Below are 57,671 nucleotides of genomic sequence, written 5' to 3'. Positions count from 1 at the left end.
TCTCGCGCCGTCAGCGAGCCCGATCGCCAGGCCTCGTGGTTGTACGCGCGCGAGATCGTCGACGGCGTCGGTGACCACGCCGAGGAGATCGACGAACAGATCGAGACCTACGCCCAGGGCTGGACGCTCGCGCGGATGCCCACGGTCGACCGGGCCATCCTGCGCATCGCGATCTGGGAGATCCTGTTCAACGACGAGGTGCCCCACGGCGTCGCCATCGACGAAGCGGTCGAGGCTGCCAAGACGCTGTCGACCGACGACTCGGCAGGCTTCATCAACGGCCTGCTCGGCAAGATCTCGCAGATCAACCCACGGTGACGATGAGCGACGAGACCGGTCCAGCCCTGCCGCTGAAGCGCGTCCACCACATCGCGATCATCGCCAGCGACTACGAGCGCTCCAAGCGCTTCTACACCTCGGTGCTCGGTTGCGAGCTGATCACCGAGGTGTACCGGGCGGAGCGCGACTCCTGGATGGGCGACCTCGCCCTGAACGGTGAGTACCTCATCGAGCTGTTCTCCTTCCCGGACCCGCCGGCGCGCGCCTCCGGACCCGAAGCCCTCGGTCTGCGGCACCTCGCCTTCGCGGTCGACGACGTCGACGCGGGCCACGCCCGTCTGGTGGAGCTGGGTGTCCGCGTCGAAGACGTCCGGATCGACCCGCACACCTCGCGGAAGATGCTGTTCTTCTTCGATCCCGACGGCCTCCCGTTGGAGCTCTACGAGGCCTGATCCGGCTGCTAGGCTCGGGTGTTGACCAAGACAACCTTTAAGACCGTCCAGAGAGGCGGAGAAGGGAGTCGGCGATGAGCGCACGTACCGTGCTGCACGAAGCTGACATCGCGCGGGCGTTGACTCGGATCTCCCACGAGATCCTCGAGTCCAACCGCGGAGCGGACGACCTCGTGATCCTCGGCATCCCGACGCGCGGGGTCATCCTCGCGAAGCGGATCGCCGCCACGATCTCCTCGATCTCGGGGACGACCATCGTCTCGGGTGCACTCGACGTCACGATGTACCGCGATGACCTGGCGAAGCACCCGACCCGTGCACCGCAGCCCACGACGCTGCCACCGCAGGGGATCGACGGACGAACGGTCGTCCTCGTCGACGACGTCCTGTACTCGGGACGCACGATCCGCGCCGCCCTCGACGCGCTGACCGACCTGGGCCGCCCGCGCGTCGTGCGGCTCGCCGCGCTCGTCGACCGCGGGCACCGCGAGCTCCCGATCCGACCCGACTTCGTGGGGAAGAACCTGCCCTCCTCGCAGGCGGAGCGCATCTTCGTCCGGCTGACGGAGTTCGACGGCGACGACTCGGTGACGATCGAGGGGAGCGGCGAATGAGGCATCTGCTGTCGACGAAGACGCTCACCCGCGACGAGGCGATCGAGATCCTCGACGTCGCGGAGGACATGGCCGAGACGCAGTTCCGGGAGGTCCGCAAGCTTCCGACCCTCCGTGGGAAGACGGTCGTCAACCTCTTCTTCGAGGACTCGACCCGCACGCGCATCTCGTTCGAGGCTGCCGCCAAACGGCTGTCCGCGGACGTCATCACCTTCAGCGCGAAGGGGTCGAGCGTCTCGAAAGGCGAGAGCCTGAAGGACACCGCACAGACCCTCGCCGCGATGCATGCCGACGCCGTCGTGATCCGACACTCCGCCTCCGGTGCGCCGCAGACCCTCGCCGACAGCGGGTGGATCGACGCGGGCATCCTGAACGCGGGGGACGGGACGCACGAGCACCCGACGCAGGCCCTCCTGGACGCGTTCACGATGCGCAAGCGCCTCCACGGGGAGCGTTCCCGTGGTCGCGCGCTCGACGGGGTGGCGGTGACGATTGTCGGCGACATCCTGCATTCCCGGGTCGCCCGCTCGAACGTCTGGCTGCTGGACACGCTCGGCGCCGAGGTGACCCTCGTCGCCCCACCGACGCTGCTTCCGGTGGACCTCGGCCCCTGGCCGGCCACCGTCCGCTACGACCTGGACGACGCGATCGCCCAGCGTCCCGACGTGCTGATGATGCTCCGGATCCAGTCCGAACGCATGCACGCAGCCTTTTTCCCGAACAGCCGGGAGTATTCCAGGCGCTGGGGACTCGACGACGAGCGGCTCGCACGGCTCGATCCGGCTAGCATTGTCATGCACCCCGGGCCGATGAACCGCGGTCTGGAGATCTCGTCCGGGGCAGCCGACTCACCCCGGTCGACCGTCCTCGAACAGGTCGCCAACGGGGTGTCGGTCCGGATGGCTGCGTTGTACCTGCTGCTGTCCGGCGATCGAGAGGAATCCACCCGTGTCTGAGCACACTTCGAACCACGACGTCACCCTGATCACCGGAGCGACGCTCGCCGACGGGACGCGCACCGACCTCCTGTTGCGCGACGGACGGATCGCGGAACGCGGCTCCGGGCTGAGCGCCGTCGGCGCGACCGTCGTCGACGCGGACGGACTCCTCGCCCTGCCCGGGCTCGTCGACCTCCACACGCATCTCCGGGAACCCGGGTTCGAGCAGAGCGAGACGGTGCTCACCGGAACACGTGCCGCAGCCGCCGGCGGCTTCACCGCGGTGTTCGCGATGGCGAACACCTCACCGGTGGCCGACACGGCAGGGGTCGTCGAGCAGGAGCAGTCACTCGGTGAACGCGCCGGCTACGCGACGGTGCAGCCGATCGGTGCCGTCACGGTCGGGCTCGCGGGGGAACGACTCGCCGAACTCGGCGCCATGGCCTCCTCGCGTGCGAAGGTCCGGGTCTTCTCGGACGACGGCCTCTGCGTGTCCGACCCGCTGCTCATGCGCCGCGCGCTGGAGTACGTGAAGGCGTTCGACGGCGTGATCGCCCAGCACGCGCAGGAGCCCCGGCTCACCGTCGGTGCACAGATGAACGAGGGAGCCCTCTCGGGCGAACTCGGGCTCACGGGATGGCCTGCGGTCGCCGAGGAGTCGATCATCGCCCGCGACGTGCTCCTCGCCGAGCACGTGGGTTCCCGTCTCCACATCTGCCACGTCTCGACGGCCGGTTCCGTCGACGTCATCCGCTGGGCGAAGGCCCGCGGGATCCCCGTCACGGCCGAGGTCACGCCGCACCACCTGCTCCTCACCGAGGAGCTCGTGGCGAGCTACGACGCCCGGTACAAGGTGAACCCGCCGCTGCGGCGGGCGGAGGACGTCCAGGCGCTGCGCGAGGCCCTCGCGGACGGCACGATCGACATCGTCGCGACGGACCACGCACCGCACCCGGTCGAGGCCAAGGACTGCGAGTGGGACGCCGCCGCGAACGGCATGGTGGGCCTGGAATCCGCCCTCTCCGTCGTGCACGCGTCCATGGTCGCGTCCGGGCTCCTGGACTGGAACGACGTCGCGCGGGTGCTCTCGGCGACGCCGGCGAGGATCGGACGGATCACCGGGCACGGGGTTGCGCTCGACGCCGGAGCTCCGGCGGAGGTCGTCCTCTACGACACCGCCGCCACCCGTCCGTTCGGCACGGTCGACCTGGCGGGCAAGGGCGTGAACTCGCCCTACCTCGGCTTGGAGCTGCCGGGCCGCGTCGTCGCCACCTTCCACCGGGGTTACGCGACCGTGCTCGACGGCGCGGTGCTCCCGACGGAGCAGGTCGCGGCAGCCGCACGCCGCGCCGCACGATCCGCGGAGGTCGAGCACTGATGGACGGACGGATCCTCGCGGCGGTCCTCGTCGCCCTCGTCCTCCTCGGCATCCTCGCCCTGATGGCCGTCGCCTGGCGACGGCGGGTCGCGCGCGACGCCCAGGTCGGTCCGCTCGCGGAGCTCCCCGACCCGCGCCCGGTCCCGTCACTGACGGTCGAGGTCCTCTACGTCGCGACATCGAAGCACGACCAGCCGCTCGAACGGCTGGCGTTGCAGGGGCTGCGCTACCGATCCCGGGTCACGCTCGAACTCGGAGCCGCCGGGATCGTCGTCGACGTCCCGGGGGAGCGGCCGACGTTCATCCCCGTGACGAGCATCGTCGGCGTCGACCAGACCAATCTCACGATCGACCGGGTCGTCGAGCCGGGCGGGCTCATCCGCCTGAGCTGGCGCCCGGTCCCGACAGTGATCGCGGACAGCACCTTCCGCGTCCTCGAGCAGGCGGACCGCGCCCGCATCATCGACACCGTCACGAGCCTCATCCCCGCCGCGGACGCCGGACTTCGGCCGACCGGCACCCCAGACACCGTCGCCGACATCACCTCGGCCGACGACTCCACCCCACCGCCTCACGAGAGGGCTTGACCATGACCTCCTTCACCCCACCCAGTCCAGCGGTACTCGTCCTCGAGGACGGCAACCGCTACGTCGGGCACGCCTACGGCGCGACCGGCCGCACACTCGGCGAGGTCGTCTTCGCCACCGGCATGACCGGCTACCAGGAGACACTGACCGACCCGTCCTACGCCGGACAGATCGTCCTGATGACCGCGCCGCACATCGGCAACACCGGCGTCAACCGCGAGGACATGGAGTCCGCCCGCGTCTGGGTCGCCGGATACGTCGTGCGCGACGCGTCGCGCGTCGTCTCCAACTTCCGAGCGGACCGCTCGCTCGACGACGAACTCGTCCAGGACGGCGTCGTGGGCATCAGTGGCATCGACACCCGCGCGGTGACCCGGCACATCCGTTCCGCCGGTTCCATGCGCGGCGGCGTGTTCTCCGGCGAGGACTTCGAGTTGTCCGGCGCCGAGCAGCTCAGCCTCGTCCGGGCGGGCACGCAGATGGCCGGCCTCAACCTGTCGAGCCAGGTCTCCACGACCGAGCAGTACACCGTGCCGGCGGTCGGCGAGCGCGTCGGTTCCGTCGCGGTCCTCGACCTCGGCGTCAAGACGTCGACGCTGAACCACCTCGCCGCTCGCGGCTTCGACGTCGTGGTGCTGCCGCAGTCGGTGACCTCGGCCGAAGTCCTCGCGCTCGAGCCGTCCGCCCTGTTCTTCTCCAACGGCCCCGGCGACCCGGCTGCGAGCGACGCGCACGTCGCCCTCCTGCAGGACGTGCTCCGCGCGGGCGTACCGTACTTCGGCATCTGCTTCGGCAACCAGCTGCTGGGCCGCGCGCTCGGCTTCGAGACCTACAAGCTGCCGTTCGGTCACCGCGGGATCAACCAGCCGGTCCTCGACAAGGCGACCGGTCGGGTGGAGATCACCTCGCAGAACCACGGCTTCGCGGTCGACCTGCCGATCGAGGGCCGTCACGAGACGCCCGCCGGGTTCGGCCTCGCCGAGGTCAGCCACTACAGCCTGAACGACGAGGTCGTCGAGGGCATCAACTGCATCGACATCCCCGCGTTCTCGGTCCAGTACCACCCCGAGTCCGCCTCGGGTCCGCACGACGCGGTCTACCTGTTCGACCGGTTCCGCGACCTCGTGACCGGCCACGCCACCACTTCCAGCACCAAGGAGAACAACTAGTGCCCAAGCGCGACGACATCAACAGCGTCCTCGTCATCGGCTCCGGGCCGATCGTCATCGGGCAGGCCGCCGAGTTCGACTACTCGGGCACCCAGGCGTGCCGCGTGTTGCGCGAGGAGGGCGTCCGCGTCATCCTCGTCAACTCGAACCCGGCGACCATCATGACCGACCCCGACTTCGCCGACGCGACCTACGTCGAGCCGATCACCTGGCAGGTCATCGAGACGATCATCGCGAAGGAGAAGCCCGACGCGATCCTCCCGACCCTCGGCGGCCAGACGGCGTTGAACGCCGCGATCCAGCTGCACGAGCACGGCATCCTCGAGAAGTACGACGTCGAGCTCATCGGCGCGAACTTCGAGGCGATCAACAAGGGCGAGGACCGCCAGATCTTCAAGCAGCTCGTGCTCGACGCGGGCGCGGACGTGGCCCGCTCCTACATCGCCCACACGGTCGAGGAGGCCGTCGGCTACGCCGAGGACCTCGGCTACCCGCTGGTCGTCCGCCCCTCGTTCACCATGGGCGGTCTCGGCTCGGGCTTCGCGTACACCGAGGCGGAACTCCGCCGGATCGTCGGCGACGGTCTCCACCAGAGCCCGACCACCGAGGTGCTCCTCGAGGAGTCGATCCTCGGCTGGAAGGAGTACGAGCTCGAGCTCATGCGCGACACGGCCGACAACACCGTCGTCGTCTGCTCGATCGAGAACGTCGACCCGGTCGGTGTCCACACCGGGGACTCCATCACGGTGGCTCCCGCCCTGACGCTGACGGACCGCGAGTACCAGAAGCTCCGCGACATCGGTATCGACATCATCCGCGCGGTCGGCGTCGACACCGGCGGCTGCAACATCCAGTTCGCGGTCGACCCGGCCGACGGCCGCATCATCGTCATCGAGATGAACCCGCGCGTCTCGCGCTCGAGCGCCCTCGCCTCGAAGGCCACCGGCTTCCCGATCGCGAAGATCGCGGCGAAGCTGGCCATCGGCTACCGCCTCGACGAGATCCCGAACGACATCACCAAGGTCACGCCCGCGAGCTTCGAGCCCACGCTCGACTACGTCGTCGTGAAGGTGCCGCGCTTCGCGTTCGAGAAGTTCCCTGCCGCCGACCCGACACTCACGACCACCATGAAGTCGGTGGGTGAGGCGATGGCCATCGGACGCAACTACGCCACCGCCCTGCAGAAGGCGCTGCGGTCGCTCGAGAAGCGCGGCTCCAGCTTCCACTGGGGCGACGAGTCCCGCAGCGTAGAGGAGCTGCTCGAGGTCATGAAGACCCCGACCGACGGCCGTATCGTCGTCGTGCAGCAGGCGCTCCGCAAGGGCGCCACCGCCGAGCAGGTCTTCGACGCCACCAAGATCGACCCGTGGTTCATCGACCAGATCGTCCTCATCAACGACGTCGCCGACTGGATCGCCGCAGCGGAACGCCTCGACACCGAGGTGCTCCGGACCGCGAAGAACCACGGCTTCTCGGACGCGCAGATCGGGCAGCTGCGCGGGTTCGGTGAGCAGGAGGTGCGCGAGGTGCGCCACATCCTGGGCGTCCGTCCGGTCTACAAGACGGTCGACACCTGCGCCGGCGAGTTCCCGGCGCTCACCCCGTACCACTACTCGAGCTACGACACGGAGACCGAGGTGGTCGCGAGCGACCGCCGCAAGGTGGTCATCCTCGGGTCGGGCCCGAACCGGATCGGCCAGGGCATCGAGTTCGACTACTCCTGCGTGCACGCGTCCTTCGCGCTGCAGGACGCCGGCTTCGAGACCATCATGATCAACTGCAACCCGGAGACGGTCTCGACGGACTACGACACGAGCGACCGCCTCTACTTCGAGCCGCTCACGCTCGAGGACGTCCTCGAAGTGATCCACGCCGAGAGCGAGTCCGGCGAGCTCGTCGGCGTCGTGGTCCAGCTCGGCGGCCAGACGGCGCTCGGGCTTGCGAAGGGTCTTGAGGCCGCGGGCGTCCCGATCCTCGGCACCACGCCGACCGCGATCGACCTCGCCGAGGAGCGCGGCCAGTTCCAGGAGATCCTGGACGCCGCCGGCCTCGTCGCACCGAAGAACGGCACCGCGGTGGAGATCGAGGGTGCGCTGCGCGTCGCCGAGGAGATCGGCTACCCGGTCCTCGTCCGCCCGAGCTTCGTGCTCGGCGGACGTGGCATGGAGATCATCTACGACAGCGCCTCGCTCACGGACTACTTCGTGCGCATCGAGGACCAGGGCATCGTCGGCCCGGCCCAGCCGCTGCTCGTCGACCACTTCCTCGACGACGCGATCGAGATCGACGTCGACGCCCTGTTCGACGGCGAGGAGCTCTACATCGGCGGCGTCATGGAGCACATCGAGGAGGCCGGCATCCACTCGGGCGACTCGAGCTGCACCCTGCCGCCCGTCTCGCTCGGTCGCGCCGAGATCGACCGTGTGCGGAACGCCACACTCGCGATCGCCCAGGGGATCGGCGTGCGTGGTCTCCTGAACGTCCAGTTCGCGATCGGTGCCGGCATCCTCTACGTCATCGAGGCGAACCCGCGTGCGTCCCGCACCGTGCCGTTCGTGTCGAAGGCGCTCGGCATCCCGCTGGCGAAGGCCGCGTCGCTCATCATGACCGGCGCGACCGTCGCCGAGCTCAAGGACTCGGGGCTCCTGCCGCCGGTCGACGGTTCCCGCGTGCCGATCGACTCCCCGGTGTCGGTCAAGGAGGCCGTGCTGCCCTTCAAGCGTTTCCGCACGAAGGACGGCCAGATCGTCGACAGCGTGCTCGGCCCGGAGATGCGCTCCACCGGCGAGGTGATGGGCATCGACAAGGACTTCCCGCGCGCGTTCGCGAAGAGCCAGGAGGCGGCCTACGGCGGCCTGCCGTCGAGTGGAACGGTGTTCGTCTCGGTCTCCGATCGCGACAAGCGTTCGATCATCCTGCCGGTGCTGCGCCTGCAGCAGCTCGGGTTCGACATCCTCGCGACCGACGGCACGGCCGAGGTGCTGAACCGGAACGGCATCAGTGCCCGGACGGTACGCAAGTACAGCGAGACCACGGCCGCGGGCGAGGACGACTCGATCGTCGACCTGATCAACCGCGACGAGGTCGACATGGTCATCAACACCCCGAGTGGCCGGTCGGCTCGCGCAGACGGCTACGAGATCCGCGCGGCCGCCGTCGCGGCCGACAAGCCGCTCTTCACGACGATCGCGCAGCTCACCGCCGCGGTCGGCTCCTTCGAGGCGCTCGGCGGTGGCTTCGAGGTCCGCTCCCTCCAGGAGTACGCGCTCGATCGGGCTGCGCGCTCGTGACGGCTTCGTTCGGAACCCGGCTGGACGAGGTCTTCGTCCGGTCGGGCCGACTCTGCGTCGGCATCGATCCGCACCGCTTCCTGCTCGAGGCGTGGGGACTCCCCGACACCGCCGCCGGCGCGGGGGCCTTCGGGCTCGCCGTCGTCGAGGCCACCGCCGGTCGCGCCGGGATCGTCAAGCCACAGGTGGCGTTCTACGAACGGTTCGGATCGGCTGGGTACATCGCCCTCGAAGGGGTCCTCGCCGCGGCGCGCGACGCCGGGCTCCTCGTGATCGGCGACGCGAAGCGCGGCGAGATCGGGACGAGCATGGAGGGCTATGCCGAGGCGTGGCTGACCCCCGATTCGCCGCTGGAGGTCGACGCCCTCACCGTGAACCCCTACCTCGGCTTCGGCTCGCTGCAGCCGGCGCTCGACCTCGCCGAGCAGCACGGAAAGGGTGTGTTCGTGCTGACCGCGACCTCGAACCCGGAGGGTCGCGACGTCCAGCTCGCCGAGGACCGTGCCGGCTTCACCGTCGCGGCGTCGATGCTCGACGAGATCGACCACTGGAACGCACGGCACCACCCCGGGTCGACCGGTTCGATCGGTGCGGTCATCGGTGCCACGCTCCGTCTCGAGGAGTTCGGCCTGACGGCGGTACCGCCGACGACCACGCTCCCGATCCTGGCACCCGGCTTCGGCCACCAGGGAGCCGCGGTCGCCGACCTCGGATCCATCTACGGCGACCTCGCACCGGGGGTCATCGTCTCCGAGTCCCGGAGCATCCTCGCCGCCGGACCCTCGGGGATCGCGGACGCCGTCGAACGCTCCGCCGCAGCCGTGAGGAGCGCCCGTGGTTGACCAGGAGCAGGACCAGCCCGGTAGGAACATGCCGGAGGTCGATCGGGCCGCGGCCTCGCGTGAGGCCGTTCGCAAACGCCGCGCCCGCGCGACCGTCAAGGCGTCCATCGCCTCCGGCGCCCGCACCCCGTTGGAGGTGCTCGACGCCGCGACCGCTGATCCGGACGGCATCGAGGGCGGCCTCCGCATCACCGAGTACCTCCTCAGCATCCCGAGTGTCGGCGTGACCAAACTCGGGCGGATCCTCGAATCGCTCGGCATCTCCTCGGTCAAGCGCCTCGGCGGTCTCGGTCGACTGCAGCGGGATCGCCTCCGCTCCTTCATCGCCGAACGCTACCCGGGGACCGCGCGCAGCCGACTCGTCGTGCTCGCCGGCCCGACGGCCGTCGGCAAGGGGACGGTGGCCGCGTACATCCGCGACCACTACCCGGAGGTGCACCTCTCCGTCTCGGCCACGACGCGCAAGCCCCGGCCGGGGGAGCAGCACGAGGTGAACTACTACTTCGTGACCGACGACGAGTTCGACGGACTCATCGAGGGCGACCGATTGCTCGAGTACGCCACGGTCCACAACGCGTACCGCTACGGCACCCCGCGTGAACCGATCGAGCGTGCGCTCGCGGCAGGCGACAGCGCGTTGCTGGAGATCGACATCCAGGGCGCCAGGCAGGTCAGGGAGGCGATGCCGGAGGCGACCCTGGTGTTCCTGCTGCCCCCGAGCTGGGACGAACTGGTCCGTCGACTGGTCGGACGAGGGACCGAGGACGAGGAGGAACGGGAGCGCCGACTGCGCACCGCGAAGGTCGAACTGGCCGCCGCGGACGAGTTCGACCACCGTGTCATCAACGACGACGTGGCCCGCGCGGCCCAAGAGGTCGTAGACTTGATGAAGATTCACGGGGATTGACGTCCGACGCGCACCCCGCATCGATCCGATCTTCCCCGAACACAACCACACGAGGAGTGTGAACCTGCATGGCTGACAAGCTCAAGGGCATCATCGATCCGCCCATCGACTCCCTGCTCACCAAGGTCGAGTCCAAGTACGCACTCGTGATCTTCGCGTCCAAGCGCGCGCGCCAGATCAACGACTACTACGCCGACCTCCACGAGGGCAGCCTGTTCGACAACGTCGGGCCGCTGGTCGACTCGTCCGTCGAGGACAAGCCGCTCTCGATCGCGATGCACGAGATCAACGAGGACAAGCTCCAGATCAAGCCGATCGCCGAATAACCGCTTCACCACGACGAATCCGCCGGGCGCCAGACGACCGGCGGATTCGTCGTGTCGGGCCCGTTCCCACCACCGCGACGCCTTGCGTCACGGACGGACGACGTGTCCGAGGCCTCGACTAGAGTGATGAACGGTCGGGCCCCGGAACACCGCGACGGCCGATCCCTCCACCATCGCACCACCGCTTCCGACGGGAGACCGCATGACCGAGCTGCGCCTGTTCACCTCCGAATCCGTGACCGAGGGGCACCCCGACAAGATCTGCGACCAGATCTCGGACAGCATCCTCGACGCGCTCCTCGAGGTGGATCCGCGCAGTCGAGTCGCCGTCGAGACGCTCGTCACCACCGGGCTCGTCCATGTCGCCGGTGAGGTCTCCACGAGCGGCTACGTCGACATCCCGACGATCGTCCGCGAGCGGATCCGGTCCATCGGCTACACCTCGTCCGACATCGGATTCGACGGCGACTCCTGCGGTGTGAGCGTGTCGATCGGCTCGCAGTCCGCCGACATCGCCGCCGGCGTCGACCACGCCTTCGAGTCCCGAGAGCAGTCCAGTGTCGACGCCTACGACCTCCAGGGCGCCGGCGACCAAGGCATCATGTTCGGGTTCGCGACCACCGAGACGCCGCAGTACATGCCGCTTCCCAGCTGGATCGCGCACCGTCTCGCAGAGCGACTCGCCGAGGTCCGCAAGTCCGGCCAGCTCGACTACCTGCGCCCGGACGGCAAGACCCAGGTCACCATCGGGTACGACGGCTTCCTCCCGAAGACCGTCGAGACGGTCGTGGTCTCCACGCAACACAATCCGGGTGTCTCCACGGAGCAGCTGCGTCGCGACGTCCAGCGTCACGTCATCGAACCGGTCCTCGCGACGGTCGAACTCGACAGCTCCAACGTGACGCACCTGATCAACCCGACCGGGATCTTCGTCGTCGGCGGACCGATGGGCGACGCCGGGCTCACCGGACGCAAGATCATCATCGACACCTACGGTGGCGCGGCTCGACACGGCGGTGGGGCCTTCAGCGGGAAGGACCCGTCGAAGGTGGACCGCTCCGCCGCATACGCCATGCGCTGGGTGGCGAAGAACGCTGTCGCCGCAGGGTTCGCCGAACGTCTCGAGGTGCAGGTCGCCTACGCCATCGGCAAGGCCGCACCGGTCGGGCTCTACGTCGAGACCTTCGGAACGGCCCATGTGCCGGAGGCGGACATCACGCGCGCGATCCGCGACGTCTTCGACCTCCGTCCCGCGGCGATCATCGCCGACCTCGACCTCATCCGCCCCATCTACGCCGCCACGGCGGCGTACGGGCACTTCGGCCGCGAGCTCCCCGACTTCACGTGGGAGCGTCTCGACCGGGTGGAGGCGTTGCGGTCAGCAGCCGGGCTGTAGCCGTGGTCGGCGCGAGGGTCGCCAGGGTGGTACTCGACTCCCCGTTGCCACAGCTCGACCACCTGTTCGACTACGCCATTCCCGACGAACTGGCCGACGACGCGGTGCTCGGCGCACGCGTCTCGGTCCCGCTGCGCTCAGCCGGGCGGTCGGCGAACGGGTTCATCGTCGACCTCGCCGACTCGAGCGAGTTCGGCGGGACGCTCAGCCCGCTGAGTTCCGTCGTGTCGTCGGTACCGGTCCTGACCCCGGCCCTCTGGACGCTCGCACGCCGTGTCGCGGATCGCAGCGCCGGCAGCGCGATGGACGTCCTCCGCCTCGCCATCCCGCCGCGGCAGGTCCGGGTGGAGAAGACCTGGGCCGCCGCGACCCCGCCGGAGCCTCCGACGGTCGAGCGGCGCACCGTCCCGGGGTTCGCCGCGGGCACCCTCGACCGTCTCACGCCGGGGGAGCGGTACGCGATCAGCGCGATCCCCACCCTGACCGCGACGACCGCAGGCGTGTGGCTCCCGGACTGGTCGTTCACGCTGGCGGCTCTCGCCGTGAACCAGCTCGCCGAGGGGCGGAGTGCGATCCTGTGCGTCCCCGACTACCGGGACGTCGAACACCTCCTTGCGGCACTCGACGACCTCGGTGTCGGTGCCGCGGTCGCGAGGGCCGACGCCAAGCAGACTCCGGCGGCTCGCTACCGCGCCTACCTGGACGGGCTGCATCCGGTGCCTCGGATCGTCGTCGGCAACCGGTCGGCCGTCTACGCGCCGGCGCACGACCTCGGTCTCATCGCCCTCTGGGACGACGGCGACCCCCTCCATCAGGAGCAGCTCGCCCCCTATGTGCACGCTCGCGACGTCGCGTTGACCCGGCAGGAGATGAGCGGCTCAGCCCTCGTCTTCGCCGCGCACTCACGCAGCACCGAGACGCAGCGACTCGTCGAGCTCGGCTGGCTGCGCGAGGTCGCACCGACCCCGCCGATACGACCCAGGGTCGTCGTGTCCCGCGCGAGCGGCGACGACGCCATGACGAGCCAGGCGAGGATCCCGTCGAGCGCCTGGCGCGCGGTCGACGAGGCGCTGCATCACGGACCCGTGCTGGTCCAGGTCGCGCGGCCGGGGTACGCGCCGCACCTCGCCTGTCGACGGTGCGGGACGAGGGCCCACTGCTCGGTGTGCCACGGTCCACTCCAACTCGCCACAGCCCGTTCGCAGCCCTCCTGCCGGTGGTGCGGTCACCTCGCGGCAGGGTGGTCGTGCGAGACCTGCCACGACACCGCGTTCCGCGTCACGGCGGCCGGCACCGGTCGGACCGCGGAAGAACTGGGCCGGGCGTTCCCCAGATACCGGGTCGTGGTGTCGGACGGCGACGCCCCCAAGTTCGAGGTCGGCCCGGAGCCGGCGCTGGTGATCGCGACCCGCGGCGCGGAGCCCGTCGCCGCGGGCGGCTATGCCGCCGTCCTCCTGGTCGATGCCGACCGCATGCTGGCGCGGGAGTCGCTCCGCGTCGCCGAGGACTGCCTGCGGTGGTGGTCGAACGCCGCAGCCCTGGCCGCTCCACGCGCGCCGGTGCTGCTCATCGGCGTCGAGGCTCCCGTGGCGAACGCCTTCGCCCTGTGGCAGCAGCCGCGGTTCGCGAGCGAGGAGCTCGCCGAGCGTCGAGAGCTCGGGTTCCCTCCCGCGGTCCGCAGCGCGACCCTGACCGGCACCCGCGACGCCGTCGATGCCGCTCTCGCCGCGCTGCCCGCCGAGTACCGGAGCCGCGTGCTCGGCCCGACCGTCGACGAAGCGGGGGACAGCGTCGCGATCCTGCGGGTCGACTACGGCCATGCCAGAGCGGTCGCCGAGCAGTTGCGGGCGACCGTCGTCGCGCAGGCGGCGAAGCGTCGACGGCCGACCCCCGGCAGGCGGGCACCGAAAGCCCCGCCTACACTCAGAGTACGATTCGACGATCCGGAGATGCTGTCATGATCCACCCCGTCCACGAAGTCCGAACCGCATGAGGCTGGTCTTCGCCGGCACCCCCGCCGTCGCCGTCCCGACGCTCGACGCGCTCGTCTCGGCCGGGCACGAGATCGCTGCCGTCGTGACCCGACCCGACGCCCCGCTCGGCCGCAAACGGGTCCTGACCCCGTCGCCGGTGGCCGTGGCCGCCGAACGACTGGGGCTCCAGGTCATCCGTGCCGCACGTCTCGACGACGACGCGACCGCGCGGATCGTCGCGCTCCGCGCGGAACTCGGCGTGATCGTCGCGTACGGCGGGCTCGTCCGCGAACCCCTCCTGTCCGCGCCGGCGCACGGCTGGATCAACCTGCACTTCTCGCTGCTGCCGGCCTGGCGCGGCGCGGCTCCCGTCCAGCGCTCCGTGATGGCCGGAGACGCGGTCACCGGTGCGTCGGTCTTCCAGCTCGTGCCGGCTCTCGACGCCGGAGACGTCTTCGCGACGGTGGAGACGCCGATCGCCGAGCGCGAGACGTCGGGGGAGCTCCTCGACCGCCTCGCCGACCTCGGCGCTCCGCTCACCGTGGAGGTCGTCGCCGCCATCGCCGCAGGCACCGCCGAGGCTGCCCCACAGCAGGGCGAGGTGTCGCTCGCGCCCAAGCTCGACGGCCAGGACGGCCGGATCGTCTGGGACCGCCCCGTCGCCGAGGTGTGGTCGCAGATCCGCGGGGTCACCCCCGAGCCGGGCGCGTTCACCCTCCTCGACGAGGCACGGCTGAAGGTGCACCGCGCCGTCCCCGCGACGACCATGCCGACGGACCCGCCGGCGCCCGGGACGATCGTGTCCGTCGACGGCCTCGTCCTGGTCGGCACGGCGGACACACCGTTGCGACTCCTGGAAGTGCAGCCCGCCGGGCGCACGGCGATGCCCGCCGCCGACTGGTGGCGTGGTGCGTCCGCTGGAACCGATCGGCTGGTCACCGCGTGAGCGGCCAGCAGCCCGAGGGCCAGCGACGTCGCGACCGACGGCCCCGCGCCGAGGAACCCCGACGCGGACGCCAGCGTCCCACCCGTCCGCGTGACTCGGCGACCGTGCAGCCGGCACGCCGGGTGGCCTTCGACGTCATCCATGCCGTCAGCACCTCGGACGCCTACGCGAACCTCCTCCTGCCGCACCGCCTGGCCGAGGCGAAGTTGAGCCCGGCGGACGCCGGCCTCGCGACCGAGCTGACGTACGGCACCCTCCGCCGACGCGGGTACTACGACCGCGTCATCGCGCACGCGGCCAAGCGTCCCGTGACCGAGATCGACGACGCGATCCTCGACGTCCTGCGGCTCGGCGCCCATCAGCTGCTCTCCATGCGCGTCGCGGGCCACGCCGCCGTGAACGAGTCGGTCGAGCTCGCGCGGTCCGCCGGCTCACGGTCCGCGGCCGGCTTCACCAACGGTGTCCTCCGCACCATCTCGCGGACCGAACCCACCGAGTGGGAGCGGATCCTTCTGGGTGAGGTCACGAACGACACCGATCGCCTGGCCGTGAGCACCGCCCACCCGTCGTGGGTCGTCCGGGCCATCAGGCAGGCGCTCGACCTGCAGGACCGCGGCGACGAACTCGAGGATGCGCTGGCCGCGGACAACCTCGCCCCACAGGTGAACCTCATCGCGCTCCCGGGGCTCGCCGACCGGCCCGTGGACGCCGAACCGAACCGCTTCTCCCCGTACGGCTTCCGCAGCCCCGGTGGCGACCCGGTCCAGCTCGTCGGGACCGGCGGCGGGCGTCTCCGCGTCCAGGACGAGGGCTCGCAGCTCGCCGCGCTCGCGCTGACGCGGGCGGCTCCGGTCCGGCCAGGCGAGCGATGGCTCGACCTCTGCGCGGGGCCGGGTGGCAAGGCGGCGCTGCTGGCCGCCGAAGCCCTCGCCAGGGGAGCACACCTCGACGCGAACGAACTGGTCCCCGCCAGGGCCCGTCTCGTGGAACGCGCCCTCGCGGGCGTCCCGCTCGACGTGTCGGTCTCGACCGCCGACGGCACGACGCTCGCGGCAGCGCATCCCGGGGCCTACGACCGCATCCTCCTCGACGCTCCGTGCACGGGGCTCGGCGCGCTGCGACGACGACCGGAGGCGCGGTGGCGGAAGACCCCGAAGGACGTCGCCGAGCTGACCCGACTGCAGGGCTCACTGCTCGATGCCGCCATCACCTCGCTCGCTCCCGGCGGGATCGTGGCGTACGTGACGTGTTCACCCCACGTCGGCGAGACGGCACTGATCGTGGAGAGCGCCCTGCGAGCCCATCCCGGGATGGAGCGACTCGACACCTCCGGTGTGCTCGACCAGGTCACGACCGAACCGCTCGACGCCGCGGCGCCCGGTGGTGCCGTCCAGCTCTGGCCGCACCGCCAGGGGACCGACGCCATGTACATCGCGCTGCTCCGCAAGCCCGCGGAGTCGGCCGAACCCGCTGTCGGTCGATAGGCTCGAACACATGTCCGCGCGCATCAATCCGAGCATCCTGTCCGCCGATTTCGTGAACCTCCAGGCCGGCCTGGAACGGATCGCGAGCGCCGACCTCGTCCACGTCGACGTCATGGACAACCATTTCGTCCCGAACCTCACGTTCGGTCCGCAGATGGTCGGTCGCATCCAGGACGTGTCACCGGTCCCGCTCGATGTCCACCTCATGATCTCGGACGTCGACCGATGGGCTCCGGGCTACGCCGAGCTCGGCGCGTACTCGGTGACGTTCCACGCGGAGGCCACCGGCGACCCCGTCGCCCTCGCCAGGCGTCTGCGTTCCATCGGGGCACGCGCCGGGATCGCGGTGAAGCCCGGCACGCCCATCGAGCCGTACCTGGAGCTCCTGCCGGAGTTCGACCAGGTACTCGTCATGACGGTCGAACCGGGATTCGGCGGACAGTCGTTCATGCCGGAGACCATGCCCAAGTTGCAGGCGCTGTCCGCCGAAGTCGCCCGCGCCGGTCTCGACGTCTGGCTCCAGGTCGACGGCGGGATCTCCGCGGACACGATCGGGATCGCGGCCGCCGCCGGCGCCGACACCTTCGTCGCGGGTTCGGCCGTCTACAGCGGTTCCGATCCGGCGTCGAACATCGCGCTCCTCCGCGCCGCAGCCGAGGCGTCGACGCACACCCACTGACGCGGCGGGCCGGTCGAGCACGTCCGCGGTGCGCACCGCCGCCTGGAACCGGTACCCTGGAGCACGTGAAAACCTTCGACGAGCTGTTCGACGAGCTGCGCCTGAAGGCCGAGACCCGGCCGGAGGGTTCCGGCACCGTCCGCGAACTGGACACGGGCGTGCACGGCATCGGGAAGAAGATCGTCGAGGAGGCCGCCGAGGTCTGGATGGCGGCCGAGTACCAGAGCGACACCGAGACGGCCGAGGAGATCTCCCAGCTGCTCTACCACGTGCAGGTGATGATGGTGGCGAAGGGGCTCACCCCCGCCGACGTCTACCGACATCTGTAGGAGCACGTCGCGGCGCATCCGCCGCGCCTCCTGATCACCCTGTCGAGACACCGTCGCACAACACGAAAGTCACCCCATGCTGAGAGTCGCCGTGCCCAACAAGGGCTCGCTGTCCGAGACCGCCGTCGAGATGTTGCAGGAGGCCGGCTACGCGACCCGTCGCGACACCAAGGAACTCCACGTCGTCGACGCACGGAACGACGTCGAATTCTTCTACCTCCGTCCACGCGACATCGCGACCTACGTCGGTTCCGGCGCGCTCGACATCGGCATCACGGGGCGCGATCTGCTCCTGGATTCGCACTCCGCCGCGACCGAACTCGCCGAGCTGGGCTTCGGCGGCTCGACGTTCCGCTTCGCCGGTCCGGCCGACCAGTTCTCCGAGCTCTCCGATCTCGCGGGGAAGACCGTCGCCACCAGCTACCCCGGCCTCGTCGGCAACTTCCTCCGCGACGCCGGTGTGGATGCGACGCTCGTCCACCTCGACGGTGCGGTCGAGTCGGCGGTCCAGCTCGGCGTCGCGGACGCGGTGGCCGACGTCGTGTCCACCGGCACGACCCTCCGGAAGGCCGGACTGGGCATCTTCGGCCCGGTGATCCTCGACTCCACCGCCGTGCTCATCGCGTCACCGGAGACGAAGCCCACCACCGCGACGCTCATCCGCCGACTGCAGGGCGTCCTCGTCGCGCGGCAGTACGTGCTCGTCGACTACGACCTCCCGGTCCGGCTGCTCGAGCAGGCGACCGCCGTCGCCGGTGGCATCGAGTCGCCGACGATCTCGCCGCTCCGCGACCCCGAGTGGGTCGCGGTCCGGGTCATGATCCCTCGCGGCGACGCGAACGACGTCATGGACCGCCTCTACGAGCTCGGCGCACGCGCCATCCTCGTCACGGCCATCCACGCCGCCCGACTCTGAGTCGCCCTTCCATCGCCAACCGTCCCAGTCGTCCTGCGGAGGCCTCCGTGTCACTCGCCACCCGAGTCATCCCCTGTCTCGACGTCGCCGACGGGCGCGTCGTCAAGGGCGTCAACTTCCTCGACCTCCGCGACGCCGGCGACCCCGTCGAACTCGCGAAGCGCTACGCCGAGCAGGGCGCCGATGAACTGACCTTCCTCGACGTCACGGCCACCGTCGCCGAACGCGACACCACCTACGACCTCGTCAGCCGCACCGCCGAGCAGGTCTTCATCCCGCTCACGGTCGGCGGCGGGGTCCGCTCGACCCAGGACGTCTCGCGGCTGCTGGCCAGCGGGGCGGACAAGGTCGGCGTGAACAGCGCCGCGATCGCCCGGCCGGGGTTGCTGGGGGAGATCGCCGACCGCTTCGGCGCTCAGGTCCTCGTCCTCTCCCTGGACGTGAAGCGACACGCCGGCAGCGCATCCGGATGGATCGTCACGACACACGGCGGCCGACGTGAGACCGAGCTCGACGCGCTCGCCTGGGCGTCCGAGGCGATCGAACGCGGTGCGGGCGAGCTGCTGGTGAACTCGATCGACGCCGACGGCACTAAAGCCGGGTTCGACACCGAGCTCATCAGCGCCATGCGCGAGATCAGCCGGGTTCCGGTCATCGCGTCCGGGGGAGCAGGCCGCCTCGCCGACTTCCCACCCGCGATCGCCGCGGGTGCCGACGCCGTCCTCGCGGCGAGCGTCTTCCACAACGGTGAGTTGACGATCGGCCAGGTCAAACAGGAACTCGCCGACGCGGGCTGGACGGTGCGGGCATGAGCGCGGACATCACCATCCCGGTCGGCGCCGATCCGGAGACCGCCATCGGGCAGCTCACCTTCGACGCGCAGGGCCTGCTGCCCGCGATCGTGCAGCAATGGGACTCCCGTGAGGTGCTCATGCTCGGGTGGATGGACGCCGAGGCCGTCCGCCGGACGATGACCGAGGGTCGGGTCACCTACTGGTCCCGCTCACGACAGGAGTACTGGCGCAAGGGGGACACCTCCGGCCACGTGCAGTTCGTCCGGGCGCTCGCCTACGACTGCGACGGGGATACCCTGTTGGTGGAGGTCGATCAGCACGGCGCCGCCTGCCACACGGGCACGCGCAGCTGTTTCGACGGCCGGAGCCTCGACGTCGTCGCAGCGCCATCGCCGACACCATGAATCGAGTTGGAGCATGACCGAGAGCACTGCAGCACCCCAGTCCGGGCCGGTGGGTCCGCCGAGGCCCGACGAACGGTCCGAGGCTGACGAGCTCGAGTCACGAGCTCTGCGCAGTCGTCAGCGCCGCCTGAAGACCCTGCTCCTCGTCACCGCCGTCCTCGCCGACGCGCTCATCCTCGCGGCGTGGACCCAGACCTGGCTCTCGATCAGCCTCGTGGGCGTCGGCCCACACTCCGGCGCGCTCGACGTGGTCGGCTCCGTCGCCGCTCCCGCCCTGTCCGCACTCGCCCTCGCCGGTCTCGCCCTCGTCGCGGCGCTGGCGATCGCCGGGCCGGTGTTCCGCATCATCCTCGGCCTGTTGGAGGCCATGATCGGCGCCTGCGTCATGATCTCGTCGATCGCGGTGCTCGCCTCGCCGGCGACCGCGGGCGCGGCGGCCGTCACCGAGGCCACGGGCGTCGCCGGAAGCCAGTCGACCATCGACCTCGTCGCGGCGACCACGCTCACCGCCTGGCCGGCGATCACCCTGGTGCTCGGCGTCGTGCTCGGACTCGCCGGGCTCGCGACCGTGCTCACCCACCGCCGGTGGCCCGGTCCGTCGAAGAAGTACCAGACCGTCCGGTTCACGCAGGTCGAGACGGCCCCGAGCGCCGACCCGGTGGGCGCCTGGGACGACCTCAGCCGCGGCGACGACCCGACGCGCTGACCGCTCCGCCGACCCACGACGGCACCCCGGGCCACCTGGGAACTCGTGGCCCACGCACGGAACCGCGCACCGCTTGCCGGTACACTGGAACCCGCACTCGCAGAGAAGGAGAACCATGAGCACCGACCCCTCGGACCCCGGCCACGGACACTCGCCCGCCGCCTGGACGGCCGTGATCATCATGTTGGTCGCGTTCGCCGCCGGTACGGTCTTCTTCTGGCTCGACATGCCCGTCCTCGTCTGGGCCTCCGCCGGCGTCCTCCTCCTCGGGTGGATCACGGGCGGTGTCCTCGCCAAGGCGGGATACGGCGTCGGCGGATCCAAGACCGTGGCGAAAGAGCACTGAACATGCTCGCCGACCTGATGGCCGGCGCGAAGGAGGATGCTCTCGGGCGCCTCGCGGGCCGTCCGGCTGCAGTCGTCGAAGCCGCTGCGGTCGACGCCCCACCGGCCATCGACGCTCTCGCTGCGCTCGCCCCGGCCGACCAGGTCAAGATCATCGCCGAGGTCAAGCGGTCCAGTCCGTCCCGCGGCGCGTTGGCCGACATCCCCGACCCGGCGCTCCTCGCCTCGCTCTACGAGCAGGGTGGTGCCAGCGCGGTCAGCGTGCTGACCGAGGGCCGGAAGTTCGGCGGTTCGCTGCAGGACCTCGAGGCCGTCCGTGCCGCGATCCGCATCCCGGTCCTGCGCAAGGACTTCATCTCCTTGCCGTACCAGGTGTTCGAAGCCCGGGCATCCGGCGCCGACCTGGTCCTCCTGATCGTCGCCGGACTCGACCAGGCCACCCTGTCGTCGCTGCATGAACTCGTCGTGCAGCTCGGCATGACGCCACTGGTCGAGACCCATTCCGCCGACGAGCTGGCCAGAGCGAGCGACATCGGCGCGCGGCTCATCGGTGTCAACGCGCGGAACCTCAGCACCTTCGAACTCGACCAACACCTCTTCGGATCGTTGACCGACCGTTTCCCCGCCGACGCCGTCAAGGTGGCCGAGTCCGCTGTGCTCCGCGCCGCCGACGTCGCCGCCTACCGACGTGACGGCGCCGACGTCGTCCTGGTCGGCGAGGCGCTCGTCACCGGCGACCCCGTCGCCACCCTCGAACAGTTCCTGGGAGCCACCGAATGACCATGTCACCAGCCACACCCGCCCACGCGGAACCGACGCACCTCCGAGACGAAGTCGGTCCGTTCTTCGGCGACTTCGGCGGACGCTACATGCCGGAGGCGCTCATCGCCGCGGTCGACGAACTCGCGACGGCCTACGAGGCCGCCAAGGCCGACGAGAGCTTCCAGGCCGAACTGACGACGCTGCTCCGCGACTACGCCGGCCGCCCGTCGATCATCACCGAGGTGCCCCGCTTCGCCGCATCCGCGGGCGGTGCGCGCATCTTCCTCAAGCGCGAGGACCTCAACCACACCGGCTCCCACAAGATCAACAACGTCCTGGGTCAGGCACTCCTCACGAAGCGCATCGGCAAGACCCGCGTCATCGCCGAGACGGGTGCCGGTCAGCACGGGGTGGCCACGGCCACCGCGGCCGCGCTGTTCGGCCTCGACTGCACGATCTACATGGGCGAGGTCGACACCGAGCGCCAGGCGCTCAACGTCGCCCGTATGCGGCTCCTCGGCGCGACCGTGATCCCCGTCACGACGGGCTCCCGGACCCTCAAGGACGCCATCAACGAGGCGTACCGCGACTGGGTCGCGTCGGTCGAGACGACGAACTACATCTTCGGCACGGCAGCGGGTCCTCACCCGTTCCCCGTGATGGTCCGCGACTTCCAGAAGATCATCGGCGAAGAGGCCCGCGCACAGCTCCTCGAGCTGAACGGTTCACTCCCCGACGCGGTCGTCGCCTGTGTCGGCGGCGGCTCCAACGCGATCGGCATCTTCCACGCCTTCCTCGACGACGCGGACGTCGCGCTCTACGGGGTCGAGGCCGCCGGCGACGGCGTCGACACCCCACGGCACGCCGCGTCCATCGGCCGCGGTCGTCCGGGCGTCCTGCACGGTGCCCGCACCTTCGTCCTCCAGGACGACGACGGCCAGACCGTCGAATCCCACTCCATCTCCGCCGGGCTCGACTACCCGGGCGTCGGACCGGAGCACGCCTGGCTCGCCGACACCGGGCGGGCGACGTACGTCCCCGCGACGGACGCCGAGGCGATGGAGGCCTTCCGGCTCCTGAGCCGCACCGAGGGGATCATCCCCGCGATCGAGTCCGCCCACGCGCTGGCCGGGGCCATCGTCCTCGGCAAGGAGCTGGGGCCCGACGCGACCATCCTCATCAACCTCTCCGGGCGCGGAGACAAGGACGTCGAGACGGCGGCCACCTACTTCGGGCTCCTCGACGAAGCCGGGCGGAACGCGTGACCGCCCCGGCCAGCGACGCCACGACGGCCTCACCGGTCGCCGCGGCGATCGACGCGGCCGCCGTCGACCGACGCGGCGCCCTCATCGGGTACCTGCCCGTCGGGTTCCCCGACCTCCAGACGAGCATCGACGCCGCCATCGCGCTCGCGCAGAACGGCGTCGACGTCCTCGAACTCGGCGTGCCCTACTCCGACCCTGTCATGGACGGAGCGGTCATCCAGGCCGCGACCATGACCGCCCTCGCGGAGGGGTTCCGGTTGCGCGACGTCTTCACGGCGATCAGCGCCATCCGCGCCGCCGTGGACGTCCCGGTCCTCGTCATGACGTACTGGAACCCGGTGTTGCAGTACGGCGTCGAGCGCTTCGCCTCCGACCTCGCAGCGGCCGGCGGAGCCGGGCTCATCACGCCCGACATCACCCCCGACGCCGCCGCGGACTGGCTGGACGCCAGTGAACGCCACGGTCTCGACCGGGTCTTCCTCGCAGCGCCGACGTCGAGCGACGAGCGCCTGTCGCTCGTGACCGAGCGCTCCCGCGGCTTCGTGTACACCGTCTCCACGATGGGCATCACCGGTGCCCGGCAGGACCTCGACGCGGCCGCGAAGACCCTCGTCGGTCGTCTCCGCACGGCGGGGGCACAGCACGCGTGCGTCGGCATCGGCATCTCGACCGCGGAGCAGGTCCGGTCGGTCCTCGAGTACGCCGACGGAGCCATCGTCGGATCCGTGTTCGTCAAGGCACTCGCCGACGGCGGTGTCCCGGCGATCACCGAGGTCGCCCGTTCACTCGCGGCCGGCACCGCCCGCTGAGGGTATCCTCACCACGCCCGCGATGCTGAAAGCCGTACACTCGATCAGAGTTCGTAACGAAAGGCGACCACTGCAGTGATTGCACCCCTCAGCATCCCGAGCCCGAACCCGGACATCGCGACGTTCAGCGTGGGCCCGTTCACGGTGCACATGTACGCGCTCTGCATCATCGCCGGGATCGTCGCCGCCACCATCCTGACCTCGCGCCGGCTGACGAAGCGCGGTGCCGAGCCGGGGATCGTGCTCGACATCATCCTGTGGGCGATCCCCTTGGGGATCATCGGTGCTCGGGTCTTCCACGTCCTCACCCACCCCGGTGACTACTTCTACCCGGGTGCCGACCTCCTGCGGACGCTCTACATCTGGGAGGGCGGCATCGCGATCTTCGGTTCGCTCATCGGCGGAGCGGTCGGCGCCTACATCGGTTGCCGTATGACCGGGATCCGGTTCTGGACCTTCGCCGACGCGCTCGCGCCCGGCCTGCTGCTCGCCCAGGCGTTCGGGCGCCTCGGCAACTACTTCAACCACGAGCTCTACGGGCTCCCCACGGACCTGCCCTGGGGTCTCGAGATCGAGGCCAGCAACCCCGCGTTCCCGATCGGTCTGCCCGCCGGCACGCTGTTCCACCCCACGTTCCTGTACGAGATCATCTGGAACCTGCTGGGGGTGGCCGTCATCCTCTGGATCGGACACCGCTTCAACCCGCAGTGGGGCCGCCTGTTCGGTGTCTACCTCATCTGGTACGGCGCCGGTCGCACGGTCTGGGAGACCATCCGGATCGACCCGAGCGAGTACCTCTTCGGCATCCGCGCCAACGTCTGGGCCGCGATCCTCGCGATCGTCGTCGGACTCGCGATCATCGTCATCCAGTCTCGTCGCCACACGGGTGCCGAGCCGTCGCCGTACGTCCCCGGCCGTTCCTGGGCCGATCCGAAGGCTGCGGTAGACTACTACGACACCGACGCGGAGAACCTGGGGCTGCGCAGTGCCTCCGCCGACGACGATGCCGACGGATCAGACCGCACTGCGTCATCCACCCCGTCGTCCGAAGCCACGGTCGCCACAAGCAAGACCGGCTCTCGCTCCTAGGCTGAACGCACCCTCGTCGGCCCGGTGGATCCCGGTTCAGCAGGGGATCCATCACCCGTTTCGTCCCAGGGCCAGCGACGTCCCCCTTCTGATCCCCTTTCGTGAGGACGGTAATTCCATGGCGCATGCACCGTACGCTTCGTTCAGCTCGGTTCCGCCCAAGCAGGGCATGTACGACCCGGCGAACGAGAAGGACGCCTGTGGCCTGGCGATGGTCGCGACCCTGACAGGCGAGGCCTCGCACAGCATCATCGACGCGGCGCTCGGTTCGCTCCGCAACCTGGAGCACCGCGGTGCGATCGGTTCCGACGCCGGGACCGGCGACGGCGCGGGCATCCTTACCCAGATGCCCGACGCCTTCCTGCGCGGCGTCGCCGGTTTCGACCTGCCGCCGCTCGGTGCGTACGCCGTGGGCATCGCCTTCCTGCCCACCGACGCCTCCGAGCGCGCGCAGCTCCAGACGCGTATCGCCGCGATCGCCGCCGAGGAGGAGCTCACCGTCCTCGGCTGGCGCGAGGTGCCGGTCGACCCCGACGAGCTCGGGAAGCTCGCCCGAGCAGCCATGCCGGCGTTCGAGCAACTGTTCGTCACCGGGTCCGGCGCCTCGAAGCCGACCGGGATCGCCCTCGACCGGCTCGCCTTCCGGCTCCGGAAGCGGGCGGAGCGGGAGCTCGGAGCGTACTTCATCTCCCTGTCGAGCCGCACGCTCGTCTACAAGGGCATGGTCACGACGCTCCAGCTCGAACCGTTCTACCCCGACCTGTCCGACGAACGGTTCGCGACCAAGCTCGCCATCGTCCACTCGCGGTACTCCACCAACACGTTCCCGTCCTGGCCGCTCGCCCAGCCGCTGCGGATGATGGCGCACAACGGCGAGATCAACACGGTCGAGGGCAACCGCAACTGGATGCGCGCGCGGCAGTCGCAGCTCGAGTCCGAGCTCATCGGCGACATCCGCCCGTTGCTCCCCATCATCACACCCGGAGCGAGCGACTCCGCGTCGTTCGACGAGGTCCTCGAGCTGCTGACGCTGACCGGACGGTCCCTCCCGCACGCCATGATGATGATGGTGCCCGAGGCCTGGGAGAAGCAGACCGGCCTGTCCCAGGAGCGACGCGACTTCTACGAGTTCAACTCCATGCAGATGGAGCCGTGGGACGGCCCGGCCGCCCTGACCTTCACGGACGGCTCACTGGTCGGCGCGACCCTGGACCGGAACGGCCTGCGTCCCGGTCGTTGGCTGGAGACGACCGACGGTCTCGTCGTCCTGGGCAGCGAGATCGGCGTCCTCGAGGTCGACCCGAGCCGGGTCAAGCGCAAGGGCCGTCTGCGCCCCGGGAAGATGTTCCTCGTCGACACCGAGGCCGGGCGGATCATCGAGGACGACGAGATCAAGGACGAGCTCTCGGCATTGGCACCTTGGGGTGACTGGCTCGACGCCGGACGCATCAACCTGAGCGACCTGCCGGAGCGCGAGCACATCGTGCACACGCCGGCATCCGTCACACGCCGCCAGCGGACCTTCGGGTACACCGAGGAGGAGGTGCGCATCCTCCTGCAGCCGATGGGTCAGAACGGTGCGGAGCCGCTCGGCGCGATGGGGTCGGACACCCCGATCGCGGTGCTCTCCGACCGCCCTCGACTCCTGTTCGACTACTTCGTTCAGCAGTTCGCCCAGGTCACCAACCCGCCGCTCGACTCGATCCGCGAAGAGGTCGTCACCTCGCTGAAGCTCGGGCTCGGCCCGGAGCGCAACCTCCTCTCGTGGGGCCCGGAGCACGCCAAGCAGGTCGTCCTCGACTTCCCGGTCATCGACAACGACGAGCTCGCCAAGATCCAGCACATCGACCCGAACCCGGCGAGCCCGCTGACGACGACCGTCAAGGCGCTCTACCGCGTCGAGGACGGCTCGGCCGGACTCGAGACGCGCCTGCGCGAGATGTGCGACGAGGTCGACCAGGCGATCCTCGCCGGCTCGGAGTTCATCGTCTTGAGCGACCGCGACTCGAACTCCGACCTCGCGCCGATCCCTTCGCTGCTCTCGCTCGCCGCCGTGCACCACCACCTCATCCGCGCCGAGAACCGCATGAAGGTCGGGCTCGTCGTCGAGGCCGGCGACGTGCGCGAGGTCCACCACGTCGCGCTGCTCATCGGCTACGGCGCCTCCGCGATCAACCCGTACCTGGCGATGGAGAGCTGCGAGGACCTCGTCCGCAGCGGCCTCATCCAGGGCGTCACCCGCGAGCAGGCCGTCAAGAACGTGATCAAGGCGCTCGGCAAGGGCGTGCTCAAGATCATGTCGAAGATGGGCATCTCCACGGTGTCCTCCTACGCTGGAGCACAGGCCTTCGAGGCCGTCGGACTGAGCCAACAGCTCGTCGACAGCTACTTCACCGGTACGGAGACGAAGCTCGGCGGTGTCAGCATCGAGGTGATCGCCGAGGAGAACGCGAAGCGTCACCGGTACGCCTACCCCGAGGACGCCGCATCGACGGCCCACGAGCGTCTGCAGTCCGGCGGCGAGTACCAGTGGCGTCGCGACGGTTCGCCGCACCTCTTCAACCCGGAGACGGTCTTCAAGCTGCAGCACGCGACCAAGACGCGCCGGTACGACATCTTCCGCGAGTACACCCACATGGTCGACTCCCAGGCGGCGCAGCTCATGACCCTCCGCGGGATGTTCACGCTCCGCACCGGCGCCCGCCCGACCGTCCCGCTCGACGAGGTCGAGTCGGTCGCGTCCATCGTGAAGCGGTTCTCGACCGGGGCGATGAGCTACGGCTCCATCTCGCGCGAGGCGCACGAGACGCTCGCGATCGCGATGAACAGCATCGGCGCCAAGTCGAACACGGGTGAGGGCGGCGAGGACGTCGACCGGCTCCTCGACCCGACGCGCCGCAGCGCGATCAAGCAGGTCGCCTCCGGCCGCTTCGGCGTGACGAGCATGTACCTGACGCACGCCGACGACATCCAGATCAAGCTCGCCCAGGGTGCGAAGCCCGGCGAGGGCGGGCAGTTGCCGCCGACGAAGGTGTACCCGTGGGTGGCACGGACGCGGCACGCCACGGCGGGCGTCGGACTGATCTCGCCGCCGCCGCACCACGACATCTACTCGATCGAGGACCTCAAGCAGCTCATCTTCGACCTGAAGCGTGCGAACCCGAAGGCACGGATCCACACCAAGCTGGTGAGCCAGTCCGGCATCGGTGCGGTGGCCGCGGGCGTCGCGAAGGCGCTCTCCGACGTGATCCTCGTCTCCGGTCACGACGGCGGAACCGGTGCGAGCCCGTTGAACTCGCTGAAGCACGCCGGCACGCCGTGGGAGTTGGGTCTCGCTGAGACGCAGCAGACGCTCATGCTCAACAACATGCGCGACCGCGTCGTGGTGCAGGTCGACGGACAGATGAAGACCGGACGCGACGTCGTCATCGGCGCACTGCTCGGCGCCGAGGAGTTCGGCTTCGCGACGGCGCCGCTCGTCGTCTCGGGGTGCGTCATGATGCGCGTGTGCCACCTCGACACCTGCCCGGTCGGCGTCGCGACGCAGAACCCGGTGCTGCGCGAGCGGTTCACCGGCAAGCCGGAGTTCGTCGTGAACTTCTTCGAGTTCATCGCCCAGGAGGTGCGCGAGTACCTCGCCGAGCTCGGGTTCCGGACGCTCGAGGAGGCGATCGGCCACAACGAACTGATCGACGCCGACCGGGCGATCGACCACTGGAAGGCGTCCGGGCTCGACCTGGCCCCGGTCCTCGTGGGTCCCGTCTTCGCCGACGACGAGCCGCGGATCAACCGCCGCCCGCAGGAGCACGAGCTCGAGAAGCACTTTGACCAGCAGCTCATCGCGGCCGCCTCGGACGTGCTGGACCACGGCGGCCACTTCTCGGTCGACCTGCCCATCCGCAACACGGAGCGGGCGGTCGGCACCATGCTCGGCCACGAGGTCACCCGGCGGCACGGCGAGAACGGGCTTCCGGCAGGGAGCATCGACATCACCCTGCGCGGCTCGGCTGGGCAGTCCTTCGGTGCGTTCCTCCCCGGCGGCATCGCGCTGCGGCTCATCGGCGACTCGAACGACTACGTCGGCAAGGGACTGTCCGGTGGGCAGATCGTCGTCCGGCCACCCGAGCGCGCCGCCTTCGCGCCCGAGGAGAACGTGATCGCCGGCAACGTCATCGGGTACGGCGCGACCCAGGGCACCATGTTCCTCAGCGGGATCGTCGGCGAGCGGTTCCTGGTGCGCAACTCCGGCGCCACGGCGGTCGTCGAAGGCGTCGGTGACCACGCGCTCGAGTACATGACGGGCGGTCTCGCCGTCATCCTGGGGCAGACCGGCCGGAACCTCGGTGCGGGCATGTCCGGCGGCACGGCCTACGTGTTCGACCTCGAACGCGACCAGGTCAACCGTGACTCCCTCGCATCGGGGGAGCTCACCCTGTCCGAGCTCGACAGTGCCGACGCCGAGATCGTCCGCGACCTCCTCGAACGGCACGTCGTGGAGACCGGTTCTCCGCTGGCCGGCCGGCTGCTCGCCGACATCGACGACTCACTCGCCCGCTTCGTCAAGGTCCTCCCGCGTGACTACGCGGCTGTCCTGGCGACCCGACAGACCGCACTCGACGAGGGGCTCGACCCCGACGGCGACATCGTATGGAACCGAATCCTGGAGGTGACCGGTGGCTGATCCCAAGGGATTCCTGAAGGTACCGGAGCGCGAGCTCCCGAAGCGCCGGCCCGTGCCGGTCCGCATCATGGACTGGAAAGAGGTCTACGAGCAGAGCGACCCCGCGACCGTCCGCAAGCAGGCCGGTCGCTGCATGGACTGCGGCATCCCGTTCTGCCACCAGGGCTGCCCGCTGGGCAACCTCATCCCGGAGTGGAACGACCTCATGTGGCGCGGCGAGGGACGCTCGGCCATCGAGCGGCTGCACGCCACGAACAACTTCCCGGAGTTCACGGGTCGTCTCTGCCCCGCGCCGTGCGAGAGCTCCTGCGTGCTCGGGATCAACCAGCCCGCCGTGACCATCAAGCAGGTCGAGGTGTCGATCATCGACCAGGCGTTCGCCAACGGTTGGGTCGAGTCCCACCCGCCGGAGCGACTGACCGGCAAGACGGTCGCGGTCGTCGGTTCCGGTCCGGCCGGTCTCGCCGCGGCCCAGCAGCTGACGCGTGCGGGGCACACGGTCGCAGTCTACGAGCGCGACGACCGCATCGGTGGTCTGCTGCGCTACGGCATCCCCGACTTCAAGATGGAGAAGAAGCACCTCGACATCCGGCTGAAGCAGATGCAGGACGAGGGCACCCGGTTCCGCGCCGGCGTGGACATCGGGGTCGACATCAGCTGGGACGAGCTCCGCGCCCGCTACGACGCCGTCGTCATCGCCACCGGTGCCATGGTGCCGCGCGACCTCCCGATCCCCGGTCGTGACTTCTCCGGGGTCCACTTCGCGATGGAGTACCTCGTGCAGGCCAACCGCGTCGGCGCCGGCGACATGGTCTCCGACCAGATCACGGCGGAGGACAAGCACGTGGTGGTCCTCGGCGGCGGCGACACCGGTGCCGACTGCATCGGCACGGCGCACCGTCAGGGTGCCGCCTCCGTCACGAACCTGGCCATCGGCACGCAGCCGGCGGGGGAGCGGCCCGAGCACCAGCCGTGGCCCATGATGCCGACCCTCTTCGAGGTCGCGAGTGCGCACGAGGAGGGCGGCAACCGCGAGTACCTGGTGTCGACCGTCGAGTTCCTCGCCAACGAGGCCGGCGAGGTGCGGGCGATCCGCGTCGCCGAGACGGAGTTCATCGACGGCCGCCGCGTGCCGAAGAGCGGCACCGAGCGGGAGATCCCGGCCGACCTCGTCCTCCTCGCGCTCGGATTCACCGGTCCGGAGGGCGAGACCCTCGAGTCGCAGTTCCAGCTCCCGTTCACCGGGCGCGGCAATGTGGCGCGGGAGCACGACTACCAGACCAACCAGCCGGGCGTGTTCGTCGCGGGCGACGCCGGTCGTGGACAGTCCCTCATCGTGTGGGCGATCGCCGAGGGCCGCGCTGCGGCGGCGGCCGTCGACCAGTACCTCGAGGGCGAGACCCAGCTTCCCTTCCCGGTCCGTCCCACGGACCAGCCCATCTCCCTCTAGGCTTTCAAGCGGACGACAAGCGTCGGACGCATCATGCCGAGCAGTGAGTACCGAAGCGCCTCGCGCGCAGAAATCATGGAGAACACACACACATGAGACGAGCCAAGATCGTCGCAACGCTGGGGCCTGCAGTCTCCAGCTATGAGAACATCCGGGCCATCATCGATGCGGGGGTCGATGTCACCCGGATGAACCTGAGCCACGGCAGCTACGACGTGCACGAGGCCATCTACGCCAACGTGCGCAAGGCCACCGAGGACTCCGGCCGTGCCGTCGCCGTCCTGGTCGACCTGCAGGGCCCGAAGATCCGCCTCGGCAAGTTCGAGGGCGGCCCGTACGACCTCGCCGTCGGCGACATCTTCAAGATCACGACCGAGGACATCCTCGGCACCAAGGAGATCTCCTCGACGACGTTCAAGGGCCTGCCCCAGGACGTCAAGCCGGGCGACTTCCTCCTGATCGACGACGGCAAGGTCAAGGTCGAGGTCGTTGAAGCGGACGACACCGTCGTGACCACGCGCGTCATCGTCGCCGGTCCGGTGTCGAACAACAAGGGCATCAACCTCCCCGGTGTCGCCGTCAACGTCCCCGCGCTCAGCGAGAAGGACGAAGCGGACCTTCGCTGGGGACTTCGTCTCGGCGCCGACCTCATCGCGCTGTCCTTCGTGCGCGACGCGGCCGACATCGACCGCGTCCACGAGATCATGGCGGAGGAGGGCCGCAAGGTCCCCGTGATCGCCAAGATCGAGAAGCCACAGGCCGTCGAGAACCTCGAGGGCATCGTCGAGGCGTTCGACGCGATCATGGTCGCCCGTGGCGACCTCGGTGTCGAGCTCCCGCTCGAGGCCGTTCCGATCGTGCAGAAGCGTGCGGTGGAGCTCGCTCGCCGCATGGCGAAGCCGGTCATCGTCGCGACGCAGATGCTCGAATCGATGATCTCCAGCCCCATCCCGACCCGCGCGGAGACCTCCGACGTCGCGAACGCGGTGCTCGACGGTGCTGACGCGGTGATGCTCAGTGGCGAGACGAGTGTCGGCGCCTACCCGGTGATCACGGTCCAGACCATGGCCCGGATCGTCGAGTCGACCGAGATCCACGGTCTCGACCGCGTTCCGCCGCTCGGTACGAAGCCGCGGACCCAGGCCGGAGCGATCACGCTGGCGGCCGTCGAGGTGGCCGATTTCGTCGAGGCGAAGTTCCTCTGCGTGTTCACGGAGTCGGGGGAGTCGGTCCGCCGCATGGCCCGTCTCCGCAACCGGATCCCGATCCTGGCGTTCACCCCCGACCCGGCCATCCGTCGTCGGATGGCGCTGAACTGGGGCGTCGAGTCCTTCGTCGTCGAGCGCGTCACGCACACCGACCAGATGGTCGCCCAGGTGGACGAGGTCCTCGTCGCCACGGGCAAGGCCGCCGTCGGTGAGCCGGTCATCATCATCTCCGGTTCCCCTCCCGGCATCCCCGGGACGACGAACGACATCCGCGTCCACAAGGTGGGCGACGTCCTCTAGTCGTCGACAGCAGCGAAGGCCGTGGTCCTCCCGTACGGGGACCACGGCCTTCGTCGTCCGCCGGGTGTGCGGTGGCACCGCGATTCCGGACGCCGTGGGTCTAGCCTGATGCCCATGAACCGTTCCGTCCTCGTCGACGACGCCCTCCGCAGCGCCGTGGGCCTGGACCCGGGAGGTGTCGACCGTGAGGCGACCGGTGCGGCGGGACTCCTGGCCTCCCGATTCGCCGTCCTGGAGCTCGCCGCGGTCGCCGTCGGCGCCGTGGAGGATGCCGCCGACCGACTCCGCATCGCCCTCGGATACGAGCCGCGGCACACGGCTCTCGACCTCGAGCGGATCGCCGCGGCCTACCAGAGCGACCGCCTGTTGCGGATCGACGGAGCAGCCGTGGACGCGTTCGCGCCACTGTCCGGCTTCTTCGCCGCGGCAGACGGCTGGGTGCGCACGCACGCGAACTACCCGCACCATCGTCGCCGCCTGAGCGCCATGCTCGGGATCGGCGACGAGGCCACCCGCGCAGAGCTCGCCTCGGCGATCGCCTCCCGCTCGGCTCTCGAGCTGGAATCGGAGGCCGCGGGAGTCGGCGCACTCCTCGTCGCCGTCCGGAGCGCTGCCGAGTGGTCGTCCACACCACAGGCCGCCGTCGGTGACGGACCGCTCGTCAGGCGCCACGGCGGCTCCGCCGGCTCGAGCATCGCCTCGTCGGTGCAGCCGACGAGGCGGCACCCCTTGCGCGGTCTCCGCGTCCTCGACCTGACGCGGGTGATCGCCGGTCCGGTGTCCACCAGGACGCTCGCCCTCCTCGGAGCCGACGTCCTCCGCGTGGACCCACCGCAGCTCCCCGAGATCCCGTGGCAGCACACCGACAGCGGCCAGGGGAAGCGGACGGCGGCCCTCGACGCGTCGACGCCGCGCGGCCTCGCGACGCTCCAGACCCTGAGCGATGAGGCCGACATCCTGGTGACGGGGTACCGACCGCACGCCCTCGACGACCTCGGGCTGCGACGTCGCGACGGCCTGGTCACCGCCTCGGTCGACGCGTGGGGCACGACGGGACCGTGGGGTGATCGTCGCGGTTTCGACAGCCTGGTGCAGGCCGCCACGGGCATCGCCGTGGTCGAAGGGGAGGACGGCACCCCGGGGGCCCTACCGGCTCAGGCACTCGACCACAGCGCGGGATACCTCCTGGCGGCGGCCGTCCTCGACGACGTGGCGAGGGTCGTCGGCGGCGGCGATGCAGGTCACTCGTCGGTGTCGCTCGCGCGCGTCGGCGCGGCGCTGCAGCGACTGCCACGAACCGAGGATCGTCAGCCGGCCGACCTCCCGGGAGTGCGGTGCCTGGTCACCCACGGCACAGTGACGACGGCGCGCCCCGCGCTGGCCGCCTTCGTCGACCACGCGTCCCCGGCGGCGGTCCTGGGGAGTGCCGAGCCGCGATGGGACCCTCGCAGCTGATCCCGGCACACTCCGCACCGGGAGCTGACCGTCGTCAGGTCGCTCGCCTACCCTGGAGGTATGCGCCTCATCCTCATCAGACACGGTCAGACCTCGTCCAACGTCGCCGGGCTCCTCGACACCGCGATCCCCGGGGCCGTCCTCACGGAACTCGGTGAGACGCAGGCGGCCGCCCTCCCCAAAGCGCTCGTGGGGGAGCGGATCGACGCGGTCTACGCCTCCACGGCGGTGCGGGCGCAGCAGACCGCCGCACCCGTCGCCGAGGTCAGCGGGCTCCCCGTGATCGTCCGCGACGGACTCCGGGAGATCAGCGCCGGCGACAACGAGATGCTCGGGTCACCCGAGGCCGTCCAGGTCTACATCGACACCATCGTGGCCTGGGCGATGGGCGACCTCGACACCCGGATGCCGGGCGGCGAGAACGGCCACGAGGTGTTCGCGCGCTTCGACGCGGTGATCGAGGAGGTCGAGGGCTCCGGACTGGAGAGCGTGGTGGTCGTGAGCCACGGAGCGATGCTCCGGTCCTGGCTCGGGCTGCGCGGGGCGAACGTCGACGGACACTTCATCGGCACGCACCCCATCACGAACACCGGCGTCATCATCGTCGACGGAGACGCGACGACCGGTTGGCGGGTCGACACGTGGACGGGCGACGCCGTCGGCGGACCGGAGCTGACGACGAAGGCCGACGGTCCGGCCGCCGCGGTCGAGCGCGGCTTCTGATCAGTTCGCGTCGTCGGCCGGTGTCGCGCCGTCCGTGAGGAACGGTCCGGGCTCTTCGCCGGGCTGACCCGGGAGGGCGCTGACGAGACGGTCGAGCTCGGCCGCGTCGACGTCGATGCCCTGGTCGCTGAGACGGTCGGTCAGCGCGGCGCGCACGTCGAGGTCCGGGGTGAGGGACCGGTCGCCCGCGACCTGCACGAGGATGCCCTGGAGCCGGTCGTCGGTGCTGGCGTCGTGGACGTCCTGGCGTGGGTCGGTGTGCTCTGCGGTCATGGTGTCGGGTCCCATCGTGTCGGACGACGTGAGGTACGCCGTGCTCTCGACGGTACGCTACGGCGTCGCCGACACCTCGCGCAGGGGCTTGACGATCGGGCGCGGTTCACGAGTCGTCGGAGCCTGGACGGGCTGAGTCCGGAGCCTGAGTCCGGAGCCTGAACTGGCTGAAGAGAGTACCGGTGGTGGGACTCGAACCCACACGTCTTTCGACAAAGCATGTTGAGTGCGCCCGGAGGGCTTTCCCACTCATCCGCGGTACCGGTGGTGGGACTCGAACCCACACGTCTTTCGACAAAGCATTTTGAGTGCTCCGCGTCTGCCATTCCGCCACACCGGCGCGTCCGCCGCACGGCGAACAGCAACCTGCATCAGAGTACCGTAGGATTTGAGGGTGACCGAGCAAGAGACCCCTCCCGCAGCCCCACGGCGCGTCGTCGTCGCTGAGGACGAATCCCTCATCCGCCTCGACATCGTCGAGATCCTCCGCGACAACGGTTTCGAGGTCGTCGGCGAGGCCGGCGACGGCGAGACCGCTGTCGCCCTCGCGACGGAACTCCGTCCGGATCTCGTGATCATGGACGTCAAGATGCCTCAGCTCGACGGCATCTCCGCGGCCGAGCGCATCGGCAAGGCGCACATCGCCCCGGTGGTCCTCCTCACGGCCTTCAGCCAGAAGGAGCTCGTCGAGCGGGCGAGCGAGGCAGGCGCCCTCGCCTACGTCGTGAAGCCGTTCACGCCGAACGACCTCCTTCCCGCGATCGAGATCGCCCTCTCGCGCTACCAGCAGATCATCACCCTCGAGGCCGAGGTCGCCGACATGGTCGAGCGCTTCGAGACCCGCAAGCTCGTCGACCGGGCGAAGGGCCTCCTCAACGAGAAGATGGGCCTCACCGAGCCCGAGGCGTTCCGCTGGATCCAGAAGGCCTCCATGGACCGTCGCCTCACCATGCACGATGTCGCGCAGGCCATCATCGAGCAGCTCAGCGCCAAGAAGTAGCGCTCCTCCCTCGTCGCAAGAGCGGCCCGTCCCCTCGGGGGCGGGCCGCTCTGCTGTGTCCGATACCGGGCTCGTCAGCCGGTCGGTGCGTCCTTGATGAGGTTCGTGATGCGGATCGTGGAGCACCGTCGTCCCTGCTCGTCGGTGACGGCGATCTCGTGCACGGTGAGCGAACGGCCGAGGTGGATCGGGGTGCAGACCCCCGTCACGAGGCCCTCGGTGGCGGACCTGGTGTGCGTCGCGTTGATGTCGATGCCGACGGCGAGCTTGCCCGGGCCCGCGAAGAGGTTGGCGGCCATCGACCCGAGGGACTCGCCGAGCACGACGTTGGCCCCACCGTGCAGCAGCATCGCGGGTTGGGTGTTGCCCTCGACCGGCATGGTGGCGACGGATCGCTGCACCGTGAACTCGGTGAACTCGATGCCCATCTTGGCGGCGAGTGCGCCGCTGCCCCTCGTCCGCAGGAACTCGAGTGCGTCGTCGGTCTCGTTCGTCATGTCCACCTTCGGATCGGGCCTGAGCCGTGTCGGCACCGGCTTGTAGGCTGGGCGCGTGTCGGAATCAGAAAAGCCTACCCTCCTCGTCGTCGACGGCCACTCGCTCGCGTTCCGGGCGTTCTACGCCCTGCCGGTCGACAGCTTCCAAACCCGCGACGGTCAGCACACGAACGCCATCCACGGCTTCATCTCCATGCTGATCAGCCTGCTCAAGAACGAGAACCCGAGCCACATCGCCGTGGCCTTCGACATCTCGCGCCGTTCGTTCCGCACCCGCGAGTACCCCGAGTACAAGGGCACGCGCGGCGAGACCCCGCCGGAGTTCAAGGGGCAGGTGCCGCTCCTCGAGGAGGCGCTTAAGGCGATGAACATCACGACGATCAGCAAGGAGGACTACGAGGCCGACGACATCCTCGCCACCCTCGCCAAGCAGGGCGCCGAGGAGGGCTTCCGTGTGCTCGTCGTCTCCGGCGACCGCGACACCATCCAGCTCGTCACCGACGACGTCACCCTGCTGTACCCGTCGAGTCAGGGTGTCTCCGCGCTCACCCGGTACGACGGTGCCAAGGTCTTCGAGCGCTACGGCATCCGGCCCGAGCAGTACCCGGAGATCGCAGCGCTCGTCGGCGAGACGAGCGACAACCTCCCGGGCATCCCGAAGGTCGGCGAGAAGACCGCCGTGAAGTGGCTCAACCAGTTCGGTTCCCTCGAGCAGATCCTCGAGCGCGCCGACGAGATCACCGGCAAGGTGGGGGAGAGCCTCCGCGAGCACAAGGAGAACGCGGTCCGCAACCGCCGCCTCAACCGGCTCCTCACCGACGTCGAACTGCCCGTCGGACCGACCGACCTCGAGCGCCGACCGATCGATGCGGACGCGGTGGCGGCCGTCTTCGGGCGGCTCGAGTTCCGCACGCTGCTCGACCGGGTCCTCAAGCTCGACGGACTCGAGGCCAACACGGACGTGTCCGCACCGCAGGCGGGCGGCGTGGTCATGCCACCGCAGAAGGAGCTGCTCGACGAGGAGCTCGAGGCGTGGATCACCCGTGCCGCCGCCGCACATCCCGCCGGGATCGGTCTCCACCTCGACCTCGACGGAGGCCTCCCGGTCGCAGCCGGCCTCGCGACCCCCACGGAGATCGTCTCGCTCGCCTGGCGTCCCGGCGAAGCCGACTACGCGCCGCTCGAAGCGTGGTTGGCGAGCGACGCCCCGAAGATCATGCACGACGCCAAGCCACAGCTCCAGGCGGTCACGCGCGCCGGCCTGACGGTCAACGGACTCGGCTACGACACCGCGGTCGCCGGTTGGCTCCTGCGTCCGAGCGGCGGCGACAAGACCATCGCCGACCTCATCACGCGCTATCTCGACGAGTCGATGCCCGTCGCCGACCCGAACCAGCTCGTCCCCGAGACCGACCCCGTGGGTGTCGGCGGTACCGCCTGGTACGCCCTCCGTGTCGCCGAGGCCACCCGCACGGCGCTCGACGCCGGGTCGCTCGGCGTGCTGCTCGACATGGAACTGCCGGTCCTCCAGGTGCTGGCCCACATGGAGTTGACCGGGGTGACCGTCGACCATGACATCCTGAGTGGCCTGTCCGAGCAGCTCGGCAACCGGGCTGCGGAGCTCGCGAGCAACGCGTACGCGGAGATCGGCCGCGAGGTCAACCTCGGGTCCCCGAAGCAGTTGCAGGAGGTCCTCTTCGACCAGCTCGCCATGCCGAAGACGCGCGCCAACAAGACGGGGTTCTCGACCGATGCCGGCGCCCTCGCCGACCTCCAGGAGAAGAGCCCGCACCCGTTCCTGGGGCTGCTCCTCGAGCACCGCGATGCGACGAAGCTCCGCCAGATCGTGGAGACGCTCGACAAGGCGATCACGCCCGACGGCCGAATCCACACGACGTACGTGCAGATCGGGACCAGCACCGGTCGGATCTCCTCGACCGACCCGAACCTGCAGAACATCCCCGTGCGCACCGAGGAAGGACGCCGCATCCGCGCCGCCTTCCAAGCCGGCTCCGGGTACGAGACCCTGCTGACCGCCGACTACTCGCAGATCGAGATGCGGATCATGGCGCACCTCTCCGGCGACGCCGGCCTCATCGAGGCGTTCAAGTCCGGCGAGGACCTCCACCGCTTCGTCGGCGCGCGCATCTTCGGCGTCGCCGCCGAGGACGTCACGCCAGCGATGCGCAACAAGGTCAAGGCGATGTCGTACGGACTCGCCTACGGTCTGAGCGCGTTCGGGCTCTCGAAGCAGCTGCGGATCTCGAGCGCTGAGGCGAAGCAGCTCATGGTCGACTACTTCGAGCGCTTCGGTGCGGTCCGCGACTACCTGCGCAACGTCGTCGAGCAGGCGAAGCTCGACGGCTACACCGAGACGATCTTCGGTCGTCGCAGGCTCTTCCCCGAGCTCTCGAGCCCCAACCGACTGGTCAGGGAGAACGCCGAACGTCAGGCACTGAACGCCCCGATCCAGGGTTCGGCCGCCGACATCATGAAGCGCGCCATGATCGGCATCGAGTCCGAGCTGCGCTCCGAATCCCTCAGCTCGCAGATGATGCTGCAGGTGCACGACGAACTGATCTTCGAGGTCGCCGAGGGGGAGTGGGACGCCCTGGAGCGCATCGTCCGAGCACAGATGGCGGGTGCCGCCGAACTGTCGGTACCGCTGGAGGTCCAGATCGGCCGCGGGCACGATTGGGACGCCGCAGCCCACTGAGCGTCATGCGGGTCCGCACCCGGGCGTCGGGCGGGTGCGGACTAGGCTCGACGTCATGTCCTACGAAGAACCTCGTCAGAGCACACCGATCGACGCCATCGCCGAGAGCTGGGTGGAGACCCTCGTCCAGCTGAAGCCGGAGATCGGCACCTACATCGGCCGCACGGACGTCGGCGGACGGTACGGCGACTACTCGCCGGCCGGGCACGACGCGTACATCGAAGCCGCGTCGCGCACGCTTCGCGAGCTGCGGTCGGCCGCACCGGTGGACGCCGTCGACCGCGTCACCCAGACCGACCTCTCTGCGGAGCTGGAGCTCGACCTCGCTTCATCGGAGGCCGGTCTCCAGTACCGCGACCTCAACGTGATCGCGTCGCCGTCGCAGGAGTTGCGCGACGTCTTCGACCTCATGCCGACCGCTACCGTCGACGACTGGAGCACGATCCGGACCCGCCTCGGCGCGTTGCCGGATGCGGTCGACGGGTACATCGAGACCCTGCGCGAAGGCATCGCCAGGGGGATCACCCCGGCGCGTCGCCAGGTGACCGAGGTCTACGAGCAGGTCCTCCGCACCGGTGCCGACGACGGGTTCTTCATCGGGTTCGCCGCCAACGCCGGCCCCGAAGACGGCCAACTCCCGGCGTCCCTCGCCGCCGAGCTCTCGACGGGCGCAGGCGCCGCAGCCGTCGCCTACAACCGTCTGGCGGACTTCCTCGCACACGAACTGCTGCCCGCGGCCACCGAGGAGGACGCCATCGGCCGTGAGCTCTACGCGCTGCAGTCCCGCCGCTTCCTCGGCGCGACGGTCGACCTCGACGAGAGCTACGAGTGGGGCATCGAGGAACTGGCGCGCATGGTGTCGGAGCAGGAGACGATCGCGAACGAGATCCTCCCCGGCGCGTCCGTCGAGGAGGCGGTCGCCTTCCTCGAGCAGGATCCGGCGCGCAAGCTGCACGGCACCGACGCGCTCCAGCGGTGGATGCAGGAGACGAGCGACCGTGCGGTCGAGGAGCTGGGGCGCACGCACTTCGACATCCCGCAGGAGATCCGCGCGCTCGAGTGCATGATCGCGCCGACGCAGGAGGGCGGGATCTACTACACCGGCCCGACGGACGACTTCTCCCGCCCAGGCCGCATGTGGTGGTCCGTCCCCGCCGGCGTCACCGAGTTCGACACGTGGCGCGAGCTCACGACCGTTTACCACGAGGGTGTGCCAGGACATCACCTGCAGATCGGGCAGGCCGTCGTCAACCGGAAGACGCTCAACCTCTGGCGCCGACAGCTCGCCGGCACCTCCGGCCACGCCGAGGGCTGGGCGCTCTACGCCGAGCGCTTGATGGAACAGCTCGGATACCTCGACGACCCGGCGGACCGCCTGGGCATGCTCGACGGTCAGCGGATGCGCGCGGCCCGCGTCGTCCTCGACATCGGCGTGCACCTCGGCAAGCCGCTGCCGGACGGCAGCGGCACGTGGACCGCGGAGTACGCCTTCGACTTCATGGGTCGCAACGTCAACATGTCGCCGGAGTTCGTCCGGTTCGAGGTCAACCGGTACCTCGGTTGGCCCGGCCAGGCGCCGTCGTACAAGATCGGTCAGCGCATCTGGGAACAGCTCCGTGACGACGCGGCCCGCCGCGCCGGGGACGCCTTCGACATCAAGGACTTCCACCGTCGGGCACTGGACCTCGGTGGCGTCGGGCTCGACACGCTGCGGTCGGCGATGCTCGGATGACGACCGGACGGATCGTCGTCGCCGGGGCGTCCGGGTTCATCGGGCGTCGTCTGGTCGAGTCGTTCCGGGCCGAGGGCGCGACCGTCTCCGTCATCGGGCGCGGCGCCGCCGACGCACGGTGGGGCGATCACGCGGGCATCGCCCGGCTGGTCGACGGCGCGGACCTCCTGGTCAACCTCGCCGGGAAGAGCGTGAACTGTCGCTACACGCCGTCGAACCGCGCCGAGATCCTCCGGTCCCGCGTGGACACGACGACGGAGTTGTCGCGGGCGGTGCGTGCAGCCACCTCGCCTCCGCCGCTCTGGATCAATTCGTCGACCGCCACGATCTACCGCCATGCCGACGACCGCCCGATGACGGAGGCCGACGGCGAGATCGGTTCCGGGTTCTCCGTCGACGTCGCGACCGCCTGGGAGCAGGCGTTCTTCGCGGACGAGCTGCCCGGGACACGACGGGTCGCCCTCCGCATCGCGATCGTCCTGGGCGACGGCGGAGCGCTCACCCCGCTCCGGTGGTTGGCGCGTCTCGGCCTCGGGGGACCCCAACTGGACGGTCACTGGCCCCGTTCCCGATCGCGTCGTGCCGCTAGGACGGATCATCGCTTCGGGACGCCGGGCGGTCGGCAGCGGTTCAGCTGGATCCATCTGGACGACGTCGTCGGCATCGTCCGGTTCCTCCGTGTCCATCCCGAACTCGACGGCGTCGTCAACGTGACGTCCCCGAACCCCACCGACAACCGCGGATTCATGCGGACCGTGCGGTACGTGCTCGGGATGCCGGTCGGCCTCCCCGCACCCCGCTGGTTGCTGGAGATCGGGATGTTCATCCTGCGGACCGAGAGCGAGCTGGTCCTGAAGAGTCGCTGGGCGATGCCGGAGCGGTTGCTGCAGGCGGGCTACCGGTTCGAGCACCCGACGCTCGATCCAGCGCTGCGGGACATCCTCTCCGACCCCGGCTTGCCTGCACACCCGGAAAATCGCTAGACTGGACTGTCACAATTGTGACGTCCTATCCGCCTGCCCGTCTCGCAGAGCGACACCGATCCCCGGATCGGTTCACACAACAGCATCGCTTCGATCAACGTCCGTGGTCATCCACGGGTCCGGAGCCGTGCGCGAGGCCGGCCTGAATCATTGTCCACCTGGAGCAATTACTACATGACAAGCGCAACGACCGCCCCCAAGCAGGTCGCAATCAACGACATCGGATCTGCTGAGGACTTCCTCGCAGCGGTCGAAAAGACTCTGAAGTTCTTCAACGACGGCGACCTCATCGAGGGCACCGTCGTGAAGATCGACCGCGACGAGGTCCTCCTCGACGTCGGCTACAAGACCGAGGGTGTCATCCCCTCGCGTGAACTCTCCATCAAGCACGACGTCGACCCCTCCGAGGTCGTCAACGTCGGCGACACGATCGAGGCTCTCGTTCTCCAGAAGGAGGACAAGGAAGGCCGCCTGATCCTGTCGAAGAAGCGCGCGCAGTACGAGCGTGCTTGGGGCGACGTGGAGAAGATCAAGGAATCCGACGGCGTCGTCACCGGTTCGGTCATCGAGGTCGTCAAGGGCGGCCTCATCGTCGACATCGGCCTCCGTGGCTTCCTCCCGGCTTCGCTCATCGAGCTGCGCCGCGTCCGCGACCTCACGCCGTACCTCGGCCAGGAGATCGAGGCGAAGATCCTCGAGCTCGACAAGAACCGCAACAACGTGGTCCTGTCGCGCCGTGCACTCCTCGAGCAGACGCAGTCCGAGAGCCGCACCACCTTCCTCAACAACCTCCAGAAGGGACAGGTCCGTAAGGGCGTCGTCTCCTCGATCGTCAACTTCGGCGCGTTCGTCGACCTCGGCGGCGTCGACGGTCTCGTCCACGTCTCCGAGCTCAGCTGGAAGCACATCGAGCACGCCAGCGAGGTCGTCGAGGTCGGTCAGGAAGTCACCGTCGAGATCCTCGAGGTCGACCTGGACCGCGAGCGCGTCTCGCTGTCGCTCAAGGCGACCCAGGAGGACCCGTGGCAGGTCTTCGCCCGCACCCACGCCATCGGCCAGGTTGCACCGGGTAAGGTCACCAAGCTCGTCCCGTTCGGTGCGTTCGTCCGCGTCGCAGACGGCATCGAGGGCCTCGTGCACATCTCGGAGCTCTCCGGCAAGCACGTCGAGCTCGCCGAGCAGGTCGTGTCGGTCGGCGAAGAGGTCTTCGTCAAGGTCATCGACATCGACCTCGAGCGTCGCCGCATCTCGCTGAGCCTCAAGCAGGCCAACGAGGGTGTCGACCCCGAGGGCACCGAGTTCGACCCGGCCCTCTACGGCATGCTCACGGAGTACGACGAGCTCGGGAACTACAAGTACCCCGAGGGCTTCGACGCCGAGACGCAGGAGTGGAAGGAAGGCTTCGACGCCGAGCGCGAGAAGTGGGAGCAGGACTACGCTGCCGCCCAGGCTCGTTGGGAAGCGCACAAGAAGCAGGTCGCTGCCGCAGCCGTCGAAGAGGCCAATCAGGCTTCCTCGTCGACCGCGTCCTCGTCGGCCGGTTCCTCGTTCTCGAGCGACTCCGCCGGCGGCGGCACGCTCGCTGACGACGAGTCCCTCGCGGCCCTCCGCGAGAAGCTCTCGAGCAACTAGTCCCACCAGCACCGACCACGTCGGTGTCCAGCAGGGGGTCGCCTTCGGGCGGCCCCCTGCTGCGTTGTGCGGGGGGGGGCGCTGGTCGAAGGCGATGCGCGCTCCGCGGGTACGCTGGCTCACATGTACCTCATCGGCCTCACCGGCGGGATCGCCTCCGGCAAATCGACCATCGCGAGCCGGCTCGCCGAACACGGCGCCGTCGTCATCGACGCTGACGTCCTCTCACGGGAGGCCGTCGAGCCGGGGACCCCGGGACTGGCCGCCATCGCGCAGCGTTTCGGTCCCGACGTGATCGGGCCCGACGGCGCACTCGACCGCGCGGCGCTCGGCTCGATCGTCTTCGCCGACGACCAGGCGCGGGCCGACCTCAACGCCATCGTGCACCCGGAGGTCAAACGGCGATCACAGGCCCGGATCGCCGACGCGTCGAACGACCCCGGTGCCGTCGTCGTCTACGACGTCCCGCTGCTGGTCGAGACCGGCCGCGCCGACGAGTTCGACCTCGTGGTCGTCGCCGCAGCTCCGGAGGGGGAGCGCGCCCGCCGGCTCGTCGAGCTCCGCGGGCTCGACCGCGGCGAGGCGGAACGACGGATCGCGGCCCAGGCGACCGAGGAGCAGCGCTCCGCCGTCGCCGACGTGGTGATCGACACCGCCGGCTCCCTCGAGCACACCCTCAGCCAGGTCGACGCGGTCTGGCACCGCGCCGCTGCGGCGGCTGCACCGGCGCCCGACCACCAGGACGGCGTCTGAGCGCGTCGCCCGCTCCGCTGTGGGCGAAGCGGGGCAGTGGTGTCGGTGGTCCTCCGTAGACTCGCAGCATGGAACCAACACGCGCCGTCCGCCCCTTCGAGGTGATCAGCGAGTACGAGCCGAGCGGCGATCAGCCCGCCGCCATCGAGCAGCTGTCCGGGCGCATCAACGCCGGCGAGACCGACGTCGTCCTCCTGGGTGCCACGGGTACCGGTAAGTCCGCGACGACCGCCTGGCTCATCGAAGCCGTCCAGCGCCCGACGCTCGTCCTGGCACACAACAAGACGCTCGCAGCCCAGCTGGCGAACGAGTTCCGCGAGCTCATGCCGAACAACGCGGTCGAGTACTTCGTCTCCTACTACGACTACTACCAGCCCGAGGCGTACGTCCCACAGACCGACACCTTCATCGAGAAGGACTCGTCGATCAACGCCGAGGTCGAGCGGCTGCGGCACTCGACCACCAACTCGCTGCTGAGCCGTCGCGACGTCATCGTCGTGTCGACCGTGTCCTGCATCTACGGTCTCGGTGCGGCGGAGGAGTACCTGGAGGCGATGGCGGCGCTGCAGGTCGGGCAGAACATCGGGCGCGACCGCCTCATCCGCAAGTTCGTCGGCATGCAGTACAACCGCAACGACGTCGACTTCTCGCGCGGCAACTTCCGCGTGCGCGGCGACACCATCGAGATCATCCCGGTCTACGAGGAGTTGGCGATCCGCATCGAGTTCTTCGGCGACGAGATCGAGGCCCTCTACGCCCTGCACCCGCTCACCGGCGACGTCGTGAAGAAGCTCGACGCGGTATCGGTGTTCCCGGCCTCGCACTACGCCGCCAGCCCGCAGACGATCCAGCGTGCCATCGGCACCATCCAGGAGGAGCTGGCCGAACGTCTCCAGTCGCTCGAACGCGAGGGCAAACTCCTCGAGGCGCAGCGACTCCGCATGCGCACCACCTTCGACCTCGAGATGATGCAGCAGATCGGCTTCTGCTCCGGCATCGAGAACTACTCACGCCACATCGACGGTCGCTCGGCCGGCGAGGCGCCGAACTGCCTCCTCGACTACTTCCCAGACGACTTCCTCACCGTCATCGATGAGTCGCACGTCACCGTCCCGCAGATCGGCGCGATGTTCGAGGGCGACGCCTCACGGAAGCGCACCCTCGTCGAGCACGGGTTCCGACTCCCAAGCGCGATGGACAACCGTCCGCTCCGATGGGACGAGTTCAAGAACCGCGTCGGCCAGACGGTGTACCTCTCGGCGACGCCGGGCAAGTACGAGATGGGCATCGCCGACGGCATCGTCGAGCAGATCATCCGCCCGACCGGCCTCGTCGACCCGGCGATCATCGTGAAGCCCTCCAACGGCCAGATCGACGACCTCCTCGAGGAGATCCGAGTCCGCGCCGAGCGCGACGAACGCGTCCTCGTGACCACCCTCACCAAGAAGATGGCGGAGGAGCTCACCGACTTCCTGACGGAGGCCGGCGTGCGCGTCCGCTACCTGCACTCCGACGTCGACACCCTGCGACGGGTCGAGTTGTTGAGCGAACTCCGCCAGGGCGTCTACGACGTCCTCATCGGCATCAACCTGCTGCGCGAGGGGCTCGACCTCCCGGAGGTCTCGCTCGTCGCGATCCTCGACGCCGACAAGGAGGGCTTCCTCCGCTCGTCGACCTCGCTCATCCAGACCATCGGTCGTGCCGCCCGCAACGTGTCCGGCGAGGTCCACATGTACGCCGACGTCCTGACCGACTCGATGAAGCGCGCGATCGAGGAGACGGACCGTCGCCGCGAGAAGCAGATCGCCTACAACGAGGAGCGCGGGATCGATCCGCAGCCACTGCGCAAGCGGATCGCCGACATCACCGAGGCGCTCGCCCGGGAAGGCGCGGACACCGCTGCGCTGCTCGCCGGACGCGACAACGGCAAGAAGAAGAGCCCGACGCCGAACCTGCGTCGGGAGGGCATCGCCGCCGAGGGCGCGAACGACCTCGAGTCGATCATCGCCGACCTCAACGCCCAGATGCTGGCCGCCGCGGCGGAGCTCAAGTTCGAACTCGCCGGCCGTCTCCGCGACGAGGTGTCCGAACTCAAACAGGAACTGCGACAGATGGCCAAGGCCGGGCACATCTAGTCCGCCGCTTCGCTGAGAGCGCAGTACCACAGACATCGCTCGGGAGTCCGGTGTCGGTGGTGCTGCGTAGACTCGAAGGGTGTCAATTGCCAAGGTAGATCACCACTCCACGCTCAGCGTCCGCGGTGCCCGCGTCCACAATCTTCAGAACGTCGACCTCGAGATCCCTCGCGACTCGCTCGTCGTCTTCACGGGTCTCTCGGGCTCGGGGAAGTCCTCACTCGCCTTCGACACGATCTTCGCCGAGGGCCAGCGACGCTACGTCGAGTCGCTCTCGGCGTACGCCCGCCAGTTCCTCGGTCAGGTGGACCGACCAGACGTCGACTTCATCGAGGGCCTGAGCCCCGCGGTCTCGATCGACCAGAAGTCGACGAACCGCAACCCCCGGTCGACCGTCGGGACGATCACCGAGGTCTACGACTACATGCGGCTGCTCTGGGCGCGCATCGGCGTCCCGCACTGCCCGGTCTGCGGCGAGGTCATCCAGCGCCAGACGGTGCAGCAGATCGCCGACCAACTGATGGAGCTCGAGGAGCGACGCCGGTACCAGATCGTCGCGCCCGTCGTGAGCCAGAAGAAGGGTGAGTTCGTCGACCTCTTCAAGGAGCTCTCGGCCAAGGGCTTCGCGCGCGCCATCGTCGACGGCGAGGCGATCCAGCTCGCGGAACCGCCGACCCTCAAGAAGCAGGTCAAGCACGACATCGCAGTCGTCGTCGACCGCCTCGTCGCCGGGCCCGAGATCCTCGGTCGCCTGACCGACTCCCTCGAGACGGCACTGCAGCTCACCGACGGCCTCGTGACGATCAACTTCGTCGACGAGGAGGGCGACGACGCCTGGCGCACGTTCTCCGAGAAGCTCTCCTGCCCGAACAACCATCCGCTGCAGCTGACCGAGATCGAGCCGCGGACGTTCTCGTTCAACGCCCCGTTCGGCGCCTGCCCCGAGTGCTCGGGCCTCGGCACGCGCATGTCAGTCGACGCGGAGCTACTCCTCGGCGACGAGGAACTCAGCATCAACGAGGGCGTCATCGTCCCGTGGACCACCCAAGGCAAGGGGCTCTACCAGTACTACGAGAAGCTGCTCGACGGCTTGGCCCGTGATCTCGGCTTCTCGCTCGACACCCCCTGGCGCGACCTGCCGTCCAAGGTCCAGGAAGCGGTGCTCCGCGGCGACAACTTCAAGGTCAAGGTCAAGTGGAAGAACCGCTTCGGCCGCGAGATGAGCTATTCCTCGGGCTTCGAAGGCGTGATCCCGTACATCGAGCGTCAGTACCTCCAGGCCGACACCGACAGCCAGCGCGTGCGCTGGTCCGAATACCTGCGCGAAGTCCCGTGCCAGGTCTGCGGCGGTCGTCGCCTGAAGCCCGAGGTCCTCTCCGTCCTGATTCACGAGCACAATATCGCCGAGGTCGCCGAACTGAGTCTCTCCGACGCCCGCGCGTTCATGGACCGCCTCGAGCTGACCGACCGCGAGGCCCACATCGCCGCGCAGGTGCTGCGCGAGATCAAGGTCCGACTCGACTTCCTCATCCAGGTCGGACTCAACTACCTCGACCTGGCCCGGACCGCCGGCTCCCTCTCGGGTGGAGAGGCGCAGCGCATCCGCCTCGCCACGCAGATCGGCTCGGGTCTCACCGGCGTGCTCTACGTCCTCGACGAACCGAGCATCGGCCTGCACCAGCGCGACAACCGCCGACTCATCGAGACCCTCGTGGCCCTGCGCGACCTCGGCAACACGCTGATCGTCGTCGAGCACGACGAGGACACCATCCGCACCGCGGACTGGATCGTCGACATCGGTCCCGGCGCGGGCGTCAACGGCGGCCGCGTGGTGCACTCCGGATCGTACGAGGCGCTCGAGGCCAACACCGAGTCCCTCACCGGCGACTACCTCTCGGGCCGCAAGGCCATCGAGATCCCGGCGAAGCGTCGTCCGATCGACACGAAGCGACAGATCCAGGTGATCGGCGCGCAGGCCAACAACCTGAAGAAGGTCAGCGCGGACTTCCCGCTCGGCGTCCTCACCGCCGTCACCGGCGTGAGCGGCTCGGGGAAGTCCTCGCTCGTCAACGACGTCCTGTACCGGGTCCTGGCGAACAAGCTGAACGGCGCGCGCAAGCTGCCCGGGAAGCACACCAGGGTCACGGGTCTCGAGCACCTCGACAAGGTCGTCCACGTCGACCAGGCCCCCATCGGCCGCACCCCGCGCTCGAACCCCGCCACGTACACGGGCGTCTTCGACAAGATCCGCAACCTCTTCGCGGAAACGCAGGAGGCCAAGGTCCGCGGTTACCTCGCCGGACGGTTCAGCTTCAACGTCAAGGGCGGCCGCTGCGAGGCCTGCTCGGGCGACGGCACGATCAAGATCGAGATGAACTTCCTGCCCGACGTCTACGTCGCCTGCGAGGTGTGCGGGGGAGCGCGGTACAACCGCGACACCCTGACCATCCACTACAAGGGCAAGAACATCGCCGAGGTCCTCGACATGCCGATCGCCGAGGCGGCCGACTTCTTCGAGCCGATCTCCTCGATCCACCGGTTCCTGAAGACCCTCGTCGAGGTCGGCCTGGGCTACGTCCGTCTCGGCCAGAGCGCCACGACGCTGTCCGGCGGCGAGGCCCAGCGCGTCAAGCTCGCGACGGAGCTGCAGCGGCGGAGCAACGGACGCAGTGTCTACGTCCTCGACGAGCCGACCACCGGTCTACACTTCGAAGACGTCCGGAAGCTGCTGCTCGTCCTCGGCGGGCTCGTCGACAAGGGCAACACGGTCATCGTGATCGAGCACAACCTCGACGTCATCAAATCCGCCGACTGGCTCATCGACATGGGCCCCGAGGGTGGAGCCGGTGGCGGGACGGTCCTCGCCACCGGAACACCCGAGCACCTCGCGACGGTCCCCGGCAGCCACACGGGCTTCTTCCTGAACGAACTGTTCGAGGCAGAGGCCGGCGGCAGCCGCAAGGCGGGCTGACGTGGCGGCCGTCCGCGGCGGAAGTGGTCTGGCGTACCGGCCGAAGGCGGGGGAGATCCCCACCATGCCCGGCGTGTACCGCTTCAGCGACGACTCGGGCCGGGTGCTCTACGTCGGTAAGGCGATGAACCTCCGCGCGAGGCTCAGCAACTACTTCGCACCCCTGCACACGCTGCACGAGCGCACGCGCCGCATGGTGACGACCGCCACCGGGGTCACCTGGACGACGGTCGGCAGCGACGTCGAGGCGCTGCAGCTCGAGTACACGTGGATCAAGGAGTACGACCCGCCGTTCAACGTCAAGTTCCGCGACGACAAGTCGTACCCGTACCTCGCGGTCACCCTCGGTGACGAGGCGCCGCGCGTCATGGTCACCCGGAACACCCGGATCCCGGGGGCCAAGTACTTCGGCCCCTACCCCAAGATCTGGGCCGTCCACGACACCGTCGACCTCATGATCAAGGTCTTCCCGATCCGCACCTGCTCCGACTCGGCGTACAAGCGGGCCATGGCCTCAGGGAAGCCCTGTTTCCCCGGTCAGATCGGGCGGTGCGGCGGCCCGTGCTCCGGCAAGGTCACCATCGAGGAACACCGCGCGATCGTCGACGACTTCGTCTCGTTCATGGTCGGCAACGACCGCCGGTTCACGACGCGCATCACCGCCGACATGAAGGCCGCCGCGGCCCGCCAGGACTACGAGTCCGCCGCCGTCTACCGGGACCAGCTCCAGGCGCTCGACCAGGTGCTCGCGAAGAGCGCGGTCGTCCTGCGCGACGCCGTGGACGCCGACCTGTTCGGCATCGACCACGACGAGCTCGCCGCGTCGGTGCAGCAGTTCATCGTCCGTGGTGGCCGTATCCGCGGTGTGCGATCGTGGACCGTCGACAAGGAGCTCGACATGTCGACCGCCGAGCTCGTCGACAGCGTCGTCCAACGGGTGTACGCCGCCGCGAGCGGGACCGAGGTCCCGCGAGAAGTACTCGTCCCGGAACTGCCGGACGACGCCGCGAGCCTCGAGGACTGGCTGGCCGAACGCCGCGGCTCGAAGGTCGCCCTCCGCGTCGCCCAGCGCGGCGAGAAGGCGACCCTCATGGAGACCGCGGTCGTCAACGCCAAGCAGGCCCTCATGCTCTACAAGACCCGACGCAGCTCCGACTTCGTCGCCCGGACACAAGCACTCGAGGACATCCGCGATGCGCTCGGAATGCCCGAGGCGCCGCTGCGGATCGAGTGCTTCGACGTGTCGCACCTGAGCGGCACCAACATCGTGGCGTCGATGGTGGTCTTCGAGGACGGGCTGTCCCGCAAAGACGAGTACCGCCGCTTCGGCGTCGCCGAGTCCACCGACGACACCGACTCCATCTACCAGGTCGTCTCCCGGCGACTTGCGCACCTCACGTCGTCCGAGCCCGTCGAGACGGTCGACGAGACCACGGGGGAGCGCAAACGCCGGAAGTTCACTTATCCGCCGCAGCTCCTCATCGTCGACGGCGGGCAACCACAGGTCGCCGCCGCCGCACGTGCGCTGGAGGAGTCCGGTCTGACCGGGATCACCCTGTGCGGACTGGCGAAGCGGCTGGAGGAGATCTGGTTGCCCGACGACCCGTATCCGGTGATCCTGCCGCGGGGGAGCGAAGCGCTGTTCCTCCTCCAGCGGGTCCGCGACGAGGCGCACCGGTTCGCCATCAGCTTCCAGCGCCAGAAGCGGAAGCGCGACATCTCGACCGTCCTCGGCGAGATCCCGGGGCTCGGTCCGGCGAAGGTCCGCGAGCTGCTGAAGCACTTCGGATCCGTCGCCCGCTTGAAGACCGCGACGCCGGCCGAGATCACCGAGGTGAAGGGCATCGGCGACAAACTGGCGGCGACGGTGCACGAGGCGTTGACCTCCGGCTCGGCACAGCCCTCGCAGGCCTCGCGGAATGGGTAGGCTGGGACTTCAGACCTTCGAGGAAAGCGTGTCGATGACCCCGGGCCAGCCGCAACACCAGCAGGAAGTCCTCATCGTCACGGGGATGTCCGGCGCCGGACGCTCCACCGTCGCGAACGCGCTCGAGGATCTCGGCTGGTACGTCGTCGACAACCTGCCCCCGCAGATGCTCCGTCCCCTCGTCGACCTCGCCGAGCGCGCCGGATCCCGTCTACCGCGGATCGCCGCGGTGGTCGACGTCCGCGGCCGCGACTTCTTCAGCGAGCTGCAGGAGATCGTGCCGGCGCTCCGGGGCGGGACGCACCTCCGGATGATCTTCCTGGAGGCGACCGACGCGGCGCTCGTCCGCCGGTTCGAGGCCGTCCGCCGGCCGCACCCGCTGCAGGGCGAGGGCACGATCCTCGACGGCATCATGGCGGAGCGTCACCGACTGAGCGAGATCCGCGAGTCGAGCGACGTCATCATCGACACGAGCGACCTCAACATCCACCAGCTCGCCACGACCACGCGCGAGCTCTTCGCGGGCGCGGAGACACCGGGTGTCCAGGTCACCGTGCTGAGCTTCGGGTTCAAGTACGGTCTGCCGCCTGATGCGGACCTCGTCGCCGACATGCGGTTCCTCCCGAACCCCTTCTGGGTTCCGGAGCTGCGTGCGTTGAGCGGTCAGGACCCCGAGGTCAGCGAGTACGTGCTCTCGCAGACCGGAGCCGCCGAGTTCCTCGAGAGCTACGCCCACGCCCTCGAACCCGTCCTCGCCGGGTACCAGCGTGAGAACAAGCGTCACGTCACCATCGCCGTCGGCTGCACAGGGGGCAAGCACCGCTCGGTCGCGGTCGCCCTCGAACTGGCCGACCGGCTGCGGAACCAGTCCGGCGTCGCCGTGCACGTCCGGCACCGAGACCTCGGGCGCGAATGACGCCCACGGGCCCGACGCAGCCGCGGCGGAGCCCGAACGGTCCGAGGCACCACGCCTCCGGATCGCGAACATGCAGGATCGACGCCGCACTCCGACGGCGCGATCACGACAGATAGGAACCACCGTGGCCCTCACCGCCGACGTCAAGAACGAACTGGCGCTCGTCCGCGAGACCCGCAACTCGGTCCGAGCGGCCGAGCTCGCGTCCCTGCTCCGCTTCTCCGGCGGACTCCACACGATCTCCGGACGCGTGGCGATCGAAGCCGAGCTCGACAGTCCGGCCCTCGCGCAGCGGGTGCGTCGTGACATCGGCGAGCTCTACGGGATCCGCAGCGAGATCCTGGTGCAGAACCCCGGCAGCTCGGGCAAACCGAGCCTGTTCGTGGTGCGCGTCATCGAGGGCGGCGAGACCCTCGCCCGGCAGACCGGACTCCTCGACGCCCGACGGCGTGCGGTCCGCGGGCTGCCGAACCGGCTGACCACCGGGTCGCGCGACGAACTCGCCGCCGTCTGGCGGGGGGCGTTCCTCGCGACCGGGTCCCTCACCGACCCCGGCCGATCAGCGTCGCTCGACGTCGTCTGCCCGGGCAACGAGTCCGCGATGGCGCTCGTCGGCGCCGCCGGTCGCATCGGCGTCTCCGCGAAGGCGCGCGAGGTCCGCGGCATCCATCGTGTCGTCATCCGCGAGGGCGACGCGATCAGCGGCATGCTGTCGCTCATGGGAGCCACCGGCACCGTCACCTCCTGGGAGGAGATGCGGCAGCGCAAGGAGGTCCGCGCGACCGCGAACCGCCTCGTCAACTTCGACGACGCCAACCTGCGCCGCTCCGCCCAGGCGGCCGTGGCGGCCTGCGCGCGCGTCGAGCGCGCCCTCGAGATCCTGGGCGACGAGGTCCCCGACCACCTGCAGTACGCCGGCGCACTGCGCCTCGACCACCGTGAGGCCAGCCTCGACGAACTGGGCCACTTCGCCGACCCTCCGATGACGAAGGACGCCATCGCCGGCCGCATCCGGCGCCTGCTCGCCATGGCGGACAAGCACGCGAGCGATCTCGGCATCCCGGGCACCGACGCCAACCTCCCGGCGGATTACGAGGACTGAAACAGCTCGTGAATCCTCACTGACCCGGCATCGTCGCGGTTCGTCATGCTGGGAACAAGCCCCGACTCCCGACGGTTGCCGCTCACTAGACTGGGTGATGACGCTCAGAGCCGTGTGCAGACAGCGCACGGGACAACACGAGGAGATCACGAAGAATGGCTGTTTACTCACTGCCCGAATTGCCGTACGACTACAGTGCGCTCGAGCCGCACATCAGTGCGACCATCACCGAGCTCCACCACGACAAGCACCACGCCACCTACGTGGCCGGCGCGAACACGGCCCTCGAGAAGCTCGCTGAGGCCCGCGACGCCAACGACTTCACGAACGTCAACAAGCTCGAGAAGGACCTCGCGTTCAACCTCGGCGGTCACGTCAACCACACCATCTGGTGGAACAACCTCTCCCCGGACGGCGGCGACAAGCCGACCGGCGAGCTCGAGTCGGCCGTCGACGAGTACTTCGGCAACTTCGACAAGTTCCAGGCGCACTTCACCGCCGCGGCACTCGGCGTGCAGGGTTCCGGATGGGCCGCGCTCACCTGGGACACCCTCGGTCAGCGGATCAACATCCAGCAGTTCTTCGACCAGCAGGGCAACTTCCCGGCCGGCACCGTCCCGCTGCTGCTGCTCGACGTCTGGGAGCACGCCTACTACCTCGACTACAAGAACGTCCGCGCCGACTACGTCAAGGCGTTCTGGAACATCGTCAACTGGGCCGACGTCCAGGCACGCTTCGAGGTCGCGCGCAAGCAGACCAACGGCCTGCTGGTACTGTCGTAGTTGACCGGTCCGTCCCGGTCCCACGGGCCGGGACGGACCACCTTCCTCCTCACTCGGGGAGGGCGCTCACTCCGAGCAGACCGTACAATCGCGCCGTCTGGCGCCTCAGTATCAGGAGTCATCTGTGTCCGTCAAGATCGGCATCAACGGCTTCGGCCGCATCGGCCGCAACTTCTTCCGTGCCGCCCTCGCCAAGGGCAGCGACCTCGAGATCGTCGCTGTCAACGACCTCACCGACAACAAGGCGCTCGCCCACCTCCTGAAGTACGACTCCATCACGGGTCGTCTGGACGCCACGGTCGAGCTCGACGGCGACAAGATCATCGTCAACGGCAAGCCCATCATCGTGCTCGCGGAGCGCGACCCCGCCGACCTCCCCTGGGGCGAGCTCGGCGTCGACATCGTCATCGAGTCGACCGGTCGCTTCACGAAGTCCGACGACGCCCGCAAGCACATCACCGCCGGTGCCAAGAAGGTCCTCGTCTCGGCTCCCGCCACGGGCAGCGACGTCGCCACGATCGTCCTCGGCGTCAACGAGGGCACTTACGACGCCGCGACGCACGACATCATCTCGAACGCGTCCTGCACGACGAACTGCCTCGCGCCGCTCGCCAAGGTCCTGCTCGACAACTTCGGCATCGAGCGTGGCCTCATGACCACGGTCCACGCCTACACCGCCGACCAGAACCTGCAGGACGGCCCGCACAGCGACCTCCGTCGTGCACGCGCCGCCGCCGTCAACATCATCCCGACCTCCACCGGTGCAGCCAAGGCACTCGGCCTGGTCATCCCGGAGCTCGTCGGCAAGCTCGACGGCTACGCCCTGCGCGTCCCGGTCCCGACCGGTTCGATCACCGACCTCACGGTCGAGCTGACCAACCCGGCCACGGTCGAGGAGATCAACGCCGCGTACAAGACCGCCGCAGAGGGCCCCCTCAAGGGCATCCTGAAGTACACCGAGGACCCGATCGTCTCGAGCGACATCGTGACCGACCCGCACTCCTCGATCTTCGACGCCGGCCTCACCAAGGTCATCGGCTCGCAGGTCAAGGTCGCCTCGTGGTACGACAACGAGTGGGGCTACTCGAACCGCCTCGTCGACCTCACCGAGTACGTCGCGGACCGCCTCTAACCAACCGGCTGTCTGACACACTCCTCACCCGAGCAGCCAGACACCGCATGGTCCGAACGGGCGTCCTGAATCATCTTCAGGGCGCCCGTTCGGCTTCGTCGGTGGTCGTGGCTCAGCGCAGAGAAAGACCCTCCTCATGACCCTCCGCACCCTCGACTCGCTGGGCGACCTCAGCGGTCGCCGAGCCGTCGTCCGCCTCGACCTCAACGTCCCGCTCAAGGACGGCGTCATCACCGACGACGGCCGCATCCGCGCGGCGCTCCCCACCCTCAACGCGCTCATCAACCAGGGCGCGCGCGTCGTCATCGTCTCTCACCTCGGCCGCCCCGACGGCACACCCGACGCGAAGTACAGCCTCGCTCCCGTCGCGCAGCGGTTGTCCGAACTCCTCGGCAAGCCCGTGACCTTCGCAGCCGACACCGTCGGCAGTGCCGCGACCGACGCCGTCGCCGCGCAGACGGACGGCGACGTCGTCCTGCTCGAGAACCTGCGCTTCAACTCCGCCGAGACCAGCAAGGACGCCGGCGAACGCGAGGCGTTCGCCGGCAAGCTCGCCGCCTTCGGCGACGTCGTCGTCTCCGACGGCTTCGGTGTCGTCCACCGGAAGCAGGCGAGCGTGTACGAGCTCGCGGAGCTGCTCCCGAGCGCTGCCGGACTGCTCATCGCCGCCGAGCTCGAGGTCCTCGACCGTCTCACCGAGACCCCGGAGCGCCCCTACACGGTCGTCCTCGGCGGCTCGAAGGTCTCCGACAAGCTGGGCGTCATCGGCCACCTGCTGCCGCGTGTCGACTCGCTCCTCATCGGCGGTGGCATGCTGTTCACCTTCCTCGCCGCCCAGGGGCACGCCGTCGGTTCGAGCCTGCTCGAAGCGGACCAGATCGAGACCGTCCGCGGGTACCTCGCGAAGGCCGACGAGCTCGGCGTGACGATCGTCCTGCCGACCGACGTCGTCGTCGCATCGGCGTTCGGTGCCGACGCCGAGCACGTCGTGCGCCCGGCCGACGCCATCGAGGACACCCCGTTCGGTGCCTCCGGACTCGGACTCGACATCGGACCCGACACGGCTGCAACGTTCGCCGAGATCGTCGCCGCGTCCAAGACGGTGTTCTGGAACGGCCCGATGGGCGTGTTCGAACTCGCGCCCTTCGCCGCCGGTACGCGCGCGGTCGCTGAAGCACTCACCCGCACGGACGGCCTGAGCGTCGTCGGTGGCGGTGACTCGGCCGCAGCGGTTCGTGCGCTCGGCTTCGATGATGACCAGTTCGGTCACATCTCAACTGGTGGCGGCGCCAGCCTCGAGTTCCTCGAGGGCAAGCGTCTGCCTGGACTGGAGGTCCTCGGATGGCAGCAGTAACCCCCGGGCGCACACGTGTGCCCCTGATCGCCGGCAACTGGAAGCTCAACCTGGACCACCTCCAGGCGATCGCCCTGGTGCAGAAGCTCGATTGGACGCTCAAGGACGGCAAGCACGATGACGCCGACGCCGAGGTGGCCATCTTCCCGCCGTTCACGGACCTCCGCTCGGTCCAGACGATCGTCGCCGCCGACAAGCTCAAGCTGGCCTACGGCGCGCAGGACCTGTCGCAGCACGACTCGGGCGCCTACACCGGGGAGATCTCCGGAGCGTTCCTCGCGAAGCTCGACTGCCGCTACGTGCTCGTCGGACACTCCGAGCGCCGCACCCTGCACAACGAGACCGACGAGGTCGTCCAGGCGAAGGCGGCCGCAGCCGTGCGACACGGCCTCGTCCCCGTCATCTGCATCGGTGAGACCGCCGAAGACCTCGAGGAACACGGCCCGTCGGCCGTCCCCGTGGCGCAGCTCAAGGCGGCCATCGACGGACTCGCACCGGACGCGGACATCGTCGTGGCCTATGAGCCGGTGTGGGCCATCGGCTCCGGCCAGGCGGCGACGCCCGACCAGGCGCAGCAGGTCGCAGCCGCTCTCCGCAGCACGCTCGCCGAGGTCCTCGGCGACGAGGCGGCCCAGCGCACGCGGATCCTCTACGGCGGCTCGGTGAAGGCCTCGAACATCGCCGGCTTCATGCGCGAACCCGACGTCGACGGCGCCCTCGTGGGCGGTGCGAGCCTGCTCGCCGACGAGTTCGCCGGGATCGCCCGCTTCTCGCAGCACGTCGGGCTCTGACCGACCCGCTGCACCAGCAGCACCGACACGGCTCGGCCCGCGGCACCAGCCGCGGGCCGAGCCGTGTCCGCTGAACCGCCGAGGTATACTGGACGGCGGTTCAGCCCCTCTGAACGCGAATGCGAAAGGTCTCACGTGGAGATTCTCCAGGTCATCCTGCAGGTGCTGCTCGGCATCACCAGCCTCCTGCTCACCTTCCTGATCCTGCTGCACAAGGGCCGCGGCGGCGGTCTGTCCGACATGTTCGGTGGCGGCTCCTCCAGCAACCTCGGCTCGTCAGGGGTCGCCGAGCGCAACCTCAACCGCTTCACCGTCATCCTCGGCCTGACCTGGGCTGCCTGCATCGTCGTGATCGGGCTCCTGACGAAGTTCGCCGCCGCCTAGACCGGCCGCGAAGCCCCGATCCGGGGACGCAACTCGACGCACCACACCCGAACCACTCTCGACAGTACGAGAAAGAGGAAACACCATGGCATCAG

Annotated in this window: 49 protein-coding genes, 1 tRNA gene and 1 pseudogene (2 of these 51 running past the window's edge); 48 read left to right on the top strand and 3 right to left on the bottom strand. The window is 69.2% G+C overall.

Annotated elements, in window-relative coordinates; all coding sequences use genetic code 11:
* The 31 genes and pseudogenes from nusB to QRN19_RS12550 all read left to right on the top strand — a co-directional run.
* Positions 1–318, top strand: partial view of a transcription antitermination factor NusB gene (gene nusB, locus QRN19_RS12700; RefSeq protein WP_064293834.1) — the 3' portion only. 99 nt of this gene lie to the left of the window's left edge; only the last 318 of its 417 coding nucleotides appear in the window; its start codon lies off the left edge, out of view; its stop codon occupies positions 316–318.
* 2 nt (positions 319–320) lie between these two features.
* On the top strand, positions 321–731 hold the full coding sequence (locus QRN19_RS12695) for a VOC family protein (protein ID WP_285027307.1): 411 nt from the start codon (positions 321–323) through the stop codon (positions 729–731).
* Between the two features lie 68 nt (positions 732–799).
* Positions 800–1,345, top strand: a pseudogene (gene pyrR, locus QRN19_RS12690) (bifunctional pyr operon transcriptional regulator/uracil phosphoribosyltransferase PyrR); the annotation flags it as partial.
* Positions 1,342–2,301, top strand: a complete 960-nt coding sequence (locus tag QRN19_RS12685) for an aspartate carbamoyltransferase catalytic subunit (protein ID WP_071260160.1) — start codon at positions 1,342–1,344, stop codon at positions 2,299–2,301. The pseudogene pyrR and the gene QRN19_RS12685, both read left to right, overlap by 4 nt.
* Complete coding sequence (locus QRN19_RS12680; RefSeq protein ID WP_285027304.1) at positions 2,294–3,661, top strand: dihydroorotase; 1,368 nt, start codon at positions 2,294–2,296, stop codon at positions 3,659–3,661. Before QRN19_RS12685 ends, QRN19_RS12680 begins: the two co-directional genes overlap by 8 nt.
* A complete protein-coding gene (locus tag QRN19_RS12675; protein WP_285027302.1) occupies positions 3,661–4,248 on the top strand; it encodes a PH-like domain-containing protein in 588 nt (195 codons plus the stop codon). The genes QRN19_RS12680 and QRN19_RS12675 overlap by 1 nt, the downstream gene beginning before the upstream one ends.
* Before the next feature lie 2 nt (positions 4,249–4,250).
* Complete coding sequence (gene carA / locus QRN19_RS12670) at positions 4,251–5,417, top strand: glutamine-hydrolyzing carbamoyl-phosphate synthase small subunit (protein ID WP_229938882.1); 1,167 nt, start codon at positions 4,251–4,253, stop codon at positions 5,415–5,417.
* Positions 5,417–8,707: a carbamoyl-phosphate synthase large subunit gene (gene carB / locus QRN19_RS12665; RefSeq protein ID WP_285027301.1), complete on the top strand. Its 3,291-nt coding sequence runs from the start codon at positions 5,417–5,419 to the stop codon at positions 8,705–8,707. The genes carA and carB overlap by 1 nt, the downstream gene beginning before the upstream one ends.
* On the top strand, positions 8,704–9,549 hold the full coding sequence (pyrF, locus tag QRN19_RS12660) for an orotidine-5'-phosphate decarboxylase (RefSeq protein WP_285027300.1): 846 nt from the start codon (positions 8,704–8,706) through the stop codon (positions 9,547–9,549). The genes carB and pyrF overlap by 4 nt, the downstream gene beginning before the upstream one ends.
* Positions 9,550–9,577: 28 nt before the next feature.
* A complete protein-coding gene (gene gmk, locus QRN19_RS12655) occupies positions 9,578–10,456 on the top strand; it encodes a guanylate kinase (protein WP_285027341.1) in 879 nt (292 codons plus the stop codon).
* A 68-nt stretch (positions 10,457–10,524) separates the two neighbouring features.
* The gene (rpoZ, locus tag QRN19_RS12650) at positions 10,525–10,782 is read left to right on the top strand and encodes a DNA-directed RNA polymerase subunit omega (RefSeq protein WP_056005756.1); all 258 of its coding nucleotides are present in this window, start codon (positions 10,525–10,527) and stop codon (positions 10,780–10,782) included.
* Positions 10,783–10,984: 202 nt separating this feature from the next.
* On the top strand, positions 10,985–12,178 hold the full coding sequence (gene metK, locus QRN19_RS12645) for a methionine adenosyltransferase (protein ID WP_064293843.1): 1,194 nt from the start codon (positions 10,985–10,987) through the stop codon (positions 12,176–12,178).
* A gap of 26 nt (positions 12,179–12,204) precedes the next feature.
* Positions 12,205–14,139 (top strand): primosomal protein N' family DNA-binding protein, encoded by a 1,935-nt coding sequence (locus QRN19_RS12640; RefSeq protein WP_285027299.1) that lies wholly within the window; start codon positions 12,205–12,207, stop codon positions 14,137–14,139.
* Positions 14,140–14,167: 28 nt separating this feature from the next.
* Positions 14,168–15,097, top strand: a complete 930-nt coding sequence (fmt, locus tag QRN19_RS12635; protein ID WP_285027298.1) for a methionyl-tRNA formyltransferase — start codon at positions 14,168–14,170, stop codon at positions 15,095–15,097.
* Positions 15,094–16,581 carry an RsmB/NOP family class I SAM-dependent RNA methyltransferase gene (locus QRN19_RS12630; RefSeq protein WP_502928211.1) on the top strand — a complete coding sequence of 496 codons (1,488 nt, stop codon included), beginning with the start codon at positions 15,094–15,096 and terminating at the stop codon, positions 16,579–16,581. The genes fmt and QRN19_RS12630 overlap by 4 nt, the downstream gene beginning before the upstream one ends.
* Before the next feature lie 10 nt (positions 16,582–16,591).
* Positions 16,592–17,260 (top strand): ribulose-phosphate 3-epimerase, encoded by a 669-nt coding sequence (gene rpe, locus QRN19_RS12625; protein WP_285027297.1) that lies wholly within the window; start codon positions 16,592–16,594, stop codon positions 17,258–17,260.
* A gap of 65 nt (positions 17,261–17,325) precedes the next feature.
* Entirely contained in the window at positions 17,326–17,589 is a 264-nt protein-coding gene (locus QRN19_RS12620) for a phosphoribosyl-ATP diphosphatase (protein WP_064293847.1), read from the top strand.
* Between the two features lie 76 nt (positions 17,590–17,665).
* Positions 17,666–18,505 (top strand): ATP phosphoribosyltransferase, encoded by an 840-nt coding sequence (gene hisG / locus QRN19_RS12615; RefSeq protein WP_285027296.1) that lies wholly within the window; start codon positions 17,666–17,668, stop codon positions 18,503–18,505.
* A 47-nt stretch (positions 18,506–18,552) separates the two neighbouring features.
* Positions 18,553–19,317, top strand: a complete 765-nt coding sequence (gene hisF, locus QRN19_RS12610; RefSeq protein WP_285027295.1) for an imidazole glycerol phosphate synthase subunit HisF — start codon at positions 18,553–18,555, stop codon at positions 19,315–19,317.
* Positions 19,314–19,703, top strand: a complete 390-nt coding sequence (hisI, locus tag QRN19_RS12605) for a phosphoribosyl-AMP cyclohydrolase (protein WP_079705938.1) — start codon at positions 19,314–19,316, stop codon at positions 19,701–19,703. Before hisF ends, hisI begins: the two co-directional genes overlap by 4 nt.
* A 13-nt stretch (positions 19,704–19,716) precedes the next feature.
* Positions 19,717–20,409, top strand: a complete 693-nt coding sequence (locus tag QRN19_RS12600; protein ID WP_285027294.1) for a Trp biosynthesis-associated membrane protein — start codon at positions 19,717–19,719, stop codon at positions 20,407–20,409.
* Positions 20,410–20,524: 115 nt separating this feature from the next.
* Positions 20,525–20,755: a DUF6704 family protein gene (locus QRN19_RS12595; protein WP_079705940.1), complete on the top strand. Its 231-nt coding sequence runs from the start codon at positions 20,525–20,527 to the stop codon at positions 20,753–20,755.
* 2 nt (positions 20,756–20,757) lie between these two features.
* Positions 20,758–21,534 (top strand): indole-3-glycerol phosphate synthase TrpC, encoded by a 777-nt coding sequence (gene trpC, locus QRN19_RS12590; RefSeq protein ID WP_285027293.1) that lies wholly within the window; start codon positions 20,758–20,760, stop codon positions 21,532–21,534.
* A complete protein-coding gene (gene trpB, locus QRN19_RS12585) occupies positions 21,531–22,781 on the top strand; it encodes a tryptophan synthase subunit beta (protein ID WP_502928206.1) in 1,251 nt (416 codons plus the stop codon). The genes trpC and trpB overlap by 4 nt, the downstream gene beginning before the upstream one ends.
* Positions 22,778–23,590 carry a tryptophan synthase subunit alpha gene (gene trpA / locus QRN19_RS12580; protein ID WP_285027292.1) on the top strand — a complete coding sequence of 271 codons (813 nt, stop codon included), beginning with the start codon at positions 22,778–22,780 and terminating at the stop codon, positions 23,588–23,590. The genes trpB and trpA overlap by 4 nt, the downstream gene beginning before the upstream one ends.
* A gap of 75 nt (positions 23,591–23,665) precedes the next feature.
* Positions 23,666–24,679 (top strand): prolipoprotein diacylglyceryl transferase, encoded by a 1,014-nt coding sequence (gene lgt, locus QRN19_RS12575; protein WP_502928204.1) that lies wholly within the window; start codon positions 23,666–23,668, stop codon positions 24,677–24,679.
* Positions 24,680–24,797: 118 nt separating this feature from the next.
* Complete coding sequence (gene gltB / locus QRN19_RS12570; RefSeq protein WP_285027291.1) at positions 24,798–29,360, top strand: glutamate synthase large subunit; 4,563 nt, start codon at positions 24,798–24,800, stop codon at positions 29,358–29,360.
* Positions 29,353–30,810 (top strand): glutamate synthase subunit beta, encoded by a 1,458-nt coding sequence (locus QRN19_RS12565; protein ID WP_285027290.1) that lies wholly within the window; start codon positions 29,353–29,355, stop codon positions 30,808–30,810. The genes gltB and QRN19_RS12565 overlap by 8 nt, the downstream gene beginning before the upstream one ends.
* A gap of 92 nt (positions 30,811–30,902) precedes the next feature.
* Positions 30,903–32,318 carry a pyruvate kinase gene (gene pyk / locus QRN19_RS12560; protein WP_064296910.1) on the top strand — a complete coding sequence of 472 codons (1,416 nt, stop codon included), beginning with the start codon at positions 30,903–30,905 and terminating at the stop codon, positions 32,316–32,318.
* Positions 32,319–32,432: 114 nt separating this feature from the next.
* Positions 32,433–33,773 carry a CoA transferase gene (locus tag QRN19_RS12555; RefSeq protein ID WP_285027289.1) on the top strand — a complete coding sequence of 447 codons (1,341 nt, stop codon included), beginning with the start codon at positions 32,433–32,435 and terminating at the stop codon, positions 33,771–33,773.
* Positions 33,774–33,833: 60 nt separating this feature from the next.
* Positions 33,834–34,496: a histidine phosphatase family protein gene (locus QRN19_RS12550; protein WP_285027288.1), complete on the top strand. Its 663-nt coding sequence runs from the start codon at positions 33,834–33,836 to the stop codon at positions 34,494–34,496.
* Here QRN19_RS12550 and QRN19_RS12545 read toward each other — a convergent pair whose 3' ends face one another.
* Together QRN19_RS12545 and QRN19_RS12540 are read right to left on the bottom strand one after the other, a co-directional pair.
* On the bottom strand, positions 34,497–34,769 hold the full coding sequence (locus QRN19_RS12545) for a hypothetical protein (RefSeq protein ID WP_285027287.1): 273 nt from the start codon (positions 34,767–34,769) through the stop codon (positions 34,497–34,499). It lies immediately after the preceding gene.
* Between the two features lie 259 nt (positions 34,770–35,028).
* Positions 35,029–35,109: transfer RNA gene (locus QRN19_RS12540), tRNA-Leu, on the bottom strand.
* 54 nt (positions 35,110–35,163) lie between these two features.
* Between QRN19_RS12540 and QRN19_RS12535 the strand changes: the two genes are divergently transcribed.
* Complete coding sequence (locus QRN19_RS12535; RefSeq protein WP_064296913.1) at positions 35,164–35,769, top strand: ANTAR domain-containing response regulator; 606 nt, start codon at positions 35,164–35,166, stop codon at positions 35,767–35,769.
* A gap of 74 nt (positions 35,770–35,843) precedes the next feature.
* On the opposite strand, the gene QRN19_RS12530 is transcribed toward QRN19_RS12535, so the two are convergent.
* On the bottom strand, positions 35,844–36,266 hold the full coding sequence (locus QRN19_RS12530) for a hotdog fold thioesterase (RefSeq protein ID WP_285027286.1): 423 nt from the start codon (positions 36,264–36,266) through the stop codon (positions 35,844–35,846).
* A gap of 55 nt (positions 36,267–36,321) precedes the next feature.
* Between QRN19_RS12530 and polA the strand changes: the two genes are divergently transcribed.
* The 16 genes from polA to QRN19_RS12450 form a co-directional block, all read left to right on the top strand.
* On the top strand, positions 36,322–38,982 hold the full coding sequence (polA, locus tag QRN19_RS12525) for a DNA polymerase I (RefSeq protein WP_285027285.1): 2,661 nt from the start codon (positions 36,322–36,324) through the stop codon (positions 38,980–38,982).
* 55 nt (positions 38,983–39,037) lie between these two features.
* The gene (locus QRN19_RS12520; RefSeq protein ID WP_285027284.1) at positions 39,038–40,714 is read left to right on the top strand and encodes a DUF885 domain-containing protein; all 1,677 of its coding nucleotides are present in this window, start codon (positions 39,038–39,040) and stop codon (positions 40,712–40,714) included.
* Positions 40,711–41,697 (top strand): epimerase, encoded by a 987-nt coding sequence (locus QRN19_RS12515; RefSeq protein WP_285027283.1) that lies wholly within the window; start codon positions 40,711–40,713, stop codon positions 41,695–41,697. Before QRN19_RS12520 ends, QRN19_RS12515 begins: the two co-directional genes overlap by 4 nt.
* Positions 41,698–41,871: 174 nt before the next feature.
* Positions 41,872–43,329, top strand: coding sequence for a 30S ribosomal protein S1 (gene rpsA / locus QRN19_RS12510; RefSeq protein WP_056005690.1), 1,458 nt, complete (start codon positions 41,872–41,874; stop codon positions 43,327–43,329).
* Between the two features lie 123 nt (positions 43,330–43,452).
* On the top strand, positions 43,453–44,082 hold the full coding sequence (gene coaE, locus QRN19_RS12505) for a dephospho-CoA kinase (protein WP_285027282.1): 630 nt from the start codon (positions 43,453–43,455) through the stop codon (positions 44,080–44,082).
* A gap of 68 nt (positions 44,083–44,150) precedes the next feature.
* Complete coding sequence (gene uvrB / locus QRN19_RS12500; RefSeq protein WP_121290644.1) at positions 44,151–46,217, top strand: excinuclease ABC subunit UvrB; 2,067 nt, start codon at positions 44,151–44,153, stop codon at positions 46,215–46,217.
* 79 nt (positions 46,218–46,296) lie between these two features.
* Positions 46,297–49,188, top strand: coding sequence for an excinuclease ABC subunit UvrA (gene uvrA / locus QRN19_RS12495; RefSeq protein WP_285027281.1), 2,892 nt, complete (start codon positions 46,297–46,299; stop codon positions 49,186–49,188).
* Between the two features lies 1 nt (position 49,189).
* Positions 49,190–51,115 carry an excinuclease ABC subunit UvrC gene (gene uvrC, locus QRN19_RS12490; RefSeq protein ID WP_285027280.1) on the top strand — a complete coding sequence of 642 codons (1,926 nt, stop codon included), beginning with the start codon at positions 49,190–49,192 and terminating at the stop codon, positions 51,113–51,115.
* Between the two features lie 34 nt (positions 51,116–51,149).
* Positions 51,150–52,031 carry an RNase adapter RapZ gene (gene rapZ / locus QRN19_RS12485; protein WP_285027279.1) on the top strand — a complete coding sequence of 294 codons (882 nt, stop codon included), beginning with the start codon at positions 51,150–51,152 and terminating at the stop codon, positions 52,029–52,031.
* 124 nt (positions 52,032–52,155) lie between these two features.
* Entirely contained in the window at positions 52,156–53,133 is a 978-nt protein-coding gene (gene whiA, locus QRN19_RS12480) for a DNA-binding protein WhiA (protein WP_285027277.1), read from the top strand.
* Between the two features lie 155 nt (positions 53,134–53,288).
* A complete protein-coding gene (locus QRN19_RS12475; protein WP_285027276.1) occupies positions 53,289–53,915 on the top strand; it encodes a superoxide dismutase in 627 nt (208 codons plus the stop codon).
* 124 nt (positions 53,916–54,039) lie between these two features.
* Entirely contained in the window at positions 54,040–55,047 is a 1,008-nt protein-coding gene (gap, locus tag QRN19_RS12470; RefSeq protein WP_086473268.1) for a type I glyceraldehyde-3-phosphate dehydrogenase, read from the top strand.
* 136 nt (positions 55,048–55,183) lie between these two features.
* Complete coding sequence (locus QRN19_RS12465) at positions 55,184–56,401, top strand: phosphoglycerate kinase (RefSeq protein WP_285027275.1); 1,218 nt, start codon at positions 55,184–55,186, stop codon at positions 56,399–56,401.
* Positions 56,389–57,192, top strand: a complete 804-nt coding sequence (gene tpiA / locus QRN19_RS12460) for a triose-phosphate isomerase (RefSeq protein WP_285027274.1) — start codon at positions 56,389–56,391, stop codon at positions 57,190–57,192. Before QRN19_RS12465 ends, tpiA begins: the two co-directional genes overlap by 13 nt.
* 135 nt (positions 57,193–57,327) lie before the next feature.
* Positions 57,328–57,576, top strand: a complete 249-nt coding sequence (secG, locus tag QRN19_RS12455) for a preprotein translocase subunit SecG (RefSeq protein WP_285027273.1) — start codon at positions 57,328–57,330, stop codon at positions 57,574–57,576.
* Positions 57,577–57,661: 85 nt separating this feature from the next.
* Positions 57,662–57,671 carry the 5' end (the start) of an RNA polymerase-binding protein RbpA gene (locus tag QRN19_RS12450; RefSeq protein ID WP_285027272.1) on the top strand. It continues 353 nt past the right edge of the window, so 10 of the gene's 363 nt are visible here — the first part of the coding sequence; it begins with the start codon at positions 57,662–57,664; the stop codon falls past the right edge of the window.

The sequence above is a fragment of the Plantibacter sp. ME-Dv--P-122b genome (assembly GCF_030209375.1).
Classification (GTDB): Bacteria; Actinomycetota; Actinomycetes; order Actinomycetales; family Microbacteriaceae; genus Plantibacter.
Note: the sequence above shows the minus strand (reverse complement) of the source record. Positions and strands in the feature narration are given on the sequence as shown.

What these genes read in the sequence shown, in the direction of transcription:
- QRN19_RS12675 (WP_285027302.1), top strand. Translation starts at nt 3,661, where the DNA reads ATGGACGGACGGATCCTCGCGGCGGTCCTCGTCGCCCTCGTCCTCCTC.
- QRN19_RS12600 (WP_285027294.1), top strand. Translation starts at nt 19,717, where the DNA reads ATGACCGAGAGCACTGCAGCACCCCAGTCCGGGCCGGTGGGTCCGCCG.
- QRN19_RS12555 (WP_285027289.1), top strand. Translation starts at nt 32,433, where the DNA reads ATGAACCGTTCCGTCCTCGTCGACGACGCCCTCCGCAGCGCCGTGGGC.
- carA (WP_229938882.1), top strand. Translation starts at nt 4,251, where the DNA reads ATGACCTCCTTCACCCCACCCAGTCCAGCGGTACTCGTCCTCGAGGAC.
- QRN19_RS12520 (WP_285027284.1), top strand. Translation starts at nt 39,038, where the DNA reads ATGTCCTACGAAGAACCTCGTCAGAGCACACCGATCGACGCCATCGCC.
- QRN19_RS12475 (WP_285027276.1), top strand. Translation starts at nt 53,289, where the DNA reads ATGGCTGTTTACTCACTGCCCGAATTGCCGTACGACTACAGTGCGCTC.
- hisG (WP_285027296.1), top strand. Translation starts at nt 17,666, where the DNA reads ATGCTGAGAGTCGCCGTGCCCAACAAGGGCTCGCTGTCCGAGACCGCC.
- QRN19_RS12695 (WP_285027307.1), top strand. Translation starts at nt 321, where the DNA reads ATGAGCGACGAGACCGGTCCAGCCCTGCCGCTGAAGCGCGTCCACCAC.
- QRN19_RS12685 (WP_071260160.1), top strand. Translation starts at nt 1,342, where the DNA reads ATGAGGCATCTGCTGTCGACGAAGACGCTCACCCGCGACGAGGCGATC.
- gmk (WP_285027341.1), top strand. Translation starts at nt 9,578, where the DNA reads ATGCCGGAGGTCGATCGGGCCGCGGCCTCGCGTGAGGCCGTTCGCAAA.
- metK (WP_064293843.1), top strand. Translation starts at nt 10,985, where the DNA reads ATGACCGAGCTGCGCCTGTTCACCTCCGAATCCGTGACCGAGGGGCAC.
- tpiA (WP_285027274.1), top strand. Translation starts at nt 56,389, where the DNA reads ATGGCAGCAGTAACCCCCGGGCGCACACGTGTGCCCCTGATCGCCGGC.
- QRN19_RS12530 (WP_285027286.1), bottom strand. Translation starts at nt 36,266, where the DNA reads ATGACGAACGAGACCGACGACGCACTCGAGTTCCTGCGGACGAGGGGC.
- rpoZ (WP_056005756.1), top strand. Translation starts at nt 10,525, where the DNA reads ATGGCTGACAAGCTCAAGGGCATCATCGATCCGCCCATCGACTCCCTG.
- rpe (WP_285027297.1), top strand. Translation starts at nt 16,592, where the DNA reads ATGTCCGCGCGCATCAATCCGAGCATCCTGTCCGCCGATTTCGTGAAC.
- coaE (WP_285027282.1), top strand. Translation starts at nt 43,453, where the DNA reads ATGTACCTCATCGGCCTCACCGGCGGGATCGCCTCCGGCAAATCGACC.
- fmt (WP_285027298.1), top strand. Translation starts at nt 14,168, where the DNA reads ATGAGGCTGGTCTTCGCCGGCACCCCCGCCGTCGCCGTCCCGACGCTC.
- QRN19_RS12515 (WP_285027283.1), top strand. Translation starts at nt 40,711, where the DNA reads ATGACGACCGGACGGATCGTCGTCGCCGGGGCGTCCGGGTTCATCGGG.
- rapZ (WP_285027279.1), top strand. Translation starts at nt 51,150, where the DNA reads ATGACCCCGGGCCAGCCGCAACACCAGCAGGAAGTCCTCATCGTCACG.
- trpC (WP_285027293.1), top strand. Translation starts at nt 20,758, where the DNA reads ATGCTCGCCGACCTGATGGCCGGCGCGAAGGAGGATGCTCTCGGGCGC.
- trpB (WP_502928206.1), top strand. Translation starts at nt 21,531, where the DNA reads ATGACCATGTCACCAGCCACACCCGCCCACGCGGAACCGACGCACCTC.
- rpsA (WP_056005690.1), top strand. Translation starts at nt 41,872, where the DNA reads ATGACAAGCGCAACGACCGCCCCCAAGCAGGTCGCAATCAACGACATC.
- pyk (WP_064296910.1), top strand. Translation starts at nt 30,903, where the DNA reads ATGAGACGAGCCAAGATCGTCGCAACGCTGGGGCCTGCAGTCTCCAGC.
- hisI (WP_079705938.1), top strand. Translation starts at nt 19,314, where the DNA reads ATGAGCGCGGACATCACCATCCCGGTCGGCGCCGATCCGGAGACCGCC.
- QRN19_RS12465 (WP_285027275.1), top strand. Translation starts at nt 55,184, where the DNA reads ATGACCCTCCGCACCCTCGACTCGCTGGGCGACCTCAGCGGTCGCCGA.
- QRN19_RS12545 (WP_285027287.1), bottom strand. Translation starts at nt 34,769, where the DNA reads ATGACCGCAGAGCACACCGACCCACGCCAGGACGTCCACGACGCCAGC.
- QRN19_RS12595 (WP_079705940.1), top strand. Translation starts at nt 20,525, where the DNA reads ATGAGCACCGACCCCTCGGACCCCGGCCACGGACACTCGCCCGCCGCC.
- uvrB (WP_121290644.1), top strand. Translation starts at nt 44,151, where the DNA reads ATGGAACCAACACGCGCCGTCCGCCCCTTCGAGGTGATCAGCGAGTAC.
- gltB (WP_285027291.1), top strand. Translation starts at nt 24,798, where the DNA reads ATGGCGCATGCACCGTACGCTTCGTTCAGCTCGGTTCCGCCCAAGCAG.
- QRN19_RS12550 (WP_285027288.1), top strand. Translation starts at nt 33,834, where the DNA reads ATGCGCCTCATCCTCATCAGACACGGTCAGACCTCGTCCAACGTCGCC.